Below are 56,343 nucleotides of genomic sequence, written 5' to 3' on the forward strand. Positions count from 1 at the left end.
AACGGCACACCCGAAACCGGGGACATGAACGCACCCGATCGCGGTCCCGGACGCGACGACTGAAGCCAGTCGGCCACCATCACCGCCCAGCCGATGAACCGCTCACCCGTTCCGCAGCACCGGTCCCGGCATCGAAACCGCCCGCGCTCCAAAGTGCGGCGCCCGACCGGGGCGGCGCTGGGCCATCCGGTCGGTTCGGGCGAAACTTCGGAAGTGTCACCGGCCGAGTGTCGATCGTCTCCCTACCGTGAGCACCTCAGGAGGGTTCCCGACAGCCAGGAGTGTGAGATGCGTAGGCACCGGACCTTGCGCGCGCGGTGGCCGGCCGCCCTCGCGGCCCTTCCGCTGCTCGCCTCCGCTCTCGCGGGATGCGGAAGCAGCGGTGGCGGCGGTCCGGTGACGCTGAACTGGTACAACTTCCCCGACGATTCCGGCGCGTTGCAACAGGCGGCCCAACGGTGCAGCCAGGCCTCGAACGGTCAGTACCGGATCCAGTACAACAAACTGCCGCGGACGGCGGACGGGCAGCGGCAGCAGTTGGTGCGGCGGCTGGCCGCACACGACGCCGGGGTCGACATCATGGGCCTCGACGTCACCTGGCCTGCGGAGTTCGCCGAGGCGGGCTGGGTCCGAGAGTGGACGGGGGCGTTGAAGGCACAGGCGACCGCGGACACCCTGAAGGCCGCGGTGCAGACCGCGACCTGGAAGGACCGGCTGTACGCCGTCCCCTACAACTCCAACACCCAGCTCCTGTGGTACCGCGACGACCTGGTGCCGGTGCCGCCGAAGAGCTGGGCCGAGATGCTGGCCCAGGCCAACGCGCTGGCCAAGGCGGGCAAGCCGCACTATGTCGAGATCCAAGGTGCCCAGTACGAGGGCCTGACGGTCTGGTTCAACACTCTGGTCACCAGCGCGGGCGGGTCGATCCTCACCCCGAATGCCCAGGCGCCCTCGCTCGGCCCTCCGGCCGTCGTCGCCGCCGGAATCATGCGCGACACCGCCCGGTCCGCCGCCGCGGACCCGTCACTGTCCAACCAGATGGAGGACGAGAACCGGCTCGCCATGGAGTCCGGAACGGCCGCCTTCGAACTCAACTACCCCTTCGTCTACCCGTCGATGAAGGCCAACCAGCCGAAGCTCTTCGCACACTTCAAGTGGGCCCCCTACCCCGGCGTCACCGCCGGCCGGCCGGCCACCGTGACCATCGGCGGCATCGACCTCGCCGTCGGCGCCTACAGCAAGCACCCCGACCTCGCGTTCCAGGCCACCCTGTGCCTGCGCAACCGCGACAACCAGCTCACCAACGCCCTCAAGGGCGGCCTGCCGCCCTCGCTGCGCAGCCTCTACCAGGCCGCCGAACTGACGAAGAGCTATCCGTTCGCCGCCGACGTGCTGAAGGCGCTGGACACGGCGAGCGTGCGACCGCGGACCCCCGCCTATCAGAACGTGTCGATCGCCCTCGCACACACCCTCTCGCCACCGGACGCGATCCGGCCCGAAAGCACCGTCTCCGACCTCCGGGGCCAGATCGAGGACGCCCTCGGTTCCAAGGGGTTGATCCCGTGAGCACATCCACGAAGGCCGCCGCCGGGCACGGCCGGTCCGAACTGTCCGAGGGCGCCCGCCAGGAGCGCCGGCTCGGCCTGCTGCTCTGCGCGCCGGCAGTGATCGTGATGGTCGCCGTCACCGCCTACCCGATCGCCTACGCGGTCTACCTCTCGCTCCAACGCTACGACCTGCGGTTCCCCGGGCAGGCCCGGTGGGTCTGGTTCGACAACTACCGAGCTGTGCTGTCCTCGCCGTTTTGGTGGCAGGCCCTGTGGGTGACCGCCCTCATCACGGTGGTGTCGGTGGCGATCGAGCTGGTTCTCGGCATGGCGCTGGCGCTGGTGATGCACCGGGCCATCTTCGGCCGGGGCACCGTCCGTACCGCCGTCCTGATCCCGTACGGCATCGTCACCGTCGTCGCCGCGTACTCCTGGCAGTACGCGTGGACCCCCGGGACCGGCTACCTCGCGGCGCTGCTGCCCGCGGGCAGCGCGCCGCTGACCGACCAATGGCAGGCCATCGGACTGATCATCCTCGCCGAGGTGTGGAAGACCACGCCGTTCATGGCGCTGCTGCTGCTCGCCGGCCTGGCGCTCGTCCCGGGTGAGACGGTCAGGGCCGCGATGGTCGACGGTGCCACATCCGGGCAACGGCTGCGGCTGGTGATCCTGCCGCTGATGAAGCCGGCGATCCTGGTCGCCCTGCTGTTCCGCACCCTGGACGCGTTCCGGATCTTCGACAACATCTACGTCTTGACCGGCGGCTCGAACGACACCGGATCGGTCTCGATCCTCGGCTACGACAACCTGTTCACCGCCCTCAACCTCGGCATCGGGTCGGCGATCTCGGTGCTGATCTTCCTGTGTGTGGCGGTCCTCGCCTTCATCTTCATCAAGATCTTCGGCGCCGCGGCGCCGGGCGGCGAACCGGAGCGGCGATGATGTCCCACCGCGGCAAGACCCTGACGAGCTGGAGCGTCGTCAACCTCATTGTGGTTCTGTATGCGCTGTTCCCGGTCTGGTGGATCGTGGCGCTCTCGTTCAAGGACCCGAGCACACTCAGCGACGGCAACTTCATTCCGCGCAAGTGGACCTGGGCGAACTACCGCGGCATCTTCCAGACCTCGGAGTTCACCCGGGCGCTGGTCAACTCGATCGGCATCGCCCTGATCGCCACCACGATCGCGGTCGTCCTCGGCACGATGGCCGCCTACGCGGTCGCCCGGCTGCGATTCCCCGGCAAGCGGCTGCTGATCGGGATGTCACTGCTGATCGCGATGTTCCCACCGATCTCGCTGGTCTCGCCGCTGTTCAACATCGAGCGGGTGCTCGGGCTCTTCGATACCTGGCCGGGTCTGATCATTCCCTACATGACGTTCTCGCTGCCGCTGGCGATCTACACGCTCTCCGCGTTCTTCCGGGAGATCCCCTGGGACCTGGAGAAGGCCGCCAAGATGGACGGTGCCACCCCGGCCCAGGCGTTCCGTCTGGTGATCGCACCGCTCGCCGCGCCCGGCGTGTTCACCACCGGGATCCTGGTCTTCATCTTCTGCTGGAACGACTTCCTGTTCGCGATCTCGCTGACCTCCACCACCGCCGCACGCACCGTCCCGGCGGCGATCGCCTTCTTCACCGGTAGTTCGCAATTCCAGCAGCCCGCCGGGTCCATCGCCGCGGCGGCCGTGGTGATCACCGTACCCATCGTGATCTTCGTGTTGCTGTTCCAACGCCGCATCGTCGCCGGCCTCACCGCCGGCGCAGTCAAGGGATAACCGGCCCATCCGGGCGGGATCAGGAAGGCAGACCGTGGCCGAGATCGTCCTCGACGGCATCACCAAGCGCTACCCCGACGGCGCCCTTGCCGTGAACGACTTCAACCTCACCATCGCCGAAGGGGAGTTCGTCATCCTGGTCGGCCCCTCCGGCTGCGGCAAGTCCACCACCCTCAACATGATCGCGGGCCTGGAGGACATCACCGAGGGCACCCTGCGGATCGACGGACAGGTCGTCAACGACCGTGCCCCCAAGGACCGCGACATCGCCATGGTGTTCCAGAGTTATGCCCTCTACCCGCACATGAACGTCCGCGAGAACATGGGCTTCGCGCTCAGACTCGCCAAGACCGACAAGGCCGTCGTCAACGCCAAGGTGGAGGAGGCCGCCCGCATCCTCGACCTCACCCAGCATCTGGACCGCAAGCCCGCCAACCTCTCCGGCGGCCAGCGCCAGCGGGTCGCGATGGGCCGCGCCATCGTCCGCGACCCCAAGGCCTTCCTGATGGACGAGCCGCTCTCCAACCTCGACGCCAAACTCCGTGTCCAGATGCGCACGCAGATCGCCGCCCTGCAGCGCCGCCTCGGCACCACCACCGTCTATGTCACCCACGACCAGGTCGAGGCCATGACCCTGGGCGACCGTGTCGTGGTGATGCGCGGCGGCCTCGTCCAGCAGGTCGGCACGCCGCAGCAGCTCTACGACGCACCGGTCAACCTCTTCGTCGCCGGCTTCATCGGCTCCCCCGGCATGAATTTCCTCGGTGCCACCCTGGAGAACGGTGTCCTGCGGACCTCGCTCGGTGACCTCCCGCTCGAAGACCGGGCGCGGCGCGTGCTGGAACAGGGGAACGCGTCCCGCGAACTCATCGTCGGCATCCGCCCCGAGGACTTCGAGGACGCCGCCCTGACCGAGCAGCGGGGGACCGGACTGGCGTGCACGGCCACCGTCGAGGTGCGTGAGTCGGTCGGCTCCGACGTCTACGTCCACTTCACCGAGGAGGGCGGCCCCGCCGGCTCCGCCGAACTCGCCGAACTCGCCGCCGACTCCGGCCGCGCGGACACCGGCATGCAGGGACACCAGATCGTCGCCCGCCTCAGCCCCGCCACTCGCGCCGCCGAGGGCGAACCCCTGGAGCTGTGGATCAACACCCCCCGGATCCACGTGTTCGACCCCGCCACCGGGACGAACCTGACCCACCCCGAACGAGCGGAGGCATGACCGGCCGAACCACAGCCGGCCGGCCTGTCGGGCACCCGACTGGGTGATGCAGCAGCCCGCCGTCCTGGAGCGCAATCACACTGCGTCATGACCATCAGCTCCCGCTGCGTAAATCCCATGGCGCCCTGGACGCCCGTACCCCGGCGATCAGGATCAGCAACGGCACCGGGCGCGACGGCCGCGAGCGCCGCAACGCCCCCAAGGACGGCTGGTGCTGGGCGGGCAACCGGCACACCAGGCTGGGCTTCGCCTCCGCAACAGCCCGCCGGGTCCAGAGCGCGTATGGAGTCCTGACCAATCACGATCCCCCGGGTGCCCGAGAGTGACGCGCGCGGCCGCGTGAGCGGGAGCGCTCGGTGCTCGCCGGGCGCCCTCGTCACGGTCCCCTGTGCTCAGCCGCGTACCGGCATGATCCCGTGGACCCGGCGGGGTTTGGGAGCGTCCAGCATGGTGACGCCGTTGTAGCGGCGGCCCTGGAAGAAGAGCACGGGAGCGGCAAAGAACGTGACGACGATCGAAGCGACGCTGACGGGGAACAGGGCTGGGAGCGACTGGCCCTCGGGCAGGGTACGGCCGCCCTCGTGGATGGCGTAACCGAACGCAACAAAGAAGACGATGACGCTCAGGGCAGCCAGGACCAGCAATACGGCGCTGGTTCGGCGGGTACGGGCCTCCGTGCGGACCTCGGCCAGGAGGGAGGCGCCGCACACGGGGCAGGTCAGTTCGACGCTCTGCTTGCCGGACGCCGGCCGGCGCACCCGGGACAGGCTTTCCTGCCAGGTGATCCTGCGGGTCCGGGTGAGGAAGCCCGTCGTCCGGTCGCTGAGGATGTGGCGCACCGAAACTTCCACGGTGCCCGGTATCGATCTGTTCATGTCCCTGCAGTCCCCTCCGTCGCACGCCCCGAAGCGGGTGCGCAGAGAACACAGTGTCGGGTTCGCGACGGCGGGGATCAACAGCTCGCGAAAGGCTTTGCCTAGGCCATGCCTTCGGAGTGGGCGAGCAGCCTGTGCAGGGGAGTTGCTGCACCTCTACAGCTTCTCGATCACGTCGTCCACGCCCTTCGTCAGGCCTCGACATCCGCCGGGTCGACGCCGACGCGACCCGGAACCCGCATCGAACCCCCTCTGACCCCCGCTCTTCGAGAGGCGGATGCTGCGGCAGTCGCCATCGGAGTGAAGCCTGGACCGGTAGATCCCCTCCTTCATGGCAGCGTGCAACTGACGTACCAGGAGTGGGAGTTCACCGGCCCATACCTGCCAGTCGGCGAGTGCGGCCCGTACCCCGACCGGTTGCGGCAGCAATACGAAGGCGTGAGCTGGCGGTTCAGGACCAGCGGCAGTCGCGGGAATGCGCAAGAGTTCGACACCTGGTCGACCGTCCACCACCGCTTCCAACCGGGCAGATCCTGTCCAGCAGGTCGCAGCCCGTCTCCCGCTCGACCAGATCACTCGAAGCGATCAGCACCAGGCCGAGCGGCAGCGACCCACATCCGTCAACACGCCCGCCACAGCAGGGTCCCGTACTCGTCCCAGTCATCCGTCTCCTGGGCAACGCGCGCCGCCGCCAGGGCCGCTCCGACCAGTTGCACCGCTTTGCTCGCTTCCATCCGCGCAGTCTGGCTCACGAACCGCGACTGCGCGCCGGAGTTGTCGCCGGCCAGGCTCGTACTGAGCTTTGGGCCGTCAGGGTCGTTCCTGGCTCTGCTCGACACGATGTCGGCCAATTCCTGGACGGGGCAGGGATTCATCATGAGTGCCCCGGCCTGATTGTCGGTCTGGGATCCTTGGCACGGTTGCTTGGCCGGTATCTGCGCCGGCTGGGCGAGGGTCACGCCTTCGGACTGCTCGGCGATTCACCTTTCCTCGGCCGTCTCCAGGATCCGGGTCTGCGGTGCCCCGGCGAGTGCGGGCGCGTTGTCGGGCGAGGACCACACCCGACTCTTGAGGATTCCGAGGAACCGTTCAGCCTGGTCCGCGGTGTCGAATTCGAGGTCGAGGACCACGTACGCCGGATCGTCGACCGGGCGCTGGACTCGGTGCCGCCGCACGCCCGACTCCTCGCGCAGGGGCGCGAACCGGTCGAACGCGGTCTTCCACACGGTGAAGTCGGTGATCGGGTGCTCGATGTGCAGAGTGGACATGGCTCCTCCTCGGTCGTATACCTCCATTCTGGACAGCGGCCGAGGGCGCGGGACATCCCAGAAGTATGGGGAGTCGCGGCATACACTCGAACCGTGACCGGCCCTGCCGCGTACATGCGGTCGCACGATCGCGTCGTCCGCCTCTGCGAGGCCGGCGGTGACTCCCGAGAGATGCGTCTACGGCTCCTCGACGAGCTGCGGGCTGCCGTGGGGTTCGATTGGTACGCGTTCCTGCTGACCGACCCCGAGACCTCGGTGGGCTGTGCGCCGCTCGCTGACGTCCCGTGCCTGCCCGCGCTGCCCCGTCTGATCCGCCTCAAGTACCTGACCGAGGTCAACCGCTGGACGGGGCTCGGCGACGTCGCCCTGTTGAGCAGCCACGGCGACCCCTCGCGCAGCCCGTTGTGGCGCGAACTGCTGCACGAGTACGGCGTGCGGGACGTCGCTTCGACGGTGTACAAGGACCGCTTCGGCTGCTGGGGCTTTCTCGACCTGTGGCGCTACGACCAGGAATTCAGTCGCGCGGAGGCCGCGTACCTCGCTTCCATCACCCAACCGGTGACCGCGGCGCTACGCCGCTGCCAGGCGGACACCTTCGTCGTACGGCCGTCCGGCGCGCCGCGCCTGGGTCCCCTGGTGCTGTTGCTCTCCCCTGACCTGCGAGTACTGGGGCAGACCCCGGAGACCCACGCGTTCCTGAGTCTGCTGGTACCGCCCGAGCAAGGCCGCCCGCCGGTCCCCGCGAGCGCCTACAACGCCGCTGCTCAGCTGTTGGCCGTCGAGGCGGGCGTCGACACGAACCCACCGCGCGCCCGAGTCCACCTGAGGGAGGGCTTGTGGCTGACCCTGCGGGCCGCCCGGATCGGCGACGCGGACCAGGGCGACCGGCGCGATATCGCCGTGACCATCGAGGAGACCTCGCCGACCGAGCGGCTTGCCGTGTTCACCAGGGCCTTCGCTCTGAGTGCTCGGGAAGGCGAACTGCTCGGTCACCTGGCGAAGGGCGGCGACAGCCGCAAGGTGGCCCGCCAGATGTTCCTGTCTGAGCACACCGTGCAGGACCACCTCAAATCGATCTTCGCGAAGACCTCGACGAACAACCGCAGGATGCTGCTCACCCGCGCGCTCGGAGCGTGAGCACCGCCGCAGCGCGGGAACGCGGATTGGGAGTCCCTGTCCCGAACTCCGTATTTCCAGGGCCCGGCGCCGGGCACGCAGACTCAATTGAGCGGACCGCAAGCGTGGGTCAGGCGGGTGCCGTTGTACCAGCGATCGACGCACGCTTGCATGTGGTGCCCGGGTCCGTCGGGCCACCAGCCGGACCCGCCGCCCGTCGAGTGCCATCTCTCGATGCCGTTGTCGATCAGGCTGAAGCGACACCAGTACGGGTCAGTCGCCGAGGCCTGGATCGGGTTGTTCTCCATGAAGTCGTGCCACGCTCCATCGGACCACTGGAGCTGGATCTCCTCGATGGCCACGCAGGAGCCGCTGCCCACCGTGAAGTTGCCCTCCTGCGCGAAGGCCGGATTGGCGCCCAACGCGAATACGACGGCCGTGCCGAATGCGGCGGCCAGGCCGAACCTGGTCTTCTTGTCGATGCCCATTCCTATTCCCTCCGTGGTTTTTAGCCGGTGGACCCATTGGAACCGGGAAGTCGCTGTCGCTCCCTTCCCATGCGGGGCAACCCTTTGACGAATACTTGCGCCGGATCCATGGAATCTCCCACCCCGGCCACCGGCCAAGTGATTCGAGGAGGTTCGAATGGTGCTGCCGTGAGAGGGCCCGCCAGGGCATCGGTCCTGCAGGCCATCTCAGGGGCCTGGACGCTGCTCTGGCTTGACTGTTCACTGAGTCGCGGCGGCTACGGCTGGACAGCAGACTCGCATGGGGGTGGGATGCTCCGGATTGAACTGGGCTCGGCGCTTGCCACCGCTAGCCCTGGCATTCCGGACTTCATCAGCCCACACGGAAATCTGGCCGAAGCCATCACCCGGCTCAAGCCGGAGCGCTCCAACGCATACCTGCTCGCCCACGGCGGGGCACGGTTCGCCCGATCGCTGGTCGACACCGGCTTGATCGACGAGTACCGCCTCGTCGTCCACCCGGTCGTCCTGGGTGCGGGCGAGCGGCTCTTCCACGCGCCGCTCACCATCGAGCCGACGAACACCACCGTCTTCAGCGGCGGAGCCGTCGCCCACGTCTTCGCGGCACACCCGTGATCGAGCCCGATCCGCAACTGCGGCGCGGACCCTGTCACCTCGCTGCAACTATTCCGAGCATGCTCGTCCAAGAAGCCTCATTTTGTTAAGGCTTGGTCTCATCACTCTGGCTGGGCGTTTCGCTACGCTGCCCCGCCGTTCGATCAAGATCTAGTCGAGCTGGCGAAGAGTCGGACGTTCGACTTGCGCATCCAGGCGCTGATCCAGCGGCCCGTTCCGCTGCACGGGGCGTGGCCCGCAGGCATGATGAAGGCCATGACTCACACCGCCCGCCGCATGTTCGAGCTCCTTGAGCCGATCTGCCTGGTCACCTACCTCGCCGACGAGTGCAACGAGGAGCTGGCCGCGCTCGGCCACCGCACCTACTGGGACGGCTACTTCGCCAGCCGCGCCGCGCCGCTGGGCCGGGTGCCGGCGCAGGTCGTGCACGCGGCCTTCTACAGCTTCGCCGACGGGGAAGCCGCGCGGCACATCCCGAGCGCGTGGGAGACGATCCCGCCCGAGGCGTCCGTCGCCGCACGGGAGCGGGGCAGCGCGGCCTCCGTACGACGGATCCTCGGCGACAAGCTGGCCGACTCCCCGGGCCTGGTGCGCGCCGCCGACCTGACCACCAAAGCCGCGACGAACGCGCCCACAGAAGGTCGGGTGATGTACGCCGGAATGCGCGCCCTTGCGGTGCCGAGCGACCCGGTCGCCCGACTGTGGCATTCCGCGACCATGCTGCGCGAGCACCGCGGTGACGGGCACGTCGCCGCTCTCGTCGGCGCGCGCATCGGCGGCACGGAGGCCCATGTGCTCTCCGCGCTGGCGCAGGGCATCCACCCGCCGGAGTCGTTCGGGCGCATCCATCACCTGCCTAAGGAGCGGCTGGTCGTGGTCATGGACGGCTTGCGCGAGCGCGGGCTCGTCGACACCGACGGCCGGTTCACCGACGCTGGCCGCGAGACCAAGCAACGCGTCGAAGCCCTTACCGACGAGCTCGCCGCCCCACCGTACGACGCACTGTCTCCCGCCGAGCTCGACGAGCTGGTCGCCCAGCTCGAACCCATCACCGCGACGCTGGTGGCCGCGGGGTCGCAGTGACGAGCAGCCACTGACGGGACGAGGAGTCCGCCGTCCGGTACGGCCAGCTCTCGGCCCGGTGTTCGCGCCCGAGGTGCTCGACCCGACCGTCGACCTCCTGGCCGCATCCCGATGCCGACGAGTTGGTCGGCCTGGGCACCGCCGGGCCCGCCTGCATCTGCGTGCCGCCACACGGAGCGGACCCGAGCGCTCGTTTAGCCCGCTCCCGGCACCGCGATGTTCGTCGCCTCACCGCCCGCCCCCCTCAGCCGGCCCGGAACCCTCACCCGGGCCGCGGGTCGGCTAGGACCCACCGCCCCGGGGGCCTGCCGAGCCGCCCAGCCCCGGCTCCCGACCCGCTACGCCCGGGTCGGCGCCCCACTGGCCGGCCACACGCAGGATGTTGTCGCGGTGGCGTTCTCCCCCGACGGGGCCCTGCTGGCCACCGGCAGCGAGGACGAGACGGTACGGCTGTACGCCCGGCTCGCCCCACCACGCCCCCGCACACCGGCGCTAAGCCGATGTGCGGGGGCTTTCTGCGTTCGTGACGACACGTCCGGCGTAGCGTGGAGGCATGGCCTCTGAGCATCTGGGTGAGCGGTTGGGTCGCCTGCGTCGTTTCGCCGACCTGACGCAGGAGGGTTTGGCGGAGCGATCCGGCGTGTCTGTTGACGTCGTACGGAAGTTGGAACAGAGGCGCAAGCACAGCGCCCGGCTACCAACGCTGCACGCGCTCGCGAAGGGGCTGGGCGTTGAGTTGACAAGTCTGTTGGGCGATCCCCCCGGCGTTCCGTCCAACGGTGAGGCTGATCCCCCGGCACTGGTCGCCGTGCGGCGCGCGATCATGCCGCCGCTGTTCGCTCCGCCTGCGGAATCAGCCGGAGCCGAGGTACTGTCCCTGGCCCTGCTGCGTGCCGAGATCACAGAGGCATGGACGCTCTACCACGCCGCCGAGTTCGACCAGCTAATGGGCGCTCTGCCAGGCATCATCGCTGACGCGCGCCTAGCTGCCGCGGTCGGGACGGTCGATGAACGGGCGGCGGGGCAAGGCGCGTTGGGCAAGGCCCTGCAACTCGGCGGCCACCTGGCTATCCGTTTAGGCAAGTCGGATCTTGCGCTATCCAGCCTTGAGCGCGCCATAGCCGCTGCCGAACGATCGTCCGATCCTCTGCTGGCACCGATGGTGTCCAACTCCGTTGCGTGGGCGTATCAGCGACAGAACCGGCTGGACGACGCGGAACACTTGGCCGTCCATGCCGCCGACGGCGTGGAACGAGAGCACGGCCATAGCGCCGAGGGCGTGCGCGTGTGGGGAGGGCTGCTCATGTCAGCGGCCACTAGCGCGGCACGGAGCGGAGACTACGACAAGGCCAACGAAATGATGACGGCGGCGGAACGTGCTGCCGGGCGTCTCGCGACGCTGCCACCGCCGGAGAACACCAAGTTGTTGTCGGTGTTCAGCCGATCATCCGTACGCATTGAGCGCGTCCGTCTCGCCGTGCAGCATGCCCGCCCGGAAGAGGCCCTGGACCTGGCCCGCGGAATGCGGCTCAGCAAAGACACGCCCCCTTCCTGGCGTACCTGGCTGCTACTCGATGTCGCCCGTGCTCATGCGGACGTGGGCGACCCTTTGGGAGCCGTCAAGGCGCTTGAGGCGCTAAGACGCGTGGCACCCGTTTGGATGCGCCATCACACGCTCGCCGTGTCAATCGTCAGCGATCTGTGGGAGTCGCCAGCACACCCGCCCGGCTTGCGCCCGCTCGCCGAGTTCCTCGGTGTCGCTACTTAGCGTGCTGTAACTAGGACGTTGCGTCCCTGTAGGAAGGTGCCGCGCGGCGCGATGATCCAAAGCCTGATGAATCGGCGGAGGGTCAACGATGACGACGTACCGAGAAGGCGCGTACGTAGTGGACGCGATGACGGCCGAACTGGCGATGGTGGTCCGGCCGTCGGGAGCGTTGGTCGTGTTGCAAAGACCTGGCACTGACCGGCGATGGGAAGCAGACCCGGACGCCCTGAGGCTTGCACGCGATGAACGCGAACGAGCCGGCCTCCCCTCCAACGGCATGGGAGTCACGGAATGAGACCCCAACCGCCAACCACTTGTTCCGGCCCAGTGCATCTGCCTCCGCCCGTAGTCCCGCCGCGGCCCGTGCCTGGCTGCGCCGTATGTGACGCCCTGAGCGTCGAGCGCCGCGCTGCACGAGATCTCACGCAAGTGACGGACGTCAACGTGTTCATGACCCGGCACAAGGCGGCGCAGCACTGATGCGATTAGCAACGTTGGCCGGGCCGCCCGCACCGTCCCAGTCCGACGCTGACAAGTGGCGGCGGGGTCGCTGCTGGCTTTGGTGCGGGCGCGCCGATACGCGTGTCGCGTGGATAGGGCCGGCGACGACCCTCGGCAGCCTCTCCGCGGATATGTACGCCTGCGAATTCTGTCTGATGGTGCTTCACGATCAGATCTGGGATGAAGCCATGGCCGCTGATCGAGGGGCACCGAGAAACGGCGCGGCAGTCTCCGACGTGCGCGTCCCGGATCAGCTTCTACAGCCCGGGACTGGCCGCCACCGAAGATCCGCCTAAGCTCCCGCTCCGGTCGTGAGAGCTCAAGCGGACGGACTCAACGCTTCCCCTGCGCGCCCGGAGCGGGTCCGAACTCCGCCCCACCGGATGTGAACCACACCGTTTTCCCGCGGCAACAGGTAGCCCTCGGTAGGGGCGGGAACAATCCCCGTTCGGCGCTCCGCCCGACGGGCCGTTCCAATTCATGATGGGAGGTCCGACGATGGTTGGACCGACGTGCAGAAACGGGGGCGACGATGACAAGGCCCCCGGCCAGCCCTGGCAACCGCCCCCGCCGCCGCCCCCGGACGGTTCGCCCCCGCCTGGAGATGGGAAACGGCGTAAGTGACGCTCAACTCTGAGCAGGAAGGCCGCGCCAGTGACGAACTGGCGCGGTCCCTCCTCGACACCGAAACCCTGTCGCCCGACTGGGCGGACACGTTCCGGGCCGTACCGCGCTCGCTGTTCCTGCCGGATCTCGTCTGGGCCTACGACATGACCACCCGGGCAAGCGTGCCGGTCGGACGCAGCGCGGACGCTAAGGAATGGGAACGGGTGGCCTACGCGAACGTCCCGCTGGTCACCCAATGGGACGACGGACACCACACGGGCACCAACCCCGGCACTGTGGCCACCAGTTCGGCGAGCATGCCGTCTGTCGTGGCCGGCATGCTCCGCGACCTGGACGTGAGCGACGGCATGCGGGTGCTCGAAATTGGCACCGGCACCGGGTGGAACGCCGCGCTACTCGCCCGCCGGCTGGGAGACGAGAACGTCGTCAGTGTCGAAATCGACGCGACGGTAGCTCAGCAGGCGCGAGCGGCACTGTCCCGTGCCGGGGTCAGCCCCGAGGTCATCCACGGGGACGGCCGAGACGGCTGGCCGGACGGCGCGCCTTACGACCGGCTGATCGTCACCGCCGGCATGCGCGCCGTGCCGCCGCGCTGGTTGGAACAGGTCCGGCCCGGCGGGATCATCCTCGCCCCCTGGGGCACCAACTACACCGACCAGGACGCGTTGATCAAACTGACCGTGCGGGAGGACGGCACCGCATCGGGTCCGTTCCGGGACATGGTCGAGTTCATGAAGCTGCGCGACCAGCGCCTCGACTGGAACCAGTTCCGGAACCACGTTCCGGAATACCCCGGCACCGCCGACAGAACGAGCACCTCGATCACCCTCGCGGACCTGGGAGACCGTTACGAGCCGGCCCGGTTCGTGATCGGCCTGCGAGTCCCTGCCTGCGCCCACGTCGTCAACCGAACGGACCCGGACACCGCGAAAGCATGGTTCTTCGACCTGGCGAGCACGTCATGGGCCGCCGTCGAGTTCCGTACCGGAGAGCCGGAAGCCACGGTCTACCAGTCGGGGCCCCGCCGTCTGTGGGACGAAGTAGAGCAGGCCCTCACCTGGTGGACAGGTGAGGGCGAACCTGATCACACCCGGTTCGGGCTCACCGTGACAGCGGAAGGGCAAACGGCATGGCTCGACAGCCCAGAGAACTCCTGGGCTGTCTGACAGCGGCCCCTTCCATGCGCAGCCCCCGTGGCGCATGGAAGGGGCTTCGCCATTCCCGCAGGCCAACCAGTGGCTGGGTAACCGGAGAGCCAAAGGAGGCGCTCAACCAGAGCAGCTCAGTCTTCGTTGGCACGCGCTCAAGGTGCGCTGTCACAGGACAGCACAGGCCAGTCGCCCAGCTGCCGCAGCACCACAACTAGGGCCTGTGTGAAAGTCGATCAGGAGTCGTGGTCGGGCTCGGGTGGCTGTCGGATCTGACCAGCCCCGCGAGAGGGTGAGACGGCCGAATCGGAGCGCGTCGCGCTGTTCGGTCACCCATTACTCAACCTGATTTACGGATTCCGCGACGGGCTGGTCGGTGGTGTCGAGCAGGTGGATGCACCATCGCCGATCGTCGGCAGTCCACCCGGTTCAACGGTGCCAGGCCATACGAGGCCAGCTGTCGTCGACGATGACGTCGGGTCGGTGTCGGGGATCCTCGGGTGGTTCGCGGTGCCAGGCGGCCCAGCCGAGGAAGGCGTCAACCGCCGGAACGTCCCACCGGCCCGCGTCGCGCCGGGTGCGCCTGCTGCGCCGGACCTCGTCGGACACGTCGACCAGACACACCGCGATTCCATCCAGCAACGGGGCGGAGGGGTGGCCAGGACCTCTCCCAGCGGGGATTGCCCGGTCAGCAGGAGGTCGACTCCGCGGTCCTGGTACTCCAGCGCACGGCGCACCCACATCTCGGTCATGCGGTTACGCCACTGGCGATCGGCGCCTTCCGGTACGCCGAGCTCGTCGAAGTCGTGCACGGCGAGCCGCCCCAGCCGCTCGCCTACGGAGTAAGCGAGCGTGGTCTTGCCTGAACAGCTGGAACCGGTCAGTTTGAGCAGCATCGCACCAGCGTGGCAGGTCAGGGGTGGTGTCCTCGAAGGGTTTTCCCCCGCCCGACCCGCTCCGCTTGTCACAGCCACTCGTTGCTGAGGCCCTTCGCGTCGGCTTCGGCCTGGAGCTGCTCGAAGATCCGCTTCCAGGTGCCGTTGCGCTGCCAGCGGCGGAACAGGTCGTCGGCCCGGTCCCACGGCCCGTACCGTTCTGGAACATCCCGCCACGGCGCACCGGTCCTGGTCCGCCAGGTATGCCGTCGATCAACTGCCGACGCGTCCACGTCGGCGGCCGCCCCACCCTCTTGCCAGAGGCAGCAACGCTCCAGCCGAGCCCACTGGCCATTCGTCAGATCTCCGCGCCCCACGGCGCTTGATCATCCACCTGGGGCCTGTTGTGAAAGTGCCGACGGGCCGGACGAGGTGATGCCCAGGTCCGGCCCGTCCGCTCGTCTCTACAGGTCGAGCTGGTACTGGAGTGTCGTGTGCGTGGGCGCGTAGCCGAGGCTGTCGCTGATGTGTCTCATGTGCGTGTTGCTGTCGGCGGTGTCGGTCAGGAGGCCGCCGAGGTCTGGATAGCGCCCGTGGGCTTGTCGGATCGACTCGGCCTTCATCCATCGGCCGAGTCCGTGTCCGCGGTGCTCGGGCAGCACGCCGGTGCCGTAGTGCTGGCCATCACCCGTGCCATTGCCGGGGACGACGAGTTCGGTGAATCCGGCGATCGAGTCGTCGCAGGTGTCGATGGCGACGACCGTGTGCAACTGGTCGCCGCGCTCTTCGATGGCCTTCGCCGCAGCCCGAACCCGGTCCACGTCCCAGGCCACGGTGCCGTAGTCGGTGTCCTCCATGGGCATGTCGTCCATGGCCCGGCGTGAGGCGGCAAACGTCTGGGCAAGGGCGTCAGGAACGGTTCCCTGCCATGACGCCAGCCGGTAGCCGGGATGCGGACGCTCGATGACCTCGGCGAGAGCGATGGCGTCCACGTCGGCCAGCGGCAAGCGGGCGAACCTCAAGGTGAGCACCTTGCGGAAGCCGCGGGCCGGCAGGAAGTGATCGCCGGGCGATCCGGCCTCGGCCTGCGCGCTGACGCAGCGCCGGGCGTTGTCCCGGGCGGCGGCCACGGCCGTGTCGAGGAGCCGGGAGCCGACGCCCTTGCGGCGCTCCACGGGATGGACGTGGAGGGTCAGTTCGGCCAGGTGCTCTTGTCCGCCATCGAACAGGCGCAGAAAGGCCGTCCCGACGGGGATGGAATCGGCGTCGGACGCCAGCCATGCAAGGCGTCGGCTGTGCGCCCCGTGAGCGGGGTCGGTCAGTGGGGTGATGCGGAGCGACAAGGTGTCTCCGTCGTGAGGAGGTGGCAAAGGTCAGTACGCGGGCTCAACTGCTGGGCACTCCTGCGCATGTGCTCCACACCTCCTCGTCGACAGCGCCGGTCGTCCGGATCAACATGGACGGCTGGGCGAACTTAGCTGGCCTATCGGTTCTCCGCAAAGGGTTAACTGAAGGCTGGTGCGGCCGTGGGGTCACAGCCACTCATTGATGGCCGCGACCAGCACGGTTGCTTCGTAGCGGACGGCGAGTTTGTTGTATCTCGTAGCCACGGCCCGGTGGCGCTTGAGGCGATTGATCCCGCATTCGACCGCGTGCCGCTCGCGGTTGTCGGCCTTGTCGAACGTCGGTGGCCGACCCCCGCGGGAGCCGAGCTTCTTACGGTTGCGGACCTGGTCCTTCTTCTCCGGGATCGTGCACCGGATCCCACGTCGGCGCGCTTTGCACTGGCGGTTCGTGATCCCGAGGAGGCGGCACAGTACCTCCTCAACCAAGCTGCCGAGCACGGCAACTGGCTGGCGTACACCCCCGATGACTCCCTTGCCCTGACTGATCTCGGGCTGCTTCTGCGTGTCCAGCAGATCGGAGACGTGCTTCTGTCGCGCCCACTCGTCGTGATTGAGGAGTGGTTGGAGTCCGAGTACTACTGCCGCGGCCACCTGCCGCTCGAAGGAGTCCCGGTAACGCACGGACGGAACGAGGCCTTGTAGCGCTCGTGCATGGCTCTGCTCGCTCCGACGGCCTTACCGCCTGCTGCGCACCACAACTGGCAAACAGCCAACTGGAATGCTCAGTCACAATCACGTAGTGGTTGGGCCGATGTCGGGGGTCTGCTGGCTCCGGTGGTGTTGCTACCTGCGACGATTCACTGGTGAGCTATGACCTTGCTGTGTGGGACGGTGAACGTCCACTCGACAACCACCAAGCGGGCTCGACTTACGACGAGCTCTACGTGCGCTACCTGGAGTCGGACGGTGTCGTCGTGCCTCCGGCGCCGCGCATTGTGGCCTACGTGGAAGCGCTCGTGGAACGGTACCCGGACGACGAAGATCGCAGTGTCGTATGGGCGTCACCGCCAGTCCTCGAGGAGGCATCGGGGCCGGTCGTGTACCTGCTCGTGTCCTATGGCAAGGCTGAGGAAGTTTCCGAGTACGCCGCCTCGCTGGCTCGCGAGCACGGTCTCGTCTGCTTCGATCCGCAGGGAGAATGCCTCCGGCCGTGAACTGCCTGTTCGCTCCGAGGGCGGACCAGCGGAAGATGCCTGCGATGAGAAGGCTGGCGCGGGCGGGACCGGGCGGTCGATCTGCCACTCGAACGGGTGACATTCGCTCCGGGCTGGAAGGTGCAGGAGCTGGTGTCGGAGTCTTGGAGGTCGCTACGCGTGCGGCAGGACGTCCGGTAAAGACACCGGCGCGGTCGCCATCAGCTCGGTGTGCGGCTGTCCGCGGCTCACCAGAGGACGCACACCGCTCGGCGCCCCCCGGGCGCAGCGGGCGGCACCGCCGTTCGCCGACGATGCCAGCGGTTCCGGCGACGGCGGGTGGGTCTTCGGGGCGCCGGTGATCGAAAGAGACCGGGGCGGTCGGCATACTCGGCACCATGACCCACGAAACGTCCCGCGAAGCGCTGACCGTACCCGCCGCCCCCGACACCGCCGCATGTGCGGCCGCTCTCGAGGTCGCCACCGCCTACTGCACCCCCGCCCTGCTGAACCACTCAATCCGGTCCTACGTGTGGGCCAGCGCGTACGCCGCGGACCGGGGCATCGAGCACGACGCCGAGCTGCTGTACGTGGCCGCGCTGCTCCACGACATAGGGCTGGTCCCGCAGTTCGACAGCCACACTGTCGCCTTCGACGAGGCCGGCGGGCACGTGGCCTGGGTATTCGGCGCCGGGGCCGGATGGCCCGTGGAGCGCCGGCAGCGGCTGGCCGACGTCATCGTGCGGCACATGTGGGACTCGGTGGACGTGCAGGAGGACCCGGAGGGCCATCTGCTGGAGCGGGCCACCGGCGTGGACATCTCAGGGCGAAACGCGCACGACTTCACCGCCGGGTTCCGGGCGGAGGTCCTGGCCCGGTACCCGCGCGAGGACCTCGCGGACGAATTCCTGGCCTGCTTCCATGACCAGGCCGCCCGCAAGCCCGACAGCTCCCCCGCAGCGGCCATACGCAGCGGCCTCGCCGAACGCGTCCTGGCAAAGCCGCACCCGCTGGAGAGCTGAGCGGACCTGGCACCCTCCCATCCCTCCGGATCAAGCCGGGCCCACAGTGCCCGGCTTGATCCGAAAAAGACGGTCTCCAACCAGCCTGGCGCGCCGACCTCCAGGCGGACTTCGTCGGTCGGCGGAACCTCGCCCCTGTCCGCGTCGTCCGCCCGCAGCCGGCGATGGTTCACCCGGACCGGTTCCCGGACCAGCCGCCGGCCTCCTGACCGGCCCTACCAACCCCGCCCGGTGTCCCTGCACCGGCCCGCTGCACCGTTCGCGTCCCGTGACCGGGCCTTCTTCACCGCCCACTGGGCTGGAGCCCTGGCCGCAGCCGGAGAGGCGGACGAGGCTGCGGCCACCGCCATACTCTCCCTCGACATCGCGGCACGCGCACAGTTCGGGCAGGCCATCGAGGAGCTGCGGCGCACACCTCCGTGGCCCTGTCAGGGCATGCTCCGCGCCCTGCGGTACGCGACCTGCGCGACGCGCTTGCGGCACTACCGGCAGCCGTTCAGCCAGCCAGGAACCCGGTGACGCAGTCGATCACCTCGGCCTGCCATGCCTGGGACTGCGGGTTCAGGTACTGCGGGTCCTCGTGGACGGCGAAACCGTGCTGGGCCCCATCGAGCTCCATGAGTTCCACGGGTCCGCCGAACAGCGGCCGGTAGTAACGCGAGGACTCGATGGTCTGCTCGCCGCACCCCCGACGACCGACCCTGAGACACCGTGACCGAAGCGCGGCGGCCCGGCTCAGCGAGGGGCGCCCCTTGCCCAGGCTCGGTGACTATGGCTCCAGGGTGATGGAGTTGATCGGAGTCAGGTCCGCGTCCGTATAGCTCCAGGCGCGCACGAAGACACCGCAGCCCGTGCCGTTGTAGCCCGTGCAGAGATGCATGGTGGCACCGCCGTACTGGTTGTTCTCGATGCGATGGACGCCGTAGTCGTTGTGCAGGTTGTGGGCGCCGTAGCTGTAGTAGATCTCGTTCGGGTGGCCACCGTTCCAGCCGGTGCCCTCCGGGTAGATACAGACGGCGCCGTAAGGGCAGCCCTCGTAGGGGCCGTCGGCCTGGGCGTCCGTCGCGCCGACCGTGATCAGGACGCCTGCGGCGAAAGGAGCGCGGCCAGCGTCCTCGTGATCTTGCGCATGTTGCTTCCACTCCTTTTGTAGGCGACGCGGGTGTGGGCCTGTCGCACTCGCACCTCATCCGGCACCGTTCCCCCGTGCGTCTCCATGGACACGAACGTCGTAGAAATGAGCGCCCGGATCCCGCTCCTGATGATGTGACACTCGAAGCCGGCGCTGGAAGCCCTGCAAGTGGGCATCGGGCTCCGGTCCTCGTCACAGGCGATGCGTTTGACGACAGGGGGCGAGCTGCCAAGACGGGCGTGGTCGACGTTCGTCTCACCCAAAGAGGTGTGTGGTGCCGTTGCGCGCCCGTACCTCCGTCGGGAGTGCGCCCCAATGCCGCCGGAACTCGGCGCTGAAGTGCCGGGCGTCCGGATAGCCGCAGGAGCGGGCGATCGCCGCGACGGACAGCGAGCGAAGGGCGGGATCAGCCAGGTGCTGCGCGGCGATGCCGAGCCGATAACGGGTCAGGTAGGCGATGATCGTGCATCCCGCCGCCTGGCGGAAAAGCCGTGCCGCGTGCCGTTCGCTCAGATGAACCTGGGCAGCGACGTCGCGCACTCGTACCGGGCGGTCGAAGTTGTCGTCGAGGTAGCGGGTCATCCTTGCCACGGCTGCCGCCGCGCGTCCGTCCGGCGCGGGGGTCAGATGCGCGGCGGCGGGGCGGTCGGCGACGGCGCGGGCGCAGCCGAGCACCAGTGCCGACCCGAGGGCGGCCAACAGGTCGGTGCTGCCGGGTCCTGGTGCCGCAGCCTCCTCGGCGAGTGTCACCAGCAGCCGGGTCAGCGGGGTTCCGGCGGCTGGGACGACTTGGTGCGGGCCGGTCGCGAAGGCGTCCAGCAGCGCGACGGTGTCGGGTGAGTCCGGTCGGGTGCCGCGTGGACCGCGTTCGGGGACCATCGTCCAGGACCAGAAGACGATGCCGAGCGGGTCGAGAGCGTCGGTGATGATCTCGTGGACGTCGCCGGGGCGCGCCACGAACAGGTCGCCGGCCCCGACCAGGTGCTCCTGCGCCCCGATCCGGAACGTTCCGCGCCCGGCGTAGGCGTAGCAGAGTTCGAAGTAGGAGTGGCTGTGCCAGTAGTTCCGCCATGGCTCGGGCGGGTAGAACCCCCAGTCGACGAAATCGACCCGTCGTCCGGCCAGGGTGACCCCCAGCCGCATGGCGTTGAGCAGGGGGGTGGCGGCGCCCGCCCGGGCCAGTCCGGTCACCTCGGTTCGTCCCTCATGTCTGTTCTCCGCGCGGTGGGGTCGATCCCCCGCAGCATCATGCCCTGGCCGAGGGACCAGGTGTGCTCGTCCACGGTGGGCCGGTCCTGCGGATCGCGGAACTGTACCAGCCAGGTGGTGCGGGCCTCGTCGGAGGTGTTCAGCCCCGAACCGTGCACGGTGAGGTACGTGAAGAACAGGACATCTCCGGCTTCGGCCGGGCATGGCCGGGCGTCCTGAAGCCGCCAGGTATCGGGGGGCAGGTGCCAACTGCCGTCCTCGACATGGGGCAGAGGTCCGTTGCGGTGACTGCCGGGGACAGCCCGGATACAGCCCTTTTCCTCCGGGGCGTCGTCGAAGTGGAAGACCGCGGCGGCGACGGTGTGCTGGGCGTGCGGGAAGAAGGGGTGGTCCTGATGCAGGGGGAACGGCGCGCCTCTCTCCGGCGGCTTGATGAACATCTTGGTGTGGTGCAGTTGTACGTTGGGCCCGCCGAGCAGCGCCGCCGCGACATCGGTGAACCGGGGGTCGACCAGCAGCCGGGTGAATGCGGCCGAGTGGAATTGAGTGTCGTGGCTGTGTTTGAGGGTGGTGCGTCCGGCGGTCATGCCCGCGACGGCGCGTGCGCTGGCCCAGGTCGGGTCGATGTCGGAGTTGACGCGGGCGACAAGAGCATGGCACTCCTCCCGCATCGCCCGCGCCTCCTGCTTGCTGATCAGGTTTCTGACGAGGAGGAAGCCGTTGTCGTGGTAAGCAGCGAGGTCATCGGGGCTAAGGGGTTGCGTCATGGCCTTGACGGTAGGCGCGGGGGGCGGGCCGTACTGAGGGGCGATGCGGACAGCCCGGTGGGTTATTCGGACAGAGAGCGCGGCCTGGTGACGGCCCGCCACGCCGGGCATTCGGGTCCCGCACGCGTGACAGCGGACGATCACGAACTCGATCCAGCTCGCCCTGCGGACCGGTTCCGGGCCGGTCGTGGTCTGGTCACCACACCCGCTGCGCTGCCGATACTGCGGCGCGGCACCAACTTTCGCGACGACCAAGGGCGTCCCGCACACAAGGTCTGCCACGAGTAACGCATCGCCTGACCATGCCGGGCACATTCCAGGAGCGGTGCGGGAGCACAGCTCCGCAACGCTCCTGGAGTTACTTCATCTGCACCTTGACCGTGCCGCCAGCAGCGATTTGCTCAGCGAACGCCGTGAGGTGCGGGTCGGTGATCTTCCCGCCGCTGGATCCCGCCTTCCAGGCTGTACGCACCGCCTGCTTCACCTCAGCGAGTGGCCTACCGGTGTACTGCGGCACGAGCGCGTTGAGACGCGCCGTGAGGTCCTGAGCCAGTTTGGCCGTGGCGTCCCGGGCCATCCGTCGGATGGCGGCGTCATCGAACTTGAACGAACTGGCCATGCGGCCTCCCTCTACCGCCGCCGAAAGGTGGGTACTCACTCCAGGGCACCCGGCGGCTCTTCCACCGACCATATGAGGAGCCACGGACAACCAGATCGGCGTCCGGGCGGACGGTGGCGCTTCTCTAGCGCATCAGGTCCCTCGCGGCGGCCAGTGCGGTCGGGCCCCGCACCGCTGCGCCGGGCGAAAAATCAGCCCGTGAAGAGAGCCCACCGGTCCGCTTGGCTGGGATCGACTCGCGAATCCCACACCAGCGCCCCATCGACCAGACCCGGCTTCGCCCCCGCGGCGAGAGAAGGAGCGTCGAGACTGTCCGCCATGTCTTCCAGGAACACAGCCAGCGAATCGGCGTAGGGGTCACGATCGCCGAACTTGGTCCACTGGCGGAGCATCCCCGTCTCGGAATCTGCACACAGCCCGTAGACGGTGTCCGTCGGGCTGAAGGAAAACACAGGAATCCAACAGGGCTTCCAGAACAGGAACTCGCCGCCGCCATCCCGCCGCTGGAATTCCATCTGCATCCGGTAGACCTCGGCAACCTGGTCGAAGTTCATCAGCGCCCAGCCGTCCAGGAGGAACCCTCCCGCGGGTACCTCGCGCACCCCAGCGCAGAGCCCCCACAGCGCCCGCACTCCCGCCGGGACACGAACACCGAGGGACTCCTCCAATGCGCTCATCTCAAGCTCGGTGGCGCCGGGCAGCAACGCGGCATACGAAGCGGGAGCATGGCGGCCAAGCCACGCCATGATCCGCTGCCATGCATCGCCCACCTGCCTCGCTTGTATCTCCTCCTGGCGCGGATCGGCCGGCTGCGGCTGCGGTTCGGGAGGTTCGACATGCTCACCGTCCTCGCCGTACTTCAACCGCGGGGACATAGGAACCGGTGAGACCTGAATGATCCGCACCACCCTGCTCTCGTGGCCGCCGCGCTTGTAGAACACCCGCAGCTCCTCACCACGCGCGACACGGACGGACACCCGATAGTCCCCCCGATCCGGGTCGTACTGGCCCAGAAGGGGATTCGCTGCGAGCCTCGGCAACAGCTCCCCCACCGCATCCTCGGCCTGTGAGCCAAGCCCCCACAGCCTGGTGCGGATACGGTCCGGCACCTCGACCGCAAACTTCTCATCGCTCATAGCTTCTCCTTGACGGCCGCCCGTTCAGCGGATTCTTCAAGTCCGGAGCACGAAAGGCACTGGCGTGAGCACCGGGCCCGGCGAGTACGCCACCGCCTACAGCCCCTGCCTGCGCCTGCGGCGCCACGATCGGGATCTCCGCCGCGACCAGCACCCGCAGCAGCGCGATCGTCCACCACCGCGACGCCACCGGCCACGAGACCCCGCACCACCAGTCTCCCAGGATGCTGGCCCATCTCAGCGCCGGCGGCTTGGGCTCCACCCAGGAAGCATCGGGGGCAGGTCGCGGAGTCCTCCGGCAGGCCGCTTCGGCTGTTTCGACTCGCCATCGTCACGGTCCCAACGGCGACCGCAATGGTCAGGAGGACGGTGAACATGTGCAGGTGGGTGGTGGGCGCGACCACGTGGTGGACAACCAGTGGTCGATGCGTGTGGGACCGTTCCTGGACCTGCTGAACTTCTGGCTCCCCGTGGGGGGTCGGGGAGTGCTGAGCCCCCACGGAAGGGGCTCAGGTCCCGTCACGGGCGAGCCAGTCGGCGATCGCCGCGGTGATGGGCTGACCGGTCGCCAGTTCGACAAAGCCAAACTGGCCCGACTGGTTGCACTCCAAGAACCACCAGGTGCCGTCACCGTCCTCCGCGAAATCGAAAGCACCGTAGGCGAGTCCGGCGTGGTCCATGTAGTCCCGGACCGCCCGCGCGATCCGCGCGGGCGGCTCGACCGGGTACCACTGCGCCTCATCGGGGCTGCCGAAGCGGCCGTCCACCTGGTCCGGGCCCGCCTTCTTGCCGGCGGCGAACTGCCGGGCCCCCACACAGGTCAACCTGATGTCGGCGGTCTTGCGAACGTACTCCTGGAGCAGGGTGGGCCCCGCCGAGACCGACGAGAAGTCGGGGTCCGGCGGGACCATTGTGGTCGGCAGCACCATGGGCGGCTTCCCCGGATGGGTGCCGGAGACGGACTTGACCACCAGCTCCGGGTGCTGCTCGGCGAACTCTCGGGCCGCCTGCGGAAATGTCGTGATCAGCGTGTCGGGCACGGCGAAGCCCGCGCGGTGCGCGGCGAAGAGCTGCCAGGGCTTGTAGCGGGCCTGCTCGGCGGCGGCCGGATGGTTCATCCACGGTGCGGGCACACAGCGCAGTGCCCCGTACAGGGACCGCTCCGCCTCGGCGGTCAGCCACTCCGGCTGCTCGGAGCGCCGCGCGGCACCCGCGCCCGGGGTACCTGGGCGCCGGACCCACACCGAGCGCAGGCTGCTCATGCTCACCAAACGCTCCTGTACGGACAGGAAGCCGTGCACGTCGCCGCGCACGTACTCGGCGGACATGGAAACCTCGCCGGGCAGGCCGGCCGGGTCCAGTCGCACCACGGGCACCGCCCGCTCGTGCAGGGCGGCCACCACCAGGTCCGCTGTCACGTCCTCCGGGACGGTCAGGATCAGGACTGTCATGGACGTCTGAGGGCTCAGTCGTCGAAGTGGGTCTTGGAACCGGCGGTGGAGGTGGTGGAGCCGGTGGCTAGCAGCATCACCGGGTCACTGATGACGGGTCGCCCGTCGGGCAGCACATTGAGTTGCCGCGCGCAGTCGTAGGTGTAGAGGGTGGGAAAGGTGTCCGGGGTGGCCGGCCGGGCATGAAACAGCGCGAACGCTCGCATGGCTTCTCCTCTGTCACTCCGGCCCGGGTGATGTCCGGCCCTTGTGCCCAACTACGTCTCTACGTATGAGACTTGCTCAGCCACCCGAAGCGTTCCCCTTTACCGTGTGACGAAGGTAACTATGCGTACCCGAAGTGTATCGACTCGACACCCTCCGTCACATTTCGGCTTCCGTGGGTGGTGGATGCCTCCACTGACGGCGCCTGCCGTCACCGTCCTCCCCGAAGTCGAAGGCACCGTAGGCGAGTCCGGCGTGGCCGGCCCACACGCGCCTGCAGGAGTCCCACGTCGTCAGCCCAGCCCTCGGTGTTCGAGCAGGACTCGTAGGAGTAGCGCGTGTCTCGGTCCCCCTCTCCCCGGTGATGCGTTTGTATGCCTGGTCCGGTGTGCAGAGCAGACTCTCGGCCCAGTTGAGGTCAGTGGCGTAAGGAGAGAAGGCCGCAGGGTCATGGAGGACGCCGTTGAATTCGGTGCGGCCGGCGGCGACCACCGCGGCACGGGTGTAGAGGAAGGCATCTCCGCCCAGGTTGTGTCCCAACTCCTTACGGTCCAGCCGGTAGAGCGCCCATGACAGTTGTTCGGCATAGCCGATGACCAGCGACAACGGAGACTGGGCAAGCCGCTCGGTCAAAGTGGCTGCAAGGAGTTCGGCGTCCGGGTCAGCTTCCGTGGGCGTGCAGTCATCGATGAGCTGCCAGAAAGCGTCTTCGTTCATCCCGGCGAGCATGCCGCAGGGGTCTGACAGTCCTGTCTGCCGGGTCACCTGTTTGCTGCTGCTGTGAGAAGGACGCGTTTGCGGATGTCCGGCGGCTTCATGTCGAGGTGCAGGCCCGAGCGGCCGGTTGCCCAACCGCGGTGAGGGCCCGCAGATCAGAGACCGAACAGTCTCTGCGAGGGTGGCTGCATGGGCGAACTGGTGGAACATGTTGACGGTCAGGACCGGGTCGTGGGTGTCATGGAGCGTGGGACAGCGGTCCGCGGGCGGCATCTGTACCGGATGTCCATGGTGATCCTCAGGGACTCCGAGGACCGGTATCTGGTGCATCGGCGTCCCGAGAACAGCCCGCGATTTCCCGGGGAGTACAGCTGGATGGTCGCGGGCGCCGTGGGAGTGGGCGAGTCCTATGAGGCCGCGGCACGCCGCGAACTCTTGGAGGAGATGGGGGTCGATGCCCCGGTGCGGTCTGTCTTCAAGTTTCTGTGTGACGGTCAGTTGAGCCCGTACTGGTTCGCGGTGCATGAAGCCGTCGTTGACCCTGCGACCATCGCGCCGTGCCAGGACGATGCTGCCTGGCACGGTTGGCTGACCGAAACGGAACTGGTGAACGCGATGGCAGCCTGGACGTTCGTGTCGGACAGCCGCGACGCATTTACCCGGTACATGGCCCTGAGAGCGCAAGGGCGCTCCTGAGGACCGGCCTCCAGCGGCAAGACCAATCGTCACCGCCTCTCCCGGGCCGGTGACCGAGTCCAATGTGGCCCTCTGCCGGATAGCCCTCGTGCGCAAGGCCAATGACCAGCGCACACGCGAATACATGGCACGGGAGACCGCAGCCGGCCGAACGAAGAAAGAGATCATCCGGCGCCTCAAGTGGGCCAAATGCCCGGAAGGTGTTCCGCTACCTCACCACTGCGGTCACCGCTCGAACCGTGACCGGCCCCGCGTACGCGGGTCGCACGAGCGCGTCGTCCACCTCTGCGAGGGCGGCGACGGAGCCATGCACCGGCTCGGCGCCGCCCTGGCGGCGTAGAACAGGGCAGCCGGCTACCCGCGCCGGCAGGACGGTCAGCATCCGGCCGGGGCCGGCACGGCGGCGAGCGCGACCGCTGCAGCGAGCACCGGACGCGGCCGGGACAGGCGGGTGGGAGCGGACGGCAGCCGATGAGCGATGCCGGCGGCGGTGACACGGTACGGGTGGCGGCCAGCGTCAAGTGCGGCGAATCCGCGCTGGCGTGCACCGCGCGGTGGAGCAGCCGAGCGCTCCGGCGACCCCGTCATCATGGTCTCCGCCGCCCGGCACTGGCCGACGCGATGTGGGCCGACGGTTCAGCTCGACGCGAGTATGCGCGGGTGATTCCCGGTCAGCGGCGGCCGGCGGTCAGGATGACGAGGAACTGGCCGCCGCCCGCCTCGATGTCGGCGGTCACCGGCAGCCCCGGTACCAGTCGGGAGAATCGGTCCACCAGCCAATCCGCCGCCTCTTGGGCGTCCCGCCTGGTCGGACAACGGCCCACCATCTCGCGGCCCCCCTTGCGCTCCAGCCTCCCGGCAACGGTGATCAGCGGCGCGGGTTCGACCACGTACAGGCGCTCCGGCCAGGCAATGACCACCTTGACCGCGCCCTTGCGGGTGTTGCACCCGCGGTGCGCGAGCCGCTCGGCGACCTTGGCCTTCCGGTCGGCGGTCCGGCTGTCGACGCTGGGCCCCCGCGGGTCGTTCACCGACTCGTCAGGGTCGACCGGTTCGTCACACACCCAGCAGCGCCAGCCATCGCGCTCGGCCACATCATCAAGGAGACTCACCCCAGCAACCTAGCCTGCCCAGCCACCACCCCACGCACCAGGGCCCCGGCCATGCGCGGCCGGAGGCAGGCCTGGGCACATGGCGGGAGCGCCAGGGCGCGGACGGCGGGCCGGCGCGCAGGGCGGGGACCGGGCCCAGGCCGGCCGCCAAAGCGACCCGGCGCGGCGCAGCGCCGGAACCGAACGGACCCGGGCGGACGGCCACGGGCGCCGGGGCAGGAGCGACGGCGGGTCAGCGGCGGCGCCCTCGGGCTTCCGGTCGGAGGGGTCGACAGACGCCCTTTCATCGGTCCGAGACGTCCTCGACGTGGCACTCACTATCCGGCTACCCGTCAACCACCAACGCCTGGCAGGACACGACGGGGTGGCGTGGCGTAGCCACCTGCGGCAGCACCACCCAGAAGAACGGCCCCGCCACCAGGAGCGCGGACCCCACCATGCGGCTCGAATCTCAGTTCCGTGGCATTTCTTCAGATCTCGCACGCTTCGATGAGGTTGCGCCGTCCCGACGCGGAAGCACCGACCTGGCGCTATGGGCGGTATCGGTCCGGTCCCTCGGCCGCGCGTCACCTCGAGATGCGCGCTTCGATGCCGTCGAGCAGGAAGTCGAGGCCGATCCGAAAGGTGTGGTCGGCGTCCAGGTGGGTGGCATCGCGCACCACCGTGGCCAGCGCGGGGAATCGGCCCGTGGCGAAGTTCCGCTCCAGATAGGGCCCGAGTGAGGCCTGCCAACGCCTTTCGTCCATCCCGGTGGCCCGTTCGGCACGCCGCTCGGCGATCTCCCGACGCACCGCGCCGATCACGTACGCGTCGACCGCGGTGACCACCGGCATGATGGCGTCCACATCGACACCATCCAGCGCGGCCACCACGGCCTCCCCCCTGGCCAGCGCGTGCGGCCCGAGCTGTGGTCGCCCACCGAGCAGATCGGCGAGCCATTCGTGCTCGTGAGCGGCCTGCCGGGTGGTTTCGGCAAGAGACCGCAGCACCTCCCGCCAGCCGTCTCCGACCGGCCTGATCTCGGCGTGGACCGCGTCGACAATCAGGTCGAGCAGCTCCTCCTTGCTGGCGATGTAGCTGTACAGCCGCATCGGCCCGACACCGAGCGCGGCGGCGACCTTGCGTAGCGACACCGCCTCCAGGCCGTCCGCGTCGGCCAACTGGATCGCCGCTCGCACGATCCGCTCCCGGTTCAACGGGGCCAGTACGGGTCGATTCGGTGGCTCCGGCCTCTCCCACACCAACATGCCGCTAACAATACATCGCATCGAGCGATACAGTGTATCGGCCAGTACGGCGTATCGAGGTGGAGCCAACCATGACCATCGCCATCGTCGGAGCCGGCCTCGGCGGCCTGATTCTCGCCCGTGTGCTGCATGTGAACGGCATCGACGCAGTCCTGTACGAACGCGAACCGTCACGCGACGCGCGCGGCCAGGGCGGCATGCTCGACATCCACTCCGGCCAACGGGCGCTGCGCGAGGCCGGTCTGATCGACCAGTTCTACGCGATTGCCCGTGGTGAAGGCCAGGACATGCGTCTTCTCGAGCCGGATGGCACCCTGCTGCTCCAGGAGGACACACCCGACGACGCCCCGCTCCATCGACCCGAGGTCGACCGCGCCGATCTGCGCAACCTGCTGCTGGATTCCCTCTCCGAAGACACGCTCCGCTGGGGGCACGCGTTCAAATCCGCCGATAACGGCCTGCTGCACTTCGCCGACGGCAGCAGTGCGACGTGCGATCTGCTGGTCGGCGCCGTCGGCGCGCAGTCCCGGGTCCGCGCGCTGCTCACCGACGCCCGCCCGGCGCATATCGGCCAGAACATCGTCGAGGTCGGCATTCCTGACATCGATCGGACCCACCCCGACCTTGCGGCGATGGTCGGGCGCGGCAACTACTGGGTACTCGGCAACGGACTGTCCCTGGCAGCGCAGCGCAACGGTGACGGCCGCGTTCGCATCGGCCTCAGCTTCTATCACACGACCGAGGACTGGTTCGCTACCAGCGGGATCCCGTTCGACGACGCGGCCGCCGCCCGGGCGCGGCTGATCGAGCTGCTCCCCGGCTGGGACTCACGGTTCACCGCGCTGATCGCGGCCTGCGACGACACGGTCGTGCCGCGGTCGATCACCACTCTCCCGGTTGGCCTGACCTGGCCGTCGACGCCAGGCGTCACGCTGCTCGGCGATGCCGCGCACCTGATGCCGCCGGTGGGAGAGGGCGCCAACATGGCGATGCTCGACGGCGCCCTGCTCGGCCTCGCGCTGGCCGCGCACCCGGACGACTTTCCCGCCGCCGTCAAAGAATACGAACGCGAGATGTTCGAACGCACCAGCGCTGCCGCCCGGATGTCCGCTGACATGCAGGAACTGCTGACGTCGCCGGACGCCGCCCAGAAAATGCTCGCATTCTTCCAACCTGGCTGAATGTCGCCGATACCACCAGGCAACCGGCCACCCAGCCAACGCGATCACCCGCGGGTTCGAGTCGTTGCCGGGCGCACCCCGTCCCGGCCGTCCGCCGCGCTGGCCGTGGGAGGACCTGGACACCTTGGAGGCAATGCTGCACGCAGCTGCGGCTCGGGGCGTCGTCTGCACCCTGCCGGCCCTCGCCTCATCCACCACCGCCGCGGGCGGCGCGGGCCATGGACGCCGTGGGACGCGCCGTCGCCGGTAACACCCGCCCCGCCCAAGGAGCGGGCCGCCCCGACCGGTGCAGCCGCTAGAGCGACGGCACCGGTCCCCCAGGACCCAGGGGGCGTGTCAGCCGCTGTGGGCTGCGTCGAGGAGCGTGGGGCTGCGGCGGTGGAGTAGTGGCAGCGGGTCAGTTTTGCACCGCCCTTCAGCGGCCAGTCTCACCCGACGCCGACGGCCCGTTGCAAAGGCTTCGACGGCGACCGATGAGTTTTGGCAGGACGGGAAGTCGATACTTCCAGAAGGGCACCCGACCGCTCGGAGGCACCATGTCCACCAGCAACAACGCCTTGCCCCCCGTCGTCGACGCTTCCACTTGGGAGAAGGAGCTTGCCGCTCTGCGAGTGCGGGAGAAGGCCGCCACCCGCGAGCTCGACGCCATCGCGGCCCAACGCCGCCGGCTGCCGATGGTGGAGATGCCCAACTACGTACTGGAGGGCAAGGAGGGACCCGTCCCGCTCGCCGAAATCTTCGGCGATCACCCACAACTGATCGTCTACAGCCACATGTGGCACGAGGGCGCCGAGTGGCAGTGCGGGGGCTGCACCGGCTTCACCTCCCAATTCACCCGACTCGCGGGCCTGGAGAAGTTCGACGCCCGGTTCGTGATCGTCACCCAAGGCCCGATCGACGAGGCGCTCGCCTACCAGCGCAAGGTGGGCAACACCATGACGTGGTACTCGACGGCGAACAGCACGTTCGGCAGCGATATCGGTGCCCCGCCGAACGGCGGCTTCGCGGTCAACGTGTTCCTGCGCGACGGCGACACGGTCTACCGCACCTGGCACACCGACGGCCGCGGCACCGAGCAACTGAGCTACCTTTTCGCTCTCGTCGACCTCCTGCCCTACGGCCGCCAGGAGGAATGGCAGGACTCCCCCGAAGGCTGGCCCCAGTCACCGACCTACAGCCGCTGGGCAACATCGCAGGAAATCGCGGCGGCGTACGGCGAAGGCAACAACTGAGGCTCTACGGACGGAAATGCTCCAACCGCAGGTTGCAGGCCGCTTGATGACGACCTGACCGTCTCGGCCTTGCCGCTGTGCACGTCATGGTTGCCAGCCCTCCTGGGCTGCTGACGACGGCAATGCGGGGCGCAGCCGCATCCTCACCGCGGAGATGCCCGGCCGGAGCTGAGCTCCCCCCGGGGCAGGGCCGGGCAGTCCGCTGCCCGACCCGGCCCCGGGTCTGAAAACCGGGCCCGAAAACGGCCTCAGCGGGCGCTGTATGTGTAGACGGCGGTGGAGGAGGCGCACTCGCCGGGCGGGATCATCTCGACCCGCAGGGTGCCAGTACGGGCGTCGTAGTCCACGCCTTCGGTCTCGAAGTCGGTCCCCGCGCAGGCGGAGCGCTGCGGGAGGGGGAGGATGACGGAGACGTGGCCGGTGACGGGCTTGCCGTCGAGCGCGCGGTCGAGGTCCACCTGGAACAGCGGGCGCTCCACCGGCCACAGCGACAGGGTGCTGTCGTCGGAGGCGCACATCAGGCGTCTCGCCGAGACGAAGTCGCAGCCCTGGATGTCCCGGACGGGGTGGTCCAGGGAGATCCGGCCTGCCTCGGGAAGCTCGCCGCCACCCGCGGGGGCCTGGGTGTTGAAGACTGGTGCCGGGAAGACCAGGAGCCGGTCCTGCTGATCCCACTCGCCCGAGACCAGCCACTGCGCGTCGGGCGAGACGGCGGCGAAGGAGTTGTTCATCCGCTCGTCGCCCTGGAGCTGGTGCGTGTAGACGAGGCGCTTTCCGCCCGGGGTGGTGACGGCGAACACCTTGGCTGTCGCGCCGCCATTGCCCTGGTAGGCGTCGAAGATGTGCTGGCGGGCGATCTCCGGGTCGCCGATGTGGGTCCAGCCCTGGTCTCTGAGGTCCTGGGGGATGGAGCCGTTGCCGCGGAACAGCAGGCTGTGGTTGCTCCAGGAGGCCAGGCCCTGGCCGCCGGCCCGCGAGTTGACGTACAAGACGCCGGTCTCGGTCCACCTGTCGGAGGAGGGGGAGCAGGAGGCGGCGGCGGTCGCCGTTCCACTGGCGGCTGCCAGGGCCAGTGCCCCGAGGAGTACAAGGAACTTCTTCATGGCTTTTCAGACCTTCGTCTCAATGAAGCATTCTGCGGATCGGCCCATTTGGGGCAGGGGTTGGCGCTGTGCGGGCATGGCGGATGTGTCCCTCCTCTTCGAGGAAAAACGGGTGCTGGAGCGAAGAGGATCCAGTCAGTGCGGTGGGCGACGCGGGTGTGGAACACCGGCAGCCGAGCGATATCGGTTCGTCGTGGTGCGTGGCAGGGCCGTGGTCGTCACACAAGTGCCGTCAAAGAGCGCCGCGGCCGCACCCGGAGCGGCTCGCATACGAGCCGGTCAGCGTCCCTCCCGAGAGCGCTCCGCTTCAGCACTCAGTGGACCGCTTCCGATCGGTGCGTGCCAGCTGCTAAGACTCGGCCGGGATATTTCATGCGATTCATACCTTGCGGTCTGGTTGTCCAGTCAGGGTGGAACAGCCTGCGCGCGATCGAGACGCCGACTTTCGAGATGCCGCCCAAGTCCCGCCGCATGTCCGGCGGTGGCCTCCGACAGCCGCTCCCTTCACGTCCGCGCAACGCCCGGCCGCCCCCCGGGGCGGCTGTCGGCCGGCGTCTGCAGCCTCCCGTAGTCCCGTACCTTCCGCGTGAATCCGCCCTTACTGTCAGGGGCGAGCCAGATGGCCGTCCGACACCCGCCGGAACCCCGTTCGACCTCCCCGATGTACCGCTTCGTCTACTTGCTTCCCACCTGGGATGACTTCCTCTGGAGCCTCATGTCCCGCTCTCAAGGTGTCCACGAGCAAGGGAACTTCAGTGCACCGAGGACGAGTTGGCCGGACGAATCCGTGCCATCCACGTGACATGCCGCGGCGCCTACGGGTTATCGAGAGAGCGTCGCTGAGGCGCAGCAGTACGCCGCTGAGGGAGTGACCGTCGTCGACATGGAAGCGGCCGGGGTGTTCGGTCGCTCGCTACCGACAGATCCCGGCCACGGCCGCCTTCATCACCTTGGCGATGTCTGCAGCGGTGGAGTACCTGCCATCGGCTCCGCCGCAACGACGAAGTGCTTCGCGCGTTGCGTTGTTGGCTGCTGCGGTGTGCGCGGTCCCGGAAAACGGTTCGACGGCTTCGCGGAGTCCTGGCACAGTGGCGCACCATGACGGACGTCGAGCTCTTGACCGCCGCGGACATTCCGCTCATGCAGGGTCTGGCACAGCGCGTCACCGCCACCCGCCCGGACCTGATCAGCGCCGACGCTTCGTACGGGGAGCTGGCCTGGGTCTGGGGCAAGGGGTGCGCCGCCTACGGCGCAACCTGGCCGCGTCGGCTGTGGTTCTCCGGTGACGAATTGGTGGCGTGGGGCTGGGCCTTTCTTCCCCGCCAGGTGAGGCGCAATGACGGTTCGGTCACGGACGTCACCGGCGCCTCTCTGAGTTATCAGGTCCATCCTGACCACCCCGAACTGGTCGACGAAGTGATCGAGTGGTACGACGATGTGGCGGCCGGCCTCGAGCGCACGGTGTTGCCGACGTCCGCCGAGGAGTTCGCCCTGAAGCGATGGGCGGCGCACGGCTATGAGAGCGACGTGGAGGCGCTCGGTGACACCGGCGACTGGACCCAGCTCAACGAGCGGGACCTCACCGATGTCGAGCGGCCGGTGCTGCCGGCCGGATTCCGGTTCCGCACCGCCGACGAGGCCGGACCGGAGGCCGCGGTCCGGGCCCATTTGGATGCCTGGGCTCACTCTGCGTACACAGCCCAAAGCTACAAGGATGTCCGGCAGACCGCGGCCTATCGCGGCGACCTTCACGTCCTGGTGGAGGCGCCGGACGGAACAATGGCATCCTCGACGATCATGTGGTTCGACACGGCGAACAAGACCGTCGAGTTCGAGCCGGTCGGAACGCATCCGGACTACCGGCGACTCGGGCTGGCAAGGGCGATGATGCTGCACGGGATGCATCTGGCGCGGACGGCCGGGGCCACTCATGCGACGGTCGTCTGCCTGGGTGCGCCGGGGCATCCCAAAGCGCGCGGGCTGTACTACGGCCTCGGTTTCCGGGAGCTCTCACGAGACGCGCCGCTCATCAAGACCAGGACCAAGGCCAAGACCACGACCGCGGGCTGAGGACCGGTCGTTCGGGCAGTCGCTAATCAAGCCATGTTGGCGCGGGCGACGACCTGACGTAGTGCTTGTCGGCGGCGTGTTTGTTCCGCCAGATGATGTATCGGCGGATCATACTGCCCTGCTCCTACATGCGGCGTGGTCACGCGTGGGCGCGACGGGTTGGCCACCCATCCCGCACCCGACACCATCCCGCTACCATCCCCATGCTTGGTCCGTTGACCAGCACATACACCGAAGTCCGGCTGGAGTACCAGGCCATCGACCAACGCTGACCGACGCCGCCCGGAGCAACATCTCGCCCAGCTCCTCACCGACCTCCACAGGGCACGGAAGTCGTCGCGCGGGTGATCCGGTGATCGTCGCGGCTGCGGCCGTCTGCCGGCCGTCGGCTCCCAGGGTCGGACCACCGTGGGACGACGGCCCGGCCGACGTCCGGTCTACCGCTGCCGGAGCGGGCGCGCGGGCGCGCGGAGGCCCTTGGCGGTGAGGTGGGCGGCGAGGGCGGTGATGGTGGGGTGGTCGAAGAGGAGCGTGGGGTACAGCTCCGTGCCCAGGGCCGTCTCCAACTTGCCGGCGATCGTGAGGAGGTCGAGGGAGGAGAGGTCGAGTTCGTGGAAGGTTTCGTCGGGGTTGGGCGAGCCGCCCCGGGTGGTGAGGCGTTCGGCGACCAGGTCGGTGACGAGGGCGCCCATCTCCGGGTCCGCCGTCGCGGCGGCCGGCCGGGCCGGGCGTCGCACCTCCGCCGCAAAGACCGGCTTGGCGCGGTAGCCGCTCAGCCGTGCCGCCACCTCGCCGCCCGGCGCGCAGAGGTCGATGTCCGCGACGATCTCCTGCGGGTCGTCCCCGTACAGATCCGCGAGCTGCGGTGAATGCACCATGCTGTGCGCGCCCAGCGGGGTACGGACCCGGAAGGAGTCGACGTAGCTCGCCGTGAAGGGCTCGCGGATCGCACTTCGTACCTCCTGCGGGAACTCCAGGAACGGCACCATCGCCGCGAAGTCCAGGAAGGCGGGGTGCACGACGAAGTCGCCGAGCCGTTCCGCCGCACCCGGATCGAGACGCACATCGGCCACGGCGAAGTCCTCGCCGACGCCGACCCGGCCGCGGACCTTCATGAAGGGGCCGTGCTCGATGCCCAGCCGGCCGGCGAGCGCGTACAGCGTGTCGGCGGCGTCCGAGCCGGAGGCTTGCTCCGACGCCGCCGCGAGGCGCCCGGCGGCCACCGGCCTCGGCTGCCACGGACCCACCGCGTCGATCTCGGCCTCGAAGACGGTCTGCCATTCCTGCCCGGCGGGCTCCCGGCCCCGTATCGCCACCGGCAACCCGCCGCGACCCTCGCGCTCACCGACCACCACCAGCAGCTGGCGGTCCCCGTCCACCAGGGCGAACAGCGGCTCGACGAACGCGCAGCGGCGCAGCTCCACCACCCCCGGGTCGACACCGAGGTCACGCACCAGCCGCATCACCAGGTCGAGGTGGAACAGCCCGGGCAGCACCGGCGTGCCGTGGACGAGGTGATCGCGCACCATTGCGTCGCGAGCGGTCACCTTGGTGAGGAAGCTGTGGCCGCTCAGCGTGCGCAGCACGGCCTTCGCGTCAAAGGACCGCTGGGGATGGGACATGGTCAGTTCAGCTCCTCGACCGTCGGAATCCGGGGTCACAGAGTGCCGGGTGCGGGTCGCGGTCCGGTCGGTTCGGCGCGGAGGCGCCGTCTGCGCAGGCACTGTGGCCTGCCCTCGACTGGATTGACCTTTGAGTGATCGTCCCACCGTTCCCGAGGTTCGCTGCGCACCCTGTGCCGACCGGTAGCGACACCTGGATCCTGGAAGAGGGGCACCACGATGGCTGGCAGCACACCGGGCACACAGACCTACGACGTCGTCGTCGTCGGGAACGGGGCGATCGGGCTCTCCCTCGCGCTGACGCTGACGCGCCGAGGACAGCGCGTGGCAGCCGTGGGCGAGCCGCACCGGCCCGCCGCCGCGTCCGTCGCGGCGGGCGCGATGCTCGGCTGCTTCGGCGAGGTCACCACGACCGTCCTGAAGAGCTCCTTCAGCCGCCACAAGCTCGATCTGGACGTCAAGGCCACCAAACTGTGGGCCGGCTGGCTGGAACAGCTCGCGGAGGACACCGCCACCGAGAACGACATCCGCACGGCCGACGGCACCTTCGTCATCCTCAACGCCATCGGCACACCGAAGATCGACGACGACAACTACGAAGCCATGCGCACCGCGATGGACGAGTACGGCGAGAAGTACCAGGACGTCTCGCCCAAGGACATCGCCTGGATGGACCCCGAGCCCCACTCGCGCTCACACCTGGCGATGTACCTGCCCAACGAGCACGCCGTGAACGCGCATGTGCTGCTTGAGCGGCTCCAGGAGGCGTTCGTACGGCTCGGCGGCACCGTGGTCGCCGACCACGTCACCAGCCTGCGCCAGGACGGCGACCGGATCACCGGCGTCGAACTCGCCTCCGGCGATGTACTCTCCGCCGGCCAGACCGTACTCGCCGCCGGCGCCGCCACCCAGACCGTGCTGGACAGCCTGCCCGACCTCGCCGCCCGTATCCCGCGCATGGTCAGCGGCTACGGCGTCTCGGCCCTGGTGGACACCGAGGACGGCAGCACGCCCGACTCGGTCATCCGCACCCCCAACCGCGCCTTCGCGTGCGGCCTGCATGTCGTCCCCCGCGGCCCGGGCCAGGTGTACGTCGGTGCGACGAACATCATCTCCACCGTGCCGCGCACCACTCCGCTCCTCAGCGATGTGCTGTTCCTGCTCGGCTGCGCCACCCACCAGGTGCGCCGCGACCTGTCGGAGAGCGGTCTCGAACGCATCCAGGTCGGCAACCGCCCGATCCCGCTGGACGGCTTCCCTCTCATCGGCCGCGCCGGGCCCGAGGGGCTGTGGCTGCTGACCGGGACCTACCGTGACGGCCTGCACCAGTCCCCACTGCTCGCCGAGGAGCTGACCCGCCGCATCCTCGGCGAGGAAGGCCAGCTCGAACTGGACATGTTCCGGCCCATCCGCCGTCCCATCCAGGCCCTGACCCGGGAGGAGAGCATCGACACCGCGGTCACGCACATGCTCGCCACCGGCTACGAGTACGACTGGGACGTCCCCATCGAGTGGCCTTACATCATCGAGGACTACCTCCGGAAGGGCTACACCCAGTTCGCCGAGGAGCTGGACCCGGAGTTCACCCCGCCGCCGGAGCTGCTGGCCGCCTCCCGACTGCGGCCCGACCTCATCGCATCGCTGCGCGCGTACTACGGCAGGAGCCGGGCCGATGGCTGAGTCCAGCACCACGGCCACGGTGAGTACGGCCCTCTCGGCGGCCGCACTCACCGACGAGGCCGAGTACGTCCTCAAGCGCGCCGGGGTGCCGGACCCGCGCGGCGACGCGGAGGCACTGGTGACGCATGTCCTCGAGGTCCCCGGGAAGCGGTCGCCGGGCGGGCAGCGGGAACCGGCCACCGTTACCGGTCAACAGGCCGCCGTGCTGGGCAAGCTGATTGCGGAGCGGGCCGCGCGCATCCCGCTCGGGCACCTCACCGGGCGGGTCGCCCTCGCCGGCATCGAGGTCCACCTCGCCCCCGGCGTCTTCGTACCGCGCCCGCACAGTGAACATGTGGTGGCCCACGCTCTGCAGCTGATACAGGACGTCGAGCAGCCGATCGTCACCGATCTGTGCGCCGGCTGCGGGGCGATCGCGCTCGCCCTCGCGCACGCCCGCGGCGACGCGCAGGTGCACGCCGTCGAACTCGACCGCCTCGCCCTGATCTGGGCCTGGTACAACGCGGCCCGCTGCGCCGACTCCGGCGACACGCCGGTACGGGTGCACGCCGGCGATGTCACCGATCCCGCGCTGCTCACCGAACTCGACGGCACCGTGGACCTGATCACCGCCAACCCGCCGTTCGTGCCCGAAGGCACCACGTTGCTCCCGGAGTACGGGGAACACCACCCGCGCCAGGCGATCTTCAGCGGCAAGGACGGTCTGCACGTCATCCGGCACATCGTGTCCCTCGCGGCCCGACTGCTGAAGCCCGGCGGCCACCTGGTCGTGGAGCACGGGCACTTCCACGGCGACACCGTGCCCGGACTGCTGCGCTCCAGCGGTCTGTTCACCGACGTCAAGGACCACCTCGACCACGACGGGCGTCCGCTGTACGCCTCGGCACGAAGGGAGCAGCCGTGGTGAACCGACTCGGTCACAGCCCGGCCCCTTCCGACGAGCTCGAAGGTCTCCGCGATGAACTCGACGGTGTCGACAGCCAGTTGCTCGACGTCCTGCACACCCGGATCGGCATCTGCGTACGTATCGCGGAGCACAAGCGCGAGCACGATGTGCCGATGATGCAGCCGCACCGTATCGGCGTCGTACACGCCCGCGCCGCCCGGTTCGCCGCCGAGCACGGTCTCGACCCCGGCTTCATCCGCCAGTTCTACGACCTCATCATCGCCGAGACGTGCCGGGTCGAGGACCTGGTGATCGCGGGAGAGTCTGACCAGATATGCACACACTGATTGTCGACAACTACGATTCCTTCACCTACAACCTCTACCAACTGCTCGGCGAGGTGAACGGCCGCCCGCCCACGGTCCTGCGCAACGACACGCCCTGGCAGGACGTCCCGTTCCACGAGTTCGACAACATCGTCATCTCGCCCGGACCCGGCAGCCCCGACCGGGACGCCGACTTCGGGATCAGCGCCAGGGCGATCCGCGAGAGCGGGCTGCCCGTGCTCGGCGTGTGCCTGGGGCACCAGGGCATCTGCCACCTCTTCGGCGGTGAGGTGGGGCACGCGCCCGAGCCCATGCACGGCCGCACCAGCGAGGTGCACCACTCCGGCCAGGACATCTTCCGCGGGATTCCCTCGCCGTTCACGGTCGTCCGGTACCACTCCCTGACCGTCACCCGCCTCTCACCCTACCTGGAGGAACTCGCCAGAACGGAGGACGGCGTCCTCATGGGCGTAAGACACCGCGAGGCTCCGCTGTGGGGAGTGCAGTTCCACCCCGAGTCGATCTCCAGCACCTACGGGCGGGAACTGCTCGCCAACTTCCGTGATATCACCCGCGAGTTGAAGCAGAGTGGCGCCACCGCCGCCGTCACCGCCTCCGGCGCCCGGCCCGCCCACCGGGTGCGGGTGCGCGCACTGCCCTTCGTGCCGGACGCGCCGACCGCATATCGCGAGCTGTTCGCCGATGCGCCGCCCAGTTTCTGGCTGGACAGCAGCGCCGTCACCGAAGGCGTCTCCCGCTTCTCCGTCATGGGCAACGGCAGCGGGCCGCTGGCCGAGTATGTCACCTACTCCGTCGCCGATGCCGCCGCGACAGTCCACCGGCGGGGCCAGGAGCCCGAACAGGTCCGGCAGCCCTTCTTCGAGTACCTCGACGAGCAACTGCGGCGGCGCGCCGCGCCCGTCCCGGACGGCCTGCCGTTCGAGTTCAACCTCGGTTACGTCGGCAGTCTCGGCTACGAACTCAAGGCGCAGACCGGGGGCGCCCCGGCGCATCCGGCCCACACCCCCGATGCGGCACTGCTGTTCGCCGACCGCGCGTTGGTGCTCGACCACGCCGAGCGCACCAGCTATCTGCTCGCACTGGACTCCGGCAGCGCCGCTGCCACGAGCACGGCGAGCGCCGTGACAACCTCATGGTTCGACACCATGACGACCCGGATCCGCGCGCTGCCCACCTCACTCCCCCAGGCCGCCAGGGCGCCCGTCGGCCCGGCACCGTCCGTCTCGCTGCGCCATGACCGCGACGGCTACCTGACCCGGATCGCGGACTGCCTGGAGGAGATCCGCAACGGCGAGTCGTACGAGATCTGCCTCACCAACACCGCCACCGTCGACGGCCGCCTGGACGTGCTGGACACCTACACTCAGCTTCGCCGCATCAGTCCCGTGCCGTACGGGGCACTGCTGGACTTCCCCGGGCTCGCGGTGCTCAGTGCCTCCCCGGAGCGGTTCCTGCGGATCGGCACTGACCGGATCGCCGAGTCCAAGCCCATCAAGGGCACCCGGCCACGCGGCACCGACCCCGAGCAGGACCGGGCGCTACGGGCGGACCTGCTGGGCCAGGAGAAGGACCGGGCCGAGAACCTCATGATCGTGGACCTCGTGCGCAACGACCTCAACACCGTCTGCGAGATCGGCTCGGTCCATGTGCCGAAACTATTCGCCGTGGAGAGCTTCGCCCAGGTGCACCAGCTCGTCTCCACCATCCGCGGCACACTGCGGCCGGACAGGTCGGCGGTGGACTGCGTCCGGGCCTCCTTCCCCGGCGGTTCGATGACCGGCGCGCCCAAGATCCGCACCATGGAGATCATCGACCGGCTGGAGGAGGGACCGCGCGGCATCTACTCCGGCGCGCTTGGCTGGTTCTCGCTCAGCGGTGCAGCCGATCTGAGCATCGTCATCCGCACCCTGGTCGCCGCGGACGGCCGGATCAGCTTCGGAGTCGGCGGCGCGATCGTCTCCTTGTCCGACCCGGACGACGAGTTCGAGGAGACGATGGTGAAATCCCGCGCCATGATGGCCGCCATCGCAGCTGCAGCCGGCCGGCCCGGGGTGCACTTCGTCCCCGGGGCCCCTGGTGAACACCTCCTGCCCGACACGGGGCCGGCCGAGCACGAACGGTCGGCGTGAGTCCCTCCGCCCGGCCGCTGCGCCGGTGCCTTGTCGCCGGCGGCGCGGGCGAGGTCGGCAGGATGTTCGCCGACCTGCTCGCCCGGGCTGGCGCGGATGTGCGCGTCGTCGACCCGGTCACCGCGGACGGCGGCGACATCACCGCGCCCGGTCCCCGGCTCGCCGCGGAGCTGCGCGACACCGATCTGCTGCTGCTCGCCGTGCCCGAGCGCGTGGCGATCTCCGCGATCACCGCGAGCTCGGCCCTGCTGCGCCCCGACGCGCTGCTGGCGGAGACCCTGTCGGTCAAGTCGCCGTTCTCCGCCGCGGTACGCAGCCGGGCACCGCACCTGGAGTCCGCGGGCCTGAACCCGATGTTCGCACCGTCCCTGGGCCTGCCGGGACGGCCGGTCGCCGGCGTCGTCCACCGGGCAGGCCCCCGCGGGGAGGCTCTGCTCGCGCTGGTCAGCGACACGGGCGGCCGCCTGGTGCGCGTCACGGCCGAGGAGCACGACCGCATCGCGGCGGCCTCCCAGGCCCTCACCCACGCAGCCGTCCTGTCGTTCGGCCTCGCCCTGCCCGGGCTCGGCGTGGACATCGACACGCTCGTCGAACTCGCACCGCCCCCGCACGCCCTGCTGCTGGCTCTGCTCGCCCGCATCGCCGCGGGAACACCGGAGGTGTACTGGGACGTCCAGGCGGCCAATCCCCAAGCGGCGCACGCCCGCACGGCCCTCGCCGCGGCCATGGACCGGATCTCGAGCGTCGTCCAGCATCCTGACGGGGAGCGGGAGTTCGCGGATCTGCTGCGCTCCGTCCAGCGGACCCTCGGTTCCCGGTCCAAGGACTGCCAGCAGGTGTGCGCGGACGTCTTCGCCCGCCTGCCCGCCCTCGCAGAGCCCGCAGAACCGGGAGAGATCTGATGCTGGACACCCTCGTCCCGCCGCCGGGACCACCCCGCACCCTCGCGCTCGCCCAGCTCGCTGCCCGTACCGGCGACGGCCTCTACTACGTCTGCGCGGCGATGTACTTCACGCGTGTCGTGGGCCTGTCGCCGGCCGAGTTCGGGCTGGGCCTGTCGGTGGCATGGACCATCGGGATGATCGCGGGGGTCCCGCTCGGTCATCTCGCCGACCGCCGCGGCCCGCGCGGCACCGCCGTGCTGTTGTTCGCGGGAGCCGGTGTCGCCGTCGGCTCCTATCTGTTCGTGCGCTCCCTCCCGCTGTTCATTCTCGCGGCGTGCCTCTATGCGATCTGCCAGCACGGCGGGGCTGCGGCCCAACAGGCCCTACTGGCCGGGCTCGTGGACAAGGACAAGCTCATCGAGACCCGCGCGCACATGAAGTCCACGTACAACGCGGGGTTGTCGTTGGGCGCCGCGCTGGGCGGGCTGGCGCTGCTGGTCGACACCCGCACCGCCTACCTCACCGCCTTCGCGGCGAACGCTGTGTTCTTCTTCGTGTGCTGCACCGTCCTCGCGCGGCTCCCTACCGTCCCACCCGAGCCGGCCGTCGAGGGAGAGGCCCAGTTGGCGGTGTTGCGCGACCGCCCCTACGCCGTGATCACCCTGCTCAACCTGGTGCTGGTGCTCCACGGACCGCTCATCGACGTGGCCCTGCCCCTGTGGATCGTCCGGCACACCGCTGGGCCCACCTGGCTGGTCTCGCTCATGTTCGTGCTGAACACGGCGGCCGTGGTGCTGCTGCAGGTGCGGGTCGCGCGCGGCGTCAGGGATCTGGCGGGCGCCACCCGCTTCGTTGTCCGGTCCGGCGTCGTACTGCTCGCGGGCTGCCTGGTGTTCGCCCTGTCCGCGGCCGGGGACTCGGCGTGGGTCGCCGGCGGTGTGATGCTGCTGGCGTACGGCCTGATCACGGCCGGCGAAATGATGCAGTCCGCCGGCACCTGGGAGATCAGCTTCGGGCTGGCTCCCGACGGCAAACACGGACAGTACCAAGGCTTTTTCGGCATCGGCATGACCGGCGCCGAGATCCTCGGCCCCATCGTGCTGACCGCACTCCTCGTCTACGGCGGGCCCGCGGGCTGGGGCGTGCTCGGGCTGCTGTTCGTCGCGGCCAGCCTCGCCATGATCCCGGCGGTCCGCTGGGCGCAGCGCACCCGCCCGGATCCGGCGCCGCCGCAGAACCCGGGGAGCGCCCCGGCGGACATCCTGCAGTCGACCTGATCGTCCATCAACCAGGAGGAACGGCATGTCCCCGAGCGTGCTGGTCGTCGGCGGACGCCCCGATGTGCTGCGCAAGGCCAAGGCGTTGGGGCTCCGCGTGATCTATCTGCAAAAGCCCCGCTATCTCGGCGAGGGCGAGACCTCCTGGTTCGACGACGCCCTGCTGCTGGACTACACCGACTGGTCACTGCTGCGGCCCATGGTGACCGCCGCGCAGGACACCTACGGATTCGTGGCCGCGTACTCCACCCTCGAACCCGCGCTGGAGCCGGTCGGCCTCATCAACGAACTCTTCGGCTTCAAGGGCAATCCCGCCAAGGTCAGCCGGCTGCTCCGGGACAAATGGGCCATGCGCGAACGACTGGCGGCCTCAGGCGTCGGGGCGGTCGCCGCGGCGCAGGTCGAGGGACGCGAAAGCCTCGCCGCATTCGGCGAAGAACACGGCTATCCGTTCATCGTGAAGCCGACCGACGCCACCGCCAGCCTCGGCGTGGTTCGGGTGGACACCGCGGAGGACGTCGCGGTGGCCTGGCGCGTCATCGGCTGGCTGCGCGACGGCGCGGACCACCAGTTCGCGGACTTCTTCCCCGTCGACCGGATGCTCATCGAGGAGTACCTCGACGGGCCGGAGTACAGCGTCGAGTCATTGACGTTCGACGGCCGGCATGTCGTCATCGCCATCACCGAGAAACGCACCCAGGCCGAGTTCATCGAGCTGGGACACGCCCTGCCGGCCCGGCTGGAGCCCGGCATCGAGGCCGCGGTCGTCGCCTGCGTCACCGGCTTCCTCGACGCGATGGAGGTACGGCAGGGGGCGACACACACCGAGGTCAAGCTCTCCTCTTCCGGTCCGCGGGTCATCGAGTCGCACGATCGCACCGGCGGCGACCGGATCTCCGAACTCGTCCGCGCCGCCTACGACATCGACCTGGAAACGTACTCCATCGCCTGGCTGTGCGGCCTCCAGGAACCACTGGAGGGCCGCCCGCCGGCGCGCGCGGCCGCGGCCACCCGCTTCCTGGTCAGCGAGCCGGGGAAGGTCGTCGGGATCCGGGGGGTGGAGGAGGCCCGGCAGATCGACGGCGTCCTTGATGTGACGATGGCCGTCGGCATCGGGGACACCGTCCACCAGCTCAAGGCGAGCTGGGACCGGGTAGGGCAGGTACTGGTCACCGCCGCCGACACGGAGGCCGCGGTGGCACTGTGCGACCGGGTGGCCGACAAGATCACCGTCATCACCTCCTCTTGACATCCTCCCCGCCCTCTAAAGGATGTGCCGGGCCGTCGGGTCCGGGAGATCTTCGCTTGGACCCGGGTGGTTCCCCGGCGATCAGCAAGGCAATGGTCGCGCGTCCGTGTCGCTGTCCGGAGCCACCGGATGGTCCGGAGTCAGGGAGTGGATGCGTGGTATCGGCGAGGGCATGCGCGCCGGGACGCGGTACTGCGCCGTGGCTGCGGCCTCCGCGCGTTCCGCTCCGCCCTCCACAAGGCGACGAATGCGGCCGCGCTGCGGGCGGCGACCGCCCGCAGCGCCGTCACTCCTGCGGCGTCTGCCGGATCTTGGCAAGCGTCAGGACACCGCCGCCGATACCCCATCCGGCGTCGGCGACCTCTTCGACCAGTACGAGGGTGGTGGCCCGGGCGCGGTCGCCGAAGATCTCGGCGTACAGGTCGGTGGTGCGCGTGATGATCTGCTCCTTCTGCTCTGCGGTGAGGGCGCCGGCGGGCACCTTGAAGTTCGCGAATGGCATGGTGCTCTCTCTTCGTGCGGGGGGCGCCGGAGCTGCTCACAACGAGCAGGAGGCCGACCCCGATGGGGCAACCATCCGTCCCAGTCACCTGCGCTGGCCAGGGCTGAGCCCACCCAGGGGTCAGCAGCCCCTGGCTCGGACCCCGCCGGAGAGGCGACGATGAGCGGGTGAACCTTCCCGAGCTTGCGGCGTTCCTCAGATCCCGGCGTGATCGGATCCGACCGGCCGACGTCGGCCTGCCCACCGGGCCCCGGCGCCGGGTGCCCGGCCTGCGGCGCGAGGAGGTTGCGCAACTGGCGGGCCTGTCGGCCGACTACTACACCGAGCTGGAGCGCGGACGCGGCGCCCAGCCCTCGTCCCAGACACTGGCCGCCCTGGCCCGGGCGCTGCGGCTGGGCGGCGACCAGCGCGACCACCTGTTCCATCTCGCCGACCGGCCGCTGCCCGCATCCGGGCCGAGCGCACGGCATGTCCAGCCCGCCCTGCTCGGGCTGCTGGACCGGCTGACCACCACCCCGGCCCAGGTCATCACCGACCTGCACGAGACCCTCGTCCAGAACCAGCCGGCCGCGGCACTGCTCGGCCGGGCTCCGGAAGCGCGCGGCCCCGCCACCGGCTTCGCGTACCGCTGGTTCACCGATCCGGCCGCCCGAGCGGTCTACCCGCCCGAGGACCATCCGCACCACTCACGGGTCTTCGTCGCCGATCTGCAGGCAGTCGCCGCCCGCCGGAGCCGCGACCCCGAGGTCGCCGCAATGACGGCCGCACTACGGCGGCGCAGCCCGGAGTTCGCTGCCTTGTGGGACACCCACGACGTCGGTCTGCGCCGCACCGATCACAAGCGCATCGTGCACCCCACGCTGGGCGTCATCGAGTTGGACTGCCACAGTCTGTTCAGCGAGGACGGCTGCCAGCGCCTGTTGTGGTTCACGGCCCCGCCCGGTACCCAGGGCGCCGCTCAGCTTGAGCTGCTCGGCGTCATCGGCACGCAGGACATGGCGGCGACCGAGGGCGCCTCCCGCACCGACGACGGCGTCCACGCCGGCTGAGAGCGGCGACCGTGCTGGTCGCGGCCCCCAACGAATGGCTTTGACCAGCGCTTTCCCAACAGATCCTAGTAGGGCACGGTGCCGCACCAGGTCTGCGCCCAGGCGGAGGCGCCGTACTGGTTGGCCGCACGCACCGCGACGCAGATCTCGTCACCGGAGAACGGGCCGTTGATCACGTACTGGGTGCCGCCGGTGGAGAAGATGGTGTCGACGTTCTTCGTGGTGAAATTGCTGCCCTTGTTGGTGTAGTGGATGTCGTACCGGGTCGCTCGGGAGACCGCCGACCAGGACACCGTGAGCGGCATGTTGCACGCGCCGACGCAGGAATTGTTGTACACGACCTTGTAGCTCGTCATGGCGGGCGGCCGGGAGCCGGCGGGCGTGGTGGCGGGTTTGGTGGTCGGCGAGGTGGCGGGCGGCCTGGTGGTCGAACCGGAGGGAGCTCCGCCCCCTGAGCCCGAGGGGCCGGACCCGCCGCCGGACCCGCTGCCGCCGGCGGCTGGACCATTGCTGCCACCACTACCCGGCGGCGCCGAACTCCCCGTGCCCCCCTGGACGTTCTGCCCACCCGTGGCGCCCTGTGCTGTGGAGGGCGAACTACCGGCCGTGCCGGGTGCGTTGCTACCCGCAGGAACAGCGCTCACGCTACTGGTCGGCAACTTGGCCTCCGCTCCGGCCCCGCCCCCGCTGTCGAAGGTGTGCAGCAGTGCGGCCGTGCCGCCACCCACGGTGATAACGGCGACGATGGGCAGCACGATGAGCGTGCTGCGCCGACGGGGCCGTCGTTCGCGCTCCCCCGTCGTGACGCCTCCTGCGGCCGCCATGACGTCGGGACCCCCGGCCGCCTGCGGCCGCAGCCCGACGGTCGCCCGGTCCACGGGCTCCTCCCGAAGCGGCGCCGCCTCGGCGTCGAGCAGCCGCGCGGACTGCTGCGCGAGGTGCGCGACCACGGCGGCAGGCAACCAGGTACCGAGCGTGATGAGGGGACGCGTCCGCTCGGGAGCGTCCAGCAGCTCGTCGACGCTGGGCCGTTGGCCGGGGTCCTTGATCAGACACCGGGCGATGAGCGCCCGCAACGACGCATCCTCGACGCCCGTCAGATCCGGTTCGCCCTCGACTATCTGGAACATCACGGCGTGCTGATTACTGGCCCCCTGCCCGAACGGCAGCTTCCCGCTGACCGCATACATCAGCACGCACCCGAGGGTGAACACATCGCTCTTCACCCCGGCGCGCTGCCCGCGCACCTGCTCCGGCGACATGAACCCCGGAGAGCCGACGACCATCCCCGTACTGGTCAGCAAGGAGTCGACGGACGTTTCGAGCGCCCGCGCGATCCCGAAGTCGATCACCTTCGTGCCGTCCACGGTGAGCATCACGTTGGACGGCTTCAGGTCGCGGTGCACGATCCCGGCGTCGTGAATGTCCTTGAGCGCCTTCAGCAGCCCGAAGGCGAGGGCGTGCAGGGACGCGGTCGGCAACGGCCCGTGCCGCCGTACGACCTGTTCGAGCGAGAGCCCGGGAACGTACCCAGTGGCGACCCACGGCGGCTCGTCGTCCGGATCCGCGTCGAGCACCGGTGCTGTGTACTGCTCCCCGACCCTGCGCGCCGCGTCGATCTCCCGCCGGAAACGCGCCCTGAACTGCTCGTCGGACACGTGCTCTTCGTGCACGACCTTCACCGCGACGGTCCGCCCGCTGTCCGACCGTGCGAGGAACACCCGCCCCATGCCACCGGCGCCGAGCCGCCCGAGCAGCAGATACGGGCCGATCCGCGCGGGGTCGCTCACCGCGAGCGGTTTGATGCCCCCGTCGACGTAATCGTCCCGCTCGTCGTGTCCGTCCCCGTTCGTACCGCTCATGATGGCGTGACTCCCCCGGTTCTTCTCGCCTGGTCATCGGCGTAACTCACCTGAGAATAGACACTGTTGATGTACCCGGTGAAGGAGAGGACGCGCGGGACGGCCAGGACGGTTCTCGGCTCCGGCTCCCGGACGGTCGGCCAGAGGCGCAGACGTCAGCAGCAGGCGCAGCGGTGGAAAAAACTGCACTGCGGAACAGGCCGGCCTGGAGCCCTCCGACTGGAGCCCGGCCGCACGGGCCGCAGGGCACACAGGCGCTGGTTGCCCCAGGGGCACGGCCAGACGTGATGACAGGTGGTCTTCCCGACGCCGTTGGTTCTCTCGCAATCACTGACCGTCACCCCGACGGCAGCCGAATCAATTGCGCCCATCGGATGATCCAGTGACGTCAGAATGGTGCGATGGATCATCACTTCGTTGGCATCCCCGAGTTGACCGGCGTTCCCCGCATTGCTGTCGTCATCGACGTCATGCGCGCCTTCACCGTGGCTGCCTGGGCCTTCTCACGCGGCGTCGAGAGGATCGTCCTGGCCTCCACGCAGAGTGAGGCGCTCGCCTTGAAGGAGAGCCACTCGGGTTGGCTGGCTTTGAAGGACGGAGCTCCAGCAGCGGGCTTCGACGCGGTGAACTCACCCGGCTTGCTCAGGTCATGCGATTTCGCCGGCCGCACGCTGGTGCAGAAGACGACGGCAGGAACCGTGGGCGCCCTGGCCGTCGCGAACGCACCCCTGGTCTTGTGCGCGAGCTTCGTCGTGGCCGGCCCGACCGCACGGTTCCTGCAGAGCAAGGAGTCCGGTCCGGTGACGTTCGTTGTCACCGGCGAGGGAGGCCAGGCCGACGAGGACCTGGCCTGCGCCGAATACATCGCTCAATGCATGGCCGGAGGCGATGTCGAGGCGGCCCCGTATCTTCACCGCGCGAGGACTTCTCGTGCCGCGGCCGATCTTGCCGGTGGGCTGCGGAGCGGATACCACCCGGACGACGTCGATCTCTGCTTGGAAATCGACAGGTTCCCCTTTGCGATGATGGCTCGCCAGGAAGAGTCGCTGACGGTGCTCCGTCCCGTTGCGGTGCCTGACATCCCGTCCAATATCCGCTGACCTGCTGGAACCTTGGACTTTCAGGCAACAGACCTCACCCGACAAGGGCGGCTGCACCGTTCCGGTCCACAACACGCGGCTGTGATCTGACCTGTCGGTGCTTCGGCACCGTGCTGGGACAATCCGACCGTGACCGATGAGAGAGCCGTCCCGGACGCCGCGGACGCCGTTCGACCGCTGGAACTCTTCTTCGACCTGGTCTTCGTCTTCACCATCACCCAGGTCGCCTCCATCCTCGCCGCCGCACCCACGCTGCTCAGCCTGAGACGCGTGGCCGTGCTCCTGGTGATCATCTGGTGGATGTACTCCGGCTACGCCTGGCTGACCAACGCGCTCGATCTGGACCGTACCGGCCCCCGCCTGCTCCTCCTGACCGGGACGGCGGGGTTCTTCCTGATGTCGATGGTCGTACCGAAAGCCGCCGGAACGGGGCCCTGGGCGCTGATCTTCGGTGCCAGCTACCTCCTGGTCGTCACGGTCCACCTGATCGGATTCATCGGCACCTCGGGGCACAGCGGCATCCTCCGCGTCGGACCGCTGAACCTGGCCAGCGCCCTGGTGGTGCTGGCCGCCGGGCTCGTCCCGCCGCACGCACGGTTGTGGCTCTGGACGCTGGCCGCCGCGATGGAGGTGATGACGCCCCTGGTCACCGGGGTCGGCAAGTTCGCGGTCGGTGCCGGGCACTTCGTGGAACGCCATGGACTGGCAGTGATCATCGTCCTCGGCGAGTCGATCGCCGAGGTCGGCGCGGCTACATCGCGAGACACCAACGTGACCACCTCCATCGTCGGCGCTCTCCTGGCTCTGGTACTGAGCGCCGAGATGTGGTGGCTCTACTTCGACCGCGAGGAACGAGAGAGCGAAGCACGGCTGGACCGAGTCCCGGCGCATCGCCGGCCCCGCGTCGCCGTCTACTCCTTCGGCTACGCCTACTACCTGATCATCCTCGGCATCGCGGTCGCGGCGGTCGGGATGGAGAAGGCCATCGACGAGTTCCACCACTCCTCCCACCACCTCGCGGCTCTGCTACTGCCCCTCGGCATCTGCCTCTACCTGGTCGGACTCGCCTGCTTCCACCGCACGCTGGCGGGCAACTGGACCCGACCCCGGCTCACCGCAGTGCTCGCCGTCGCGGCGCTCGTCACCCCCGCCGCACTCTGGAACAGCGGCGCCGTCGCGCTCGCGACAGCCGCCGTGGTGCTGCTCGCACTCGTCGTGTGGGAGACCGGGCAGGTCGGCAGAACTGGGGTGGGAGGGGGGCCGGCACCCCAGGTACGGGAGCCTGGCGACTCCCCCACGCGATGAGAGGCGAGCAGGGCAGCCGGGATGATCAGCAGCATGCAAGCTGACGCGGCCCGGCCACACGCGCGGACACCACACCTACGCCTCGGAAGCCACGCTCTCAGCGTGGGTCATCTCGACGGTGACGGCCCAGCGTTCGTGATCTCTCCAGGCTCCGTTGATGTACTGAAACCCGGACGAGTAGCCCTCCCGCCGGAAGCCGAGACGCTTGATCAGGCGCAACGATTGCGTGTTCTCCGGCTGGATATTCGCTTCGAGTCGATGCAACGCCAACTGGCCGAAGGCAAACTGCAGGACGAGTCCCAGACCCTCGGTCATATAGCCGCGACCGGTCGTGGAAGCGTAGGCCGTATAGCCCAAGGTTCCGCTCTGGATCGTGCCCCGGACGATGTTGTTGATGTTGGCGCCCCCAACAATCGCGCCCGTCTCCCGCAAGCAGATGACAAAGCCCTCATGCGTGGGCTGCTCGAACCGTTGGAGGTAACTCTCAAAGGCCTCCAGGGTGGACTCCCGAGTCGACAGCCACCGCTGGAGCATCTCAGAACTCTCTCGCCCCAGAGCCGTGAGCTCCTCATAATCCTGATGACAGACACGGCGAATGGCCACGCGTGGCCCCTGAACGAGGTAAGTGCTGACAGGCATCCGGGGATCCTATGCGGTCCAACGGTGCGTCACCGGGCCAAGCCGTTGACCTTCAGGAACAGGCACTGCCGGGACACACCGGCTCTCACCATGCCCCAACGGGCGGCCTCGGGCAGCACCACTCACCGCCGCGGGTGACATCAGAACTCATGGACATCGATCACCAGCGCGAACCCGGAGCGCCTCCCGAATTCATCGACAAAAACGACTCCCTCAAGAACTGACACAGCCACCTGCAATCCACTCCCAGTCATTCCCCGTGAGATGGCGGTCCGGAGCCTGGTGGGTATCCAGGGCTCACCGGTTGGGCAACCGGAATGCGAGGACGTAGCTGCTACAGATCGAAGTGGAATGATGGCCGCCACCGCCTCCCGGCCTCCGCCTCAGAGTGCATGGATCATTCTTTGTCGACTTGCGCTGTGGGCCGTCGCAGTTGTTGGCCTTGCAGTATTTGACGATCGGGTCGTATTGCCTGTCGCCCGGCGCCGGGCGGTTGCCGCCGTCGAGTCCGGCCCCGGGGGCGTTGCAGTCGCCTCGCATGCAGAGCCGGCGATCTATCGGCTGCCGACCCACGGCGGGGAGCACCCGTAGGGTCTGAGCCATATTCTCGGCCACCGCGAGCTCCAGCCACGAATCCGGAAAGAGAATGCGGCAGCTCAGATGGATGGAAGGGAGGTATCGGGCGCCAACCGAGCTATCTGAGCTGATCGCGGATGTCTTGACGCACCTGATCCGACCGGGGATGTTGAGTCCCGCCCGGCCGCCGGCCGGGGCAGCCATCAAGCCGGGAGGTTCACCATGAAGTCGACCACCGCTCTCAAGGCCACCAAGAAGATCACCGTCCGCCGCACCGGCGACATCCGCCTGACGTCGGCCGCTTGCCAGTGCCCGTACAGCGCCAACGCGTAACGGTAGCGCGGTACGTCCCGCCCGGGCGCGCCGGATCACCGGTGCGCCCGGGTACGCCGGATCCGGCCGATACTGGGGAGCGATGTGAGCGGATCCACCCTTGCGGTGTACGAGTTGAGTTTTGTCCCCGAGGGTGACGGGGTCGTGGTCGGCCGACTGGACACCGGCACCTACGCGGTCTTCCCCGCCGACGGCGCCGAGTTGCTGCGGCAGCTCTCCGAGGGCCTGCCACTGGACGAGGCCGCCGACTGGTACGAGCGGACCTTCGACGAGCCGGTCGACGTCGAGGACTTCGTGGCCACACTCAACGACCTGGGCTTCGTCCGCGAGGACGCCGCAGAACCAGCGGAACCCGCCACCGAAGTCCGCTTCCGCCGGCTGGGCCGCGCGGCCTTCTCGCCGGTGGCCTGGCTCTGCTACCTGGCCGTCGTGGCCGGCTGGCTGGTGGCCGTCGCCCAGCACGGCGAACTGCGGCCCGCCCCCTCGCAGATCTTCTTCGTCAAGTCGCTGCTCGCGGTCCAACTCGTGATCACCTTCGGGCAGATACCGCTGCTGCTCGCCCACGAGGGCTTCCATATTCTCGCCGGCCGGCGCCTGGGCCTGCCGACCAAGCTGCGACTGAGCAACCGGCTCACCTACATCGTGGCCGAGACGCAGACCAACGGCCTGATGAGCGTGCAACGCCGCAAGCGCTACCTGCCGTTCCTGGCCGGGATGGTCTGCGACGCCGTGGTGCTGGGAGTACTCGGACTGATCGCGTCGGCCGGCCGGCACGCCGACGGCAGCTTCCCGCTGACCGGCCGGGTCTGCCTGGCGCTGGCGTTCACCGTCGTGATGCGGATCGGCTGGCAGTTCCAGCTCTATCTGCGCACCGACCTCTACTACGTCTTCGCCACCGCGCTGCGCTGCTACGACCTGCACGACGCGGCCAAGGCGCTGCTGAAGAACCGGATCTGGCGCCTGCTGCGCCGCCCGGAACGGCAGGCCGACGAGGAGCAGTGGACCGAACAGGACCGCCGGGTCGGCACCTTCTACGGGCCGTTCATCCTGCTCGGCTTCTGCGTGCTGGCCACCATCACGGTCTTCGCCAGTATCCCGGTCACCGTCAGCTACTTCCGCATCGCCGGCGAGGGCATCGGCTCCGGGCACGTCGATCCGCACTTCTGGGACTCACTGCTGTCACTGGGTATGAACGTGGCCCAGGTCGTCGCGCTGATCGTGCTCTCCCGGCGCAAGCGCCGCGCCTCGTACGGGGCGGCCTCGGCGCCGCGGTCCCACTCCTTGTCCACGACCTCCCCGAGCGAAGGGTGAACTGACATGGCCGGTCATCGCAGGATCATGGGCGGCAGCCCGGCAGCCCGGCCCGGGTACGCCGGTACCGAGGAGCACGCCGTCGTGGCCCGCTGCCACCGGCGGCTGCGCGGTCCGTACACCGGAGTGGACACCGTACTGCGGGCCGTGCTTCCCTCGGCGGTCCGTCAGTGGCCCGAACTGGTGGAACACCACCGGGTGGAACTGCTCTACGGCATACCGGAGTTGGCCGAATTGATCGGGCCGGCCCCGCGCACCCTGGCGAACGAGTCCTCCGTCAAGGAACGTACCCGGTTCTTCGGCGCCGGGATGATCCGCTGCATGAGCCAGGGCATCGTCACCTTCCTGCTCGAATACGCCCGCCGTATGCAGTCCAGCGGCGAGCCGGCCCTCTGCCTGGTCTTCGACGAGGTGGCGGAGGCGGAGCCGACCACGCAGGAGTTCATCGCCCTGCTGGTGCGCCGCGCCGACCCGCGGCAGCTGCAGGTGGTGGTCCGTGGAGCGGAGGGCGAGCTGCCCGACGAGCTGGCGCGGGTGCTGGACCGCTGCACCGAGCGCACCGAGGCCGCGGCGCCGCCGCCCGGATCCGCAACCCCGCGTGACGAAGCCGGGTCGGCCAAATCGGCCGAGGCATACGTGTCCGGCGACGGCACGGGCAGCGACCCCGACGAGATGCTCGCCTACCAGCGGACGGAGCCGGCACTGCGCGCGCGGCTGCACGACCGGCGCGCACAGGAGCTGGAGGACGCGTCCCCGGGGTGGGGCGTCCGGGTCGGCGCCCTCGCCTACCACCGCGAGCACGGCAGCGATCCGTCGGGCGCCGGCCGGCTCGCCCTGCTGGCGGCCCAGCGCTACTGCGTCGAGGTCGGCTTCTCGGCGATGGTGGTCGACCTCGGCCTGCGCGGCCGGGCCGTCACGGACCCGGACGCCGAGCAGCACGACTTCTGGGACTTCACCCAGCAGGCGGCGCACGCCTGCGTCCCGCTCGACCGGCTGGACCAGTCGATGGAGCTCTACCTGGACCTGCTCCAGCGCTTCCCGGACCCCAAGGTCCATATGATGACCAGCTACTCGATCGCGATGCTGCACACCCGCTTCCTCCGGCCGCGCGACCACAACCAGGCGCTGCGCTGGCAGAACAACGCCGCCGCCATCGCCGGCATCCTGCCTGACCCGGCCGAGCGGCTCACCTTCAGCGTCTTCCACGACAATGGCCTGGCGCTGGTGGAGATGCACCGGGGCAACCTGGGGCGCGCCCTGGAACTCGTCGAGTCCTGCATGGCCCGACTGGACGCGCAATTGACAGACAATCAGTGGCAGTTGCATCGCTCGCAGTTGCTGTACAACCGCGCGCGGCTGCTGACGGCCACGGGCCGACTGGATGAGGCGTTCGCCGACTACTCGACGCTCGTCGACCTCGACCCCTACTACACCGACTACCTCTCCGAGCGGGCCCGGATCCACCGATCGCGTGGCGACTTCGTCGCCGCCCTGGCCGACTACGACCGCGCCGTACAGCTGGCCCCGCCGTTCCCCGAGCTCTTCTACAACCGCGGCACGGCGCGAGTCGAGAACGGCGACACCGAGGGTGCGCTGGCGGACTTCGGCTACGTCCTGGAGATGGAGCCGGACGACGTCGACACCCGGCTCGCCCGGGCCGAACTCCTTCTCGACCTCGAGGAGTTCGACACGGCGGAGGCCGACATGACAGCCGGCCTCGAACTGCGGCCCGCGGACCCGCGACTGCTGTGCATGCGCGGCACCATTCTGCTGCAACGCGGTGCGCTCGCCGAGGCCTTCGAGGCGCTCAACTCGGCCGTCGACCTCGACCCGGCCTACCCGGCGGCCCTGCTCAACCGCGCCGTCGTCCACTACCAGCAGGACCGCTACCAGGCCGCTGTCCAGGACCTCACCACCACCCTGGGCCTGGTCGGCGACGACCCGGACGTGCTGCTCAACCGCGGCATCGCCTACCAGGCCGAGGGCCAACGAGACCTGGCGCTGGCCGACTTCGACCACGCACTGACCCTGCCGGGCGCGGACGTAACGGAGTTGCAGGAGCAGCGCGAGCACTGCCTGACGTGAGGATTGGTGAGCCCGAGGCGCGGAGGCACGGCAGTGGGCGAGCAGCTGGGCGGCTGCTTGGCGGCCGCGGCGATGTGGAGGTGGCCGCGAGTGCGGACGAGGGTGTCCCGGTGGGTGAAGCGGCTCAGCGGGCCGGGCACCACTCGTCCGCGGCACGGTGCAGGGCTGCCCGCTTCCCGCTTCCCGCTTCCCGCTTCCCGCTTCCCGCAGATACGTTGAAGGCCGAGCTGACCGCCGCGACCGTGGGACCGGAAGCTGCGGACACCCCCGTCCATGCCGTGGCGCACCGGCGGGAGGACGGGACGCGTGTCCTCGGACGTGGCCGGATCAGAAGGGAGCAGTGCCGATTTCCTTGCCCTGGGCGTCACGCAGTTTGATCTCGGAGGGGTGGCCGGTGCCTGGGGTGCCTGGGGTGCCCGGCAGTCCCAAGGCGAAGTAGGTCTGGGCCAGGCCCGGGAGCCGGAAGGCCGGGGAGCTGTAGTGCACGCCCTTCCAGATGCAGTCCACCGACTTCACGCTGGCACTGACCTGCCCGATGATCACCCACCCCACAGAGCCGTGGCCTGACGGCGCGTCAATCGTGAAGCCGGTGGTGCTGACGCCGCTCGAATTGTCCGGCTGCTGGTCGCAGCCGAACATGCCGGCTTTGCCGGAATCCGAGCCGGTCGCTGCCACGACCGCGGTGCAGGAGGTGCCGCCGCCGGCGTGCACCAACCCCAGCGTCCAAGGGACGCCGGCGATCTTGCCTGAGTGCTCGGGGAAGGTTCGGAAGATCGGGAAGGGCGGATCCTTCGGCGTGCGCGGGGCCTTCGAGGTCGCAGCGGCCGGTGGGGACATCGGCGTGGCCGTGGTGCCCGCGGAGTTCGCCTGCGCCGCCAGCCAGCCGCCTCCCCCCAGCACCGTCGCAACAGCTACCGCGGTGAGCCCCAACAGCGCCCGCCGCGTATGACGTTGCCGCCGGCCGGACGTCACGATGGCTCCCAACGGGACCCGGCCCACCTCACTCTCCTGCGACAGCCGCTCGAACACCGCTTTCAGACCGGCCTCGTCCAGACTCGTACGGTCGTTCATGACTGTCCTTCCGAAAGGTCGCGCTGCAACGCGGGATCGAGCCGGAGCTTGGCCAGTGCTTTGGACGTCTGGCTCTTCACGGTGCCCACCGAGC

General features: G+C 69.0%; 54 protein-coding genes and 3 pseudogenes (1 of these 57 only partly in view). 31 read left to right on the forward strand and 26 right to left on the reverse strand.

Annotation, left to right across the window (positions count from 1 at the left end; translation table 11 throughout):
• Positions 1-288: 288 nt before the first annotated feature.
• The 5 genes and pseudogenes from AC07DC_RS40465 to AC07DC_RS40485 form a co-directional block, all read left to right on the forward strand.
• Positions 289-1,566 (forward strand): ABC transporter substrate-binding protein, encoded by a 1,278-nt coding sequence (locus tag AC07DC_RS40465; RefSeq protein WP_478919911.1) that lies wholly within the window; start codon positions 289-291, stop codon positions 1,564-1,566.
• Positions 1,563-2,489: a carbohydrate ABC transporter permease gene (locus tag AC07DC_RS40470; protein ID WP_478919913.1), complete on the forward strand. Its 927-nt coding sequence runs from the start codon at positions 1,563-1,565 to the stop codon at positions 2,487-2,489. Before AC07DC_RS40465 ends, AC07DC_RS40470 begins: the two co-directional genes overlap by 4 nt.
• Positions 2,489-3,319, forward strand: coding sequence for a carbohydrate ABC transporter permease (locus AC07DC_RS40475; RefSeq protein ID WP_478919982.1), 831 nt, complete (start codon positions 2,489-2,491; stop codon positions 3,317-3,319). Before AC07DC_RS40470 ends, AC07DC_RS40475 begins: the two co-directional genes overlap by 1 nt.
• Before the next feature lie 34 nt (positions 3,320-3,353).
• Positions 3,354-4,541 (forward strand): ABC transporter ATP-binding protein, encoded by a 1,188-nt coding sequence (locus AC07DC_RS40480; RefSeq protein ID WP_478919914.1) that lies wholly within the window; start codon positions 3,354-3,356, stop codon positions 4,539-4,541.
• Positions 4,542-4,581: 40 nt separating this feature from the next.
• A pseudogene (locus tag AC07DC_RS40485) lies at positions 4,582-4,867 on the forward strand (DUF5701 family protein); the annotation flags it as partial.
• Positions 4,868-4,933: 66 nt separating this feature from the next.
• On the opposite strand, the gene AC07DC_RS40490 reads toward AC07DC_RS40485, so the two are convergent.
• The 3 genes from AC07DC_RS40490 to AC07DC_RS40500 all read right to left on the reverse strand — a co-directional run bounded on the left by AC07DC_RS40490 (position 4,934) and on the right by AC07DC_RS40500 (position 6,684).
• Positions 4,934-5,416: a hypothetical protein gene (locus AC07DC_RS40490; RefSeq protein ID WP_478919915.1), complete on the reverse strand. Its 483-nt coding sequence runs from the start codon at positions 5,414-5,416 to the stop codon at positions 4,934-4,936.
• A 620-nt stretch (positions 5,417-6,036) separates the two neighbouring features.
• Entirely contained in the window at positions 6,037-6,375 is a 339-nt protein-coding gene (locus AC07DC_RS40495; RefSeq protein WP_478919917.1) for a hypothetical protein, read from the reverse strand.
• A 21-nt stretch (positions 6,376-6,396) separates the two neighbouring features.
• On the reverse strand, positions 6,397-6,684 hold the full coding sequence (locus AC07DC_RS40500; RefSeq protein ID WP_478919918.1) for a hypothetical protein: 288 nt from the start codon (positions 6,682-6,684) through the stop codon (positions 6,397-6,399).
• 93 nt (positions 6,685-6,777) lie between these two features.
• On the opposite strand from AC07DC_RS40500, the gene AC07DC_RS40505 reads away from it, so the two are divergent.
• Complete coding sequence (locus tag AC07DC_RS40505; protein WP_478919920.1) at positions 6,778-7,821, forward strand: helix-turn-helix transcriptional regulator; 1,044 nt, start codon at positions 6,778-6,780, stop codon at positions 7,819-7,821.
• Positions 7,822-7,904: 83 nt separating this feature from the next.
• On the opposite strand, the gene AC07DC_RS40510 is transcribed toward AC07DC_RS40505, so the two are convergent.
• The gene (locus tag AC07DC_RS40510) at positions 7,905-8,288 is read right to left on the reverse strand and encodes a hypothetical protein (RefSeq protein WP_478919922.1); all 384 of its coding nucleotides are present in this window, start codon (positions 8,286-8,288) and stop codon (positions 7,905-7,907) included.
• A 291-nt stretch (positions 8,289-8,579) separates the two neighbouring features.
• On the opposite strand from AC07DC_RS40510, the gene AC07DC_RS40515 reads away from it, so the two are divergent.
• From AC07DC_RS40515 to AC07DC_RS40535, 5 genes are all read left to right on the forward strand, one after another.
• Positions 8,580-8,903, forward strand: coding sequence for a dihydrofolate reductase family protein (locus tag AC07DC_RS40515; RefSeq protein WP_478919924.1), 324 nt, complete (start codon positions 8,580-8,582; stop codon positions 8,901-8,903).
• A 255-nt stretch (positions 8,904-9,158) separates the two neighbouring features.
• Positions 9,159-9,986, forward strand: a complete 828-nt coding sequence (locus AC07DC_RS40520; RefSeq protein ID WP_478919925.1) for an SCO6745 family protein — start codon at positions 9,159-9,161, stop codon at positions 9,984-9,986.
• Positions 9,987-10,202: 216 nt separating this feature from the next.
• Complete coding sequence (locus tag AC07DC_RS40525; RefSeq protein WP_478919926.1) at positions 10,203-10,550, forward strand: WD40 repeat domain-containing protein; 348 nt, start codon at positions 10,203-10,205, stop codon at positions 10,548-10,550.
• Entirely contained in the window at positions 10,540-11,754 is a 1,215-nt protein-coding gene (locus AC07DC_RS40530) for a helix-turn-helix domain-containing protein (RefSeq protein WP_478919928.1), read from the forward strand. The genes AC07DC_RS40525 and AC07DC_RS40530 overlap by 11 nt, the downstream gene beginning before the upstream one ends.
• Positions 11,755-12,875: 1,121 nt before the next feature.
• Positions 12,876-14,048 carry a methyltransferase domain-containing protein gene (locus tag AC07DC_RS40535; protein WP_478919929.1) on the forward strand — a complete coding sequence of 391 codons (1,173 nt, stop codon included), beginning with the start codon at positions 12,876-12,878 and terminating at the stop codon, positions 14,046-14,048.
• Between the two features lie 411 nt (positions 14,049-14,459).
• Here the strand turns inward: AC07DC_RS40535 and AC07DC_RS40540 are convergent, their stop codons facing one another.
• The 4 genes and pseudogenes from AC07DC_RS40540 to AC07DC_RS40555 form a co-directional block, all read right to left on the reverse strand.
• Positions 14,460-14,654, reverse strand: a complete 195-nt coding sequence (locus AC07DC_RS40540) for a hypothetical protein (protein WP_478919930.1) — start codon at positions 14,652-14,654, stop codon at positions 14,460-14,462.
• A gap of 340 nt (positions 14,655-14,994) precedes the next feature.
• Positions 14,995-15,282 carry a transposase gene (locus tag AC07DC_RS40545; RefSeq protein WP_478919932.1) on the reverse strand — a complete coding sequence of 96 codons (288 nt, stop codon included), beginning with the start codon at positions 15,280-15,282 and terminating at the stop codon, positions 14,995-14,997.
• 87 nt (positions 15,283-15,369) lie between these two features.
• A complete protein-coding gene (locus tag AC07DC_RS40550; protein WP_478919933.1) occupies positions 15,370-16,248 on the reverse strand; it encodes a GNAT family N-acetyltransferase in 879 nt (292 codons plus the stop codon).
• A 189-nt stretch (positions 16,249-16,437) separates the two neighbouring features.
• A pseudogene (locus AC07DC_RS40555) lies at positions 16,438-16,680 on the reverse strand (IS5 family transposase); the annotation flags it as partial.
• A gap of 434 nt (positions 16,681-17,114) precedes the next feature.
• Between AC07DC_RS40555 and AC07DC_RS40560 the strand changes: the two are divergent.
• The 3 genes from AC07DC_RS40560 to AC07DC_RS40570 all read left to right on the forward strand — a co-directional run bounded on the left by AC07DC_RS40560 (position 17,115) and on the right by AC07DC_RS40570 (position 18,985).
• Positions 17,115-17,465 carry a hypothetical protein gene (locus AC07DC_RS40560; protein WP_478919934.1) on the forward strand — a complete coding sequence of 117 codons (351 nt, stop codon included), beginning with the start codon at positions 17,115-17,117 and terminating at the stop codon, positions 17,463-17,465.
• A gap of 377 nt (positions 17,466-17,842) precedes the next feature.
• Positions 17,843-18,466: an HD domain-containing protein gene (locus AC07DC_RS40565; RefSeq protein ID WP_478919935.1), complete on the forward strand. Its 624-nt coding sequence runs from the start codon at positions 17,843-17,845 to the stop codon at positions 18,464-18,466.
• Positions 18,467-18,697: 231 nt separating this feature from the next.
• Positions 18,698-18,985 (forward strand): hypothetical protein, encoded by a 288-nt coding sequence (locus tag AC07DC_RS40570; protein WP_478919936.1) that lies wholly within the window; start codon positions 18,698-18,700, stop codon positions 18,983-18,985.
• Here AC07DC_RS40570 and AC07DC_RS40575 read toward each other — a convergent pair.
• The 8 genes from AC07DC_RS40575 to AC07DC_RS40610 form a co-directional block, all read right to left on the reverse strand.
• Positions 18,963-19,085 carry a hypothetical protein gene (locus AC07DC_RS40575; RefSeq protein WP_478919938.1) on the reverse strand — a complete coding sequence of 41 codons (123 nt, stop codon included), beginning with the start codon at positions 19,083-19,085 and terminating at the stop codon, positions 18,963-18,965. The two genes, AC07DC_RS40570 and AC07DC_RS40575, sit on opposite strands and share 23 nt — an antisense overlap.
• Positions 19,086-19,853: 768 nt before the next feature.
• Complete coding sequence (locus tag AC07DC_RS40580; protein WP_478919940.1) at positions 19,854-20,789, reverse strand: AraC family transcriptional regulator; 936 nt, start codon at positions 20,787-20,789, stop codon at positions 19,854-19,856.
• Complete coding sequence (locus tag AC07DC_RS40585; RefSeq protein ID WP_478919941.1) at positions 20,786-21,574, reverse strand: phytanoyl-CoA dioxygenase family protein; 789 nt, start codon at positions 21,572-21,574, stop codon at positions 20,786-20,788. Before AC07DC_RS40585 ends, AC07DC_RS40580 begins: the two co-directional genes overlap by 4 nt.
• 358 nt (positions 21,575-21,932) lie before the next feature.
• Positions 21,933-22,193 (reverse strand): hypothetical protein, encoded by a 261-nt coding sequence (locus AC07DC_RS40590; RefSeq protein ID WP_478919943.1) that lies wholly within the window; start codon positions 22,191-22,193, stop codon positions 21,933-21,935.
• Between the two features lie 191 nt (positions 22,194-22,384).
• Positions 22,385-23,329, reverse strand: a complete 945-nt coding sequence (locus AC07DC_RS40595; protein WP_478919944.1) for an SMI1/KNR4 family protein — start codon at positions 23,327-23,329, stop codon at positions 22,385-22,387.
• Between the two features lie 509 nt (positions 23,330-23,838).
• A complete protein-coding gene (tgmB, locus tag AC07DC_RS40600; RefSeq protein WP_478919945.1) occupies positions 23,839-24,780 on the reverse strand; it encodes an ATP-grasp ribosomal peptide maturase in 942 nt (313 codons plus the stop codon).
• 14 nt (positions 24,781-24,794) lie between these two features.
• Positions 24,795-24,986, reverse strand: coding sequence for a putative ATP-grasp-modified RiPP (gene tgmA, locus AC07DC_RS40605; RefSeq protein ID WP_478919947.1), 192 nt, complete (start codon positions 24,984-24,986; stop codon positions 24,795-24,797).
• A gap of 157 nt (positions 24,987-25,143) precedes the next feature.
• Positions 25,144-25,701, reverse strand: a complete 558-nt coding sequence (locus AC07DC_RS40610) for a DUF4240 domain-containing protein (RefSeq protein ID WP_478919948.1) — start codon at positions 25,699-25,701, stop codon at positions 25,144-25,146.
• Positions 25,702-25,890: 189 nt separating this feature from the next.
• Between AC07DC_RS40610 and AC07DC_RS40615 the strand changes: the two genes are divergently transcribed.
• Positions 25,891-26,397 (forward strand): NUDIX hydrolase, encoded by a 507-nt coding sequence (locus tag AC07DC_RS40615; protein ID WP_478919949.1) that lies wholly within the window; start codon positions 25,891-25,893, stop codon positions 26,395-26,397.
• Between the two features lie 49 nt (positions 26,398-26,446).
• Positions 26,447-26,737, forward strand: a complete 291-nt coding sequence (locus tag AC07DC_RS40620; protein ID WP_478919950.1) for a hypothetical protein — start codon at positions 26,447-26,449, stop codon at positions 26,735-26,737.
• Positions 26,738-27,068: 331 nt separating this feature from the next.
• Here AC07DC_RS40620 and AC07DC_RS40625 read toward each other — a convergent pair whose 3' ends face one another.
• Positions 27,069-27,509 (reverse strand): hypothetical protein, encoded by a 441-nt coding sequence (locus AC07DC_RS40625; RefSeq protein WP_478919951.1) that lies wholly within the window; start codon positions 27,507-27,509, stop codon positions 27,069-27,071.
• A gap of 566 nt (positions 27,510-28,075) precedes the next feature.
• Entirely contained in the window at positions 28,076-28,756 is a 681-nt protein-coding gene (locus tag AC07DC_RS40630) for a TetR/AcrR family transcriptional regulator (RefSeq protein ID WP_478919952.1), read from the reverse strand.
• Between the two features lie 71 nt (positions 28,757-28,827).
• On the opposite strand from AC07DC_RS40630, the gene AC07DC_RS40635 reads away from it, so the two are divergent.
• Both AC07DC_RS40635 and AC07DC_RS40640 read left to right on the forward strand, forming a co-directional pair.
• Positions 28,828-29,937, forward strand: coding sequence for an FAD-dependent oxidoreductase (locus tag AC07DC_RS40635; protein ID WP_478919953.1), 1,110 nt, complete (start codon positions 28,828-28,830; stop codon positions 29,935-29,937).
• Between the two features lie 536 nt (positions 29,938-30,473).
• On the forward strand, positions 30,474-31,169 hold the full coding sequence (locus AC07DC_RS40640; protein WP_478919954.1) for a DUF899 family protein: 696 nt from the start codon (positions 30,474-30,476) through the stop codon (positions 31,167-31,169).
• A gap of 248 nt (positions 31,170-31,417) precedes the next feature.
• Here AC07DC_RS40640 and AC07DC_RS40645 read toward each other — a convergent pair whose 3' ends face one another.
• Positions 31,418-32,272: a hypothetical protein gene (locus tag AC07DC_RS40645; protein ID WP_478919955.1), complete on the reverse strand. Its 855-nt coding sequence runs from the start codon at positions 32,270-32,272 to the stop codon at positions 31,418-31,420.
• Positions 32,273-33,370: 1,098 nt separating this feature from the next.
• On the opposite strand from AC07DC_RS40645, the gene AC07DC_RS40650 reads away from it, so the two are divergent.
• On the forward strand, positions 33,371-34,342 hold the full coding sequence (locus tag AC07DC_RS40650) for a GNAT family N-acetyltransferase (RefSeq protein ID WP_478919956.1): 972 nt from the start codon (positions 33,371-33,373) through the stop codon (positions 34,340-34,342).
• Positions 34,343-34,368: 26 nt separating this feature from the next.
• Here AC07DC_RS40650 and AC07DC_RS40655 read toward each other — a convergent pair.
• A pseudogene (locus AC07DC_RS40655) lies at positions 34,369-34,466 on the reverse strand (transposase); the annotation flags it as partial.
• A gap of 313 nt (positions 34,467-34,779) precedes the next feature.
• A complete protein-coding gene (locus AC07DC_RS40660; RefSeq protein WP_478919957.1) occupies positions 34,780-35,964 on the reverse strand; it encodes a phosphopantetheine-binding protein in 1,185 nt (394 codons plus the stop codon).
• A gap of 219 nt (positions 35,965-36,183) precedes the next feature.
• On the opposite strand from AC07DC_RS40660, the gene AC07DC_RS40665 reads away from it, so the two are divergent.
• Genes AC07DC_RS40665 through AC07DC_RS40695 form a run of 7 tightly spaced genes read left to right on the forward strand, consistent with a single transcriptional unit; the run spans position 36,184 to position 44,416 of the window.
• Positions 36,184-37,644, forward strand: coding sequence for an NAD(P)/FAD-dependent oxidoreductase (locus AC07DC_RS40665; protein ID WP_478919958.1), 1,461 nt, complete (start codon positions 36,184-36,186; stop codon positions 37,642-37,644).
• Complete coding sequence (locus AC07DC_RS40670) at positions 37,637-38,551, forward strand: N5-glutamine methyltransferase family protein (protein WP_478919960.1); 915 nt, start codon at positions 37,637-37,639, stop codon at positions 38,549-38,551. The genes AC07DC_RS40665 and AC07DC_RS40670 overlap by 8 nt, the downstream gene beginning before the upstream one ends.
• Positions 38,548-38,877: a chorismate mutase family protein gene (locus AC07DC_RS40675; RefSeq protein WP_478919962.1), complete on the forward strand. Its 330-nt coding sequence runs from the start codon at positions 38,548-38,550 to the stop codon at positions 38,875-38,877. Before AC07DC_RS40670 ends, AC07DC_RS40675 begins: the two co-directional genes overlap by 4 nt.
• On the forward strand, positions 38,865-41,006 hold the full coding sequence (pabB, locus tag AC07DC_RS40680) for an aminodeoxychorismate synthase component I (protein WP_478919963.1): 2,142 nt from the start codon (positions 38,865-38,867) through the stop codon (positions 41,004-41,006). Before AC07DC_RS40675 ends, pabB begins: the two co-directional genes overlap by 13 nt.
• The gene (locus AC07DC_RS40685; RefSeq protein ID WP_478919964.1) at positions 41,003-41,908 is read left to right on the forward strand and encodes a prephenate dehydrogenase dimerization domain-containing protein; all 906 of its coding nucleotides are present in this window, start codon (positions 41,003-41,005) and stop codon (positions 41,906-41,908) included. Before pabB ends, AC07DC_RS40685 begins: the two co-directional genes overlap by 4 nt.
• Positions 41,908-43,167 carry an MFS transporter gene (locus tag AC07DC_RS40690; RefSeq protein ID WP_478919966.1) on the forward strand — a complete coding sequence of 420 codons (1,260 nt, stop codon included), beginning with the start codon at positions 41,908-41,910 and terminating at the stop codon, positions 43,165-43,167. The genes AC07DC_RS40685 and AC07DC_RS40690 overlap by 1 nt, the downstream gene beginning before the upstream one ends.
• A gap of 25 nt (positions 43,168-43,192) precedes the next feature.
• A complete protein-coding gene (locus AC07DC_RS40695) occupies positions 43,193-44,416 on the forward strand; it encodes an ATP-grasp domain-containing protein (RefSeq protein ID WP_478919967.1) in 1,224 nt (407 codons plus the stop codon).
• Positions 44,417-44,702: 286 nt separating this feature from the next.
• Here AC07DC_RS40695 and AC07DC_RS40700 read toward each other — a convergent pair whose 3' ends face one another.
• The gene (locus AC07DC_RS40700) at positions 44,703-44,918 is read right to left on the reverse strand and encodes a tautomerase family protein (RefSeq protein ID WP_057602221.1); all 216 of its coding nucleotides are present in this window, start codon (positions 44,916-44,918) and stop codon (positions 44,703-44,705) included.
• Positions 44,919-45,085: 167 nt separating this feature from the next.
• Here AC07DC_RS40700 and AC07DC_RS40705 point away from each other — a divergent pair, with 167 nt between their 5' ends.
• The gene (locus AC07DC_RS40705) at positions 45,086-45,967 is read left to right on the forward strand and encodes an MmyB family transcriptional regulator (protein ID WP_478919968.1); all 882 of its coding nucleotides are present in this window, start codon (positions 45,086-45,088) and stop codon (positions 45,965-45,967) included.
• Positions 45,968-46,032: 65 nt separating this feature from the next.
• On the opposite strand, the gene AC07DC_RS40710 is transcribed toward AC07DC_RS40705, so the two are convergent.
• Positions 46,033-47,829, reverse strand: a complete 1,797-nt coding sequence (locus AC07DC_RS40710; RefSeq protein ID WP_478919970.1) for a serine/threonine-protein kinase — start codon at positions 47,827-47,829, stop codon at positions 46,033-46,035.
• 401 nt (positions 47,830-48,230) lie between these two features.
• On the opposite strand from AC07DC_RS40710, the gene AC07DC_RS40715 reads away from it, so the two are divergent.
• Both AC07DC_RS40715 and AC07DC_RS40720 read left to right on the forward strand, forming a co-directional pair.
• Positions 48,231-48,929, forward strand: coding sequence for a 2-phosphosulfolactate phosphatase (locus AC07DC_RS40715; protein WP_478919972.1), 699 nt, complete (start codon positions 48,231-48,233; stop codon positions 48,927-48,929).
• 129 nt (positions 48,930-49,058) lie between these two features.
• Positions 49,059-50,234 carry a low temperature requirement protein A gene (locus AC07DC_RS40720; protein WP_478919973.1) on the forward strand — a complete coding sequence of 392 codons (1,176 nt, stop codon included), beginning with the start codon at positions 49,059-49,061 and terminating at the stop codon, positions 50,232-50,234.
• 75 nt (positions 50,235-50,309) lie between these two features.
• Here the strand turns inward: AC07DC_RS40720 and AC07DC_RS40725 are convergent, their stop codons facing one another.
• On the reverse strand, positions 50,310-50,873 hold the full coding sequence (locus tag AC07DC_RS40725) for a GNAT family N-acetyltransferase (protein ID WP_478919975.1): 564 nt from the start codon (positions 50,871-50,873) through the stop codon (positions 50,310-50,312).
• A gap of 993 nt (positions 50,874-51,866) precedes the next feature.
• On the opposite strand from AC07DC_RS40725, the gene AC07DC_RS40730 reads away from it, so the two are divergent.
• Both AC07DC_RS40730 and AC07DC_RS40735 read left to right on the forward strand, forming a co-directional pair.
• Positions 51,867-53,093 carry a hypothetical protein gene (locus AC07DC_RS40730; protein WP_478919976.1) on the forward strand — a complete coding sequence of 409 codons (1,227 nt, stop codon included), beginning with the start codon at positions 51,867-51,869 and terminating at the stop codon, positions 53,091-53,093.
• Between the two features lie 6 nt (positions 53,094-53,099).
• A complete protein-coding gene (locus AC07DC_RS40735) occupies positions 53,100-55,178 on the forward strand; it encodes a tetratricopeptide repeat protein (RefSeq protein WP_478919978.1) in 2,079 nt (692 codons plus the stop codon).
• A 327-nt stretch (positions 55,179-55,505) separates the two neighbouring features.
• Here the strand turns inward: AC07DC_RS40735 and AC07DC_RS40740 are convergent, their stop codons facing one another.
• Both AC07DC_RS40740 and AC07DC_RS40745 read right to left on the reverse strand, forming a co-directional pair.
• Positions 55,506-56,249 carry a hypothetical protein gene (locus AC07DC_RS40740; protein ID WP_478919980.1) on the reverse strand — a complete coding sequence of 248 codons (744 nt, stop codon included), beginning with the start codon at positions 56,247-56,249 and terminating at the stop codon, positions 55,506-55,508.
• Positions 56,246-56,343, reverse strand: the 3' end of a protein-coding gene (locus AC07DC_RS40745; protein ID WP_478919981.1) for a SigE family RNA polymerase sigma factor. 487 nt of this gene lie beyond the right edge of the window; only the last 98 of its 585 coding nucleotides appear in the window; the start codon falls outside the window, past its right edge — the gene reads right to left on this strand; the stop codon is at positions 56,246-56,248. Before AC07DC_RS40745 ends, AC07DC_RS40740 begins: the two co-directional genes overlap by 4 nt.

It is taken from the genome of Streptomyces sp. NPDC045021 (genome assembly GCF_056432645.1).

Bases quoted from the DNA above. Each gene is read 5' to 3' on its own strand.
- AC07DC_RS40465 (WP_478919911.1), top strand. From the start codon at position 289: ATGCGTAGGCACCGGACCTTGCGCGCGCGGTGGCCGGCCGCCCTCGCG.
- AC07DC_RS40475 (WP_478919982.1), top strand. From the start codon at position 2,489: ATGTCCCACCGCGGCAAGACCCTGACGAGCTGGAGCGTCGTCAACCTC.
- AC07DC_RS40490 (WP_478919915.1), bottom strand. From the start codon at position 5,416: ATGAACAGATCGATACCGGGCACCGTGGAAGTTTCGGTGCGCCACATC.
- AC07DC_RS40500 (WP_478919918.1), bottom strand. From the start codon at position 6,684: ATGTCCACTCTGCACATCGAGCACCCGATCACCGACTTCACCGTGTGG.
- AC07DC_RS40510 (WP_478919922.1), bottom strand. From the start codon at position 8,288: ATGGGCATCGACAAGAAGACCAGGTTCGGCCTGGCCGCCGCATTCGGC.
- AC07DC_RS40515 (WP_478919924.1), top strand. From the start codon at position 8,580: ATGCTCCGGATTGAACTGGGCTCGGCGCTTGCCACCGCTAGCCCTGGC.
- AC07DC_RS40520 (WP_478919925.1), top strand. From the start codon at position 9,159: ATGACTCACACCGCCCGCCGCATGTTCGAGCTCCTTGAGCCGATCTGC.
- AC07DC_RS40525 (WP_478919926.1), top strand. From the start codon at position 10,203: ATGTTCGTCGCCTCACCGCCCGCCCCCCTCAGCCGGCCCGGAACCCTC.
- AC07DC_RS40530 (WP_478919928.1), top strand. From the start codon at position 10,540: ATGGCCTCTGAGCATCTGGGTGAGCGGTTGGGTCGCCTGCGTCGTTTC.
- AC07DC_RS40565 (WP_478919935.1), top strand. From the start codon at position 17,843: ATGACCCACGAAACGTCCCGCGAAGCGCTGACCGTACCCGCCGCCCCC.
- AC07DC_RS40575 (WP_478919938.1), bottom strand. From the start codon at position 19,085: ATGGAGCTCGATGGGGCCCAGCACGGTTTCGCCGTCCACGAGGACCCG.
- AC07DC_RS40585 (WP_478919941.1), bottom strand. From the start codon at position 21,574: ATGACGCAACCCCTTAGCCCCGATGACCTCGCTGCTTACCACGACAAC.
- AC07DC_RS40590 (WP_478919943.1), bottom strand. From the start codon at position 22,193: ATGGCCAGTTCGTTCAAGTTCGATGACGCCGCCATCCGACGGATGGCC.
- AC07DC_RS40595 (WP_478919944.1), bottom strand. From the start codon at position 23,329: ATGAGCGATGAGAAGTTTGCGGTCGAGGTGCCGGACCGTATCCGCACC.
- tgmB (WP_478919945.1), bottom strand. From the start codon at position 24,780: ATGACAGTCCTGATCCTGACCGTCCCGGAGGACGTGACAGCGGACCTG.
- tgmA (WP_478919947.1), bottom strand. From the start codon at position 24,986: ATGCGAGCGTTCGCGCTGTTTCATGCCCGGCCGGCCACCCCGGACACC.
- AC07DC_RS40610 (WP_478919948.1), bottom strand. From the start codon at position 25,701: ATGAACGAAGACGCTTTCTGGCAGCTCATCGATGACTGCACGCCCACG.
- AC07DC_RS40615 (WP_478919949.1), top strand. From the start codon at position 25,891: ATGGGCGAACTGGTGGAACATGTTGACGGTCAGGACCGGGTCGTGGGT.
- AC07DC_RS40630 (WP_478919952.1), bottom strand. From the start codon at position 28,756: ATGTTGGTGTGGGAGAGGCCGGAGCCACCGAATCGACCCGTACTGGCC.
- AC07DC_RS40635 (WP_478919953.1), top strand. From the start codon at position 28,828: ATGACCATCGCCATCGTCGGAGCCGGCCTCGGCGGCCTGATTCTCGCC.
- AC07DC_RS40640 (WP_478919954.1), top strand. From the start codon at position 30,474: ATGTCCACCAGCAACAACGCCTTGCCCCCCGTCGTCGACGCTTCCACT.
- AC07DC_RS40645 (WP_478919955.1), bottom strand. From the start codon at position 32,272: ATGAAGAAGTTCCTTGTACTCCTCGGGGCACTGGCCCTGGCAGCCGCC.
- AC07DC_RS40650 (WP_478919956.1), top strand. From the start codon at position 33,371: ATGACGGACGTCGAGCTCTTGACCGCCGCGGACATTCCGCTCATGCAG.
- AC07DC_RS40660 (WP_478919957.1), bottom strand. From the start codon at position 35,964: ATGTCCCATCCCCAGCGGTCCTTTGACGCGAAGGCCGTGCTGCGCACG.
- AC07DC_RS40665 (WP_478919958.1), top strand. From the start codon at position 36,184: ATGGCTGGCAGCACACCGGGCACACAGACCTACGACGTCGTCGTCGTC.
- AC07DC_RS40670 (WP_478919960.1), top strand. From the start codon at position 37,637: ATGGCTGAGTCCAGCACCACGGCCACGGTGAGTACGGCCCTCTCGGCG.
- pabB (WP_478919963.1), top strand. From the start codon at position 38,865: ATGCACACACTGATTGTCGACAACTACGATTCCTTCACCTACAACCTC.
- AC07DC_RS40690 (WP_478919966.1), top strand. From the start codon at position 41,908: ATGCTGGACACCCTCGTCCCGCCGCCGGGACCACCCCGCACCCTCGCG.
- AC07DC_RS40695 (WP_478919967.1), top strand. From the start codon at position 43,193: ATGTCCCCGAGCGTGCTGGTCGTCGGCGGACGCCCCGATGTGCTGCGC.
- AC07DC_RS40700 (WP_057602221.1), bottom strand. From the start codon at position 44,918: ATGCCATTCGCGAACTTCAAGGTGCCCGCCGGCGCCCTCACCGCAGAG.
- AC07DC_RS40710 (WP_478919970.1), bottom strand. From the start codon at position 47,829: ATGAGCGGTACGAACGGGGACGGACACGACGAGCGGGACGATTACGTC.
- AC07DC_RS40715 (WP_478919972.1), top strand. From the start codon at position 48,231: ATGGATCATCACTTCGTTGGCATCCCCGAGTTGACCGGCGTTCCCCGC.
- AC07DC_RS40725 (WP_478919975.1), bottom strand. From the start codon at position 50,873: ATGCCTGTCAGCACTTACCTCGTTCAGGGGCCACGCGTGGCCATTCGC.
- AC07DC_RS40735 (WP_478919978.1), top strand. From the start codon at position 53,100: ATGGCCGGTCATCGCAGGATCATGGGCGGCAGCCCGGCAGCCCGGCCC.
- AC07DC_RS40740 (WP_478919980.1), bottom strand. From the start codon at position 56,249: ATGAACGACCGTACGAGTCTGGACGAGGCCGGTCTGAAAGCGGTGTTC.